This is a genomic window from Hahella sp. HN01 (genome assembly GCF_018986435.1).
Classification (GTDB): Bacteria; Pseudomonadota; Gammaproteobacteria; order Pseudomonadales; family Oleiphilaceae; genus Hahella.
On the sequence record NZ_JAHMIN010000006.1, the window covers coordinates 1 to 57485 of the forward strand.

At 55.6% G+C, this 57485-nt stretch carries 55 protein-coding genes (1 of these 55 running past the window's edge); 32 read left to right on the forward strand and 23 right to left on the reverse strand.

Going from position 1 to position 57485, the window contains the following annotated elements; genetic code table 11:
* Positions 1–225: 225 nt before the first annotated feature.
* Positions 226–600 carry a GNAT family N-acetyltransferase gene (locus KP814_RS07365; protein WP_216736152.1) on the reverse strand — a complete coding sequence of 125 codons (375 nt, stop codon included), beginning with the start codon at positions 598–600 and terminating at the stop codon, positions 226–228.
* Positions 601–916: 316 nt separating this feature from the next.
* On the opposite strand from KP814_RS07365, the gene KP814_RS07370 reads away from it, so the two are divergent.
* From KP814_RS07370 to KP814_RS07385, 4 genes are all read left to right on the forward strand, one after another.
* Positions 917–1342, forward strand: a complete 426-nt coding sequence (locus KP814_RS07370; protein WP_216736153.1) for a hypothetical protein — start codon at positions 917–919, stop codon at positions 1340–1342.
* Positions 1343–1413: 71 nt separating this feature from the next.
* A complete protein-coding gene (locus KP814_RS07375; RefSeq protein WP_216736154.1) occupies positions 1414–1830 on the forward strand; it encodes a hypothetical protein in 417 nt (138 codons plus the stop codon).
* 452 nt (positions 1831–2282) lie between these two features.
* The gene (locus tag KP814_RS07380) at positions 2283–4082 is read left to right on the forward strand and encodes a carbohydrate-binding protein (protein ID WP_216736155.1); all 1800 of its coding nucleotides are present in this window, start codon (positions 2283–2285) and stop codon (positions 4080–4082) included.
* Positions 4083–4341: 259 nt separating this feature from the next.
* Positions 4342–4737: a hypothetical protein gene (locus KP814_RS07385; RefSeq protein ID WP_216736156.1), complete on the forward strand. Its 396-nt coding sequence runs from the start codon at positions 4342–4344 to the stop codon at positions 4735–4737.
* A 667-nt stretch (positions 4738–5404) separates the two neighbouring features.
* On the opposite strand, the gene KP814_RS07390 is transcribed toward KP814_RS07385, so the two are convergent.
* Positions 5405–6001 (reverse strand): hypothetical protein, encoded by a 597-nt coding sequence (locus tag KP814_RS07390; RefSeq protein ID WP_216736157.1) that lies wholly within the window; start codon positions 5999–6001, stop codon positions 5405–5407.
* Positions 6002–6011: 10 nt separating this feature from the next.
* The gene (locus tag KP814_RS07395) at positions 6012–6731 is read right to left on the reverse strand and encodes a HupE/UreJ family protein (protein ID WP_371824043.1); all 720 of its coding nucleotides are present in this window, start codon (positions 6729–6731) and stop codon (positions 6012–6014) included.
* Between the two features lie 229 nt (positions 6732–6960).
* Here KP814_RS07395 and KP814_RS07400 point away from each other — a divergent pair, with 229 nt between their 5' ends.
* Both KP814_RS07400 and KP814_RS07405 read left to right on the forward strand, forming a co-directional pair.
* The gene (locus KP814_RS07400) at positions 6961–7344 is read left to right on the forward strand and encodes a hypothetical protein (protein WP_216736158.1); all 384 of its coding nucleotides are present in this window, start codon (positions 6961–6963) and stop codon (positions 7342–7344) included.
* Positions 7345–7564: 220 nt separating this feature from the next.
* The gene (locus KP814_RS07405; protein WP_216736159.1) at positions 7565–8143 is read left to right on the forward strand and encodes a hypothetical protein; all 579 of its coding nucleotides are present in this window, start codon (positions 7565–7567) and stop codon (positions 8141–8143) included.
* A gap of 29 nt (positions 8144–8172) precedes the next feature.
* On the opposite strand, the gene KP814_RS07410 is transcribed toward KP814_RS07405, so the two are convergent.
* Complete coding sequence (locus tag KP814_RS07410) at positions 8173–8559, reverse strand: helix-turn-helix domain-containing protein (RefSeq protein WP_216736160.1); 387 nt, start codon at positions 8557–8559, stop codon at positions 8173–8175.
* 78 nt (positions 8560–8637) lie between these two features.
* On the opposite strand from KP814_RS07410, the gene KP814_RS07415 reads away from it, so the two are divergent.
* Positions 8638–9390, forward strand: coding sequence for an SDR family oxidoreductase (locus KP814_RS07415; protein WP_216736161.1), 753 nt, complete (start codon positions 8638–8640; stop codon positions 9388–9390).
* Positions 9391–9568: 178 nt separating this feature from the next.
* Here the strand turns inward: KP814_RS07415 and KP814_RS07420 are convergent, their stop codons facing one another.
* The gene (locus KP814_RS07420) at positions 9569–9928 is read right to left on the reverse strand and encodes a hypothetical protein (protein ID WP_216736162.1); all 360 of its coding nucleotides are present in this window, start codon (positions 9926–9928) and stop codon (positions 9569–9571) included.
* 389 nt (positions 9929–10317) lie between these two features.
* Here KP814_RS07420 and KP814_RS07425 point away from each other — a divergent pair, with 389 nt between their 5' ends.
* The gene (locus tag KP814_RS07425) at positions 10318–10608 is read left to right on the forward strand and encodes a hypothetical protein (protein WP_216736163.1); all 291 of its coding nucleotides are present in this window, start codon (positions 10318–10320) and stop codon (positions 10606–10608) included.
* A gap of 44 nt (positions 10609–10652) precedes the next feature.
* Here the strand turns inward: KP814_RS07425 and KP814_RS07430 are convergent, their stop codons facing one another.
* The 6 genes from KP814_RS07430 to KP814_RS07455 form a co-directional block, all read right to left on the reverse strand.
* Positions 10653–11987, reverse strand: a complete 1335-nt coding sequence (locus KP814_RS07430) for a magnesium transporter (protein WP_216736164.1) — start codon at positions 11985–11987, stop codon at positions 10653–10655.
* Positions 11988–12038: 51 nt separating this feature from the next.
* Positions 12039–12866 carry a magnesium transporter MgtE N-terminal domain-containing protein gene (locus tag KP814_RS07435; protein ID WP_216736165.1) on the reverse strand — a complete coding sequence of 276 codons (828 nt, stop codon included), beginning with the start codon at positions 12864–12866 and terminating at the stop codon, positions 12039–12041.
* A 36-nt stretch (positions 12867–12902) separates the two neighbouring features.
* Positions 12903–13763, reverse strand: coding sequence for a mechanosensitive ion channel domain-containing protein (locus KP814_RS07440; protein ID WP_216736166.1), 861 nt, complete (start codon positions 13761–13763; stop codon positions 12903–12905).
* A 59-nt stretch (positions 13764–13822) separates the two neighbouring features.
* The gene (gene rimK, locus KP814_RS07445; protein WP_216736167.1) at positions 13823–14737 is read right to left on the reverse strand and encodes a 30S ribosomal protein S6--L-glutamate ligase; all 915 of its coding nucleotides are present in this window, start codon (positions 14735–14737) and stop codon (positions 13823–13825) included.
* Between the two features lie 476 nt (positions 14738–15213).
* Positions 15214–16080 (reverse strand): alpha/beta fold hydrolase, encoded by an 867-nt coding sequence (locus tag KP814_RS07450; RefSeq protein ID WP_216736168.1) that lies wholly within the window; start codon positions 16078–16080, stop codon positions 15214–15216.
* A 157-nt stretch (positions 16081–16237) separates the two neighbouring features.
* On the reverse strand, positions 16238–17416 hold the full coding sequence (locus KP814_RS07455) for a response regulator (protein ID WP_216736169.1): 1179 nt from the start codon (positions 17414–17416) through the stop codon (positions 16238–16240).
* 296 nt (positions 17417–17712) lie between these two features.
* Between KP814_RS07455 and KP814_RS07460 the strand changes: the two genes are divergently transcribed.
* From KP814_RS07460 to KP814_RS07500, 9 genes are all read left to right on the forward strand, one after another.
* Positions 17713–19419, forward strand: coding sequence for an EAL domain-containing protein (locus KP814_RS07460; RefSeq protein ID WP_216736170.1), 1707 nt, complete (start codon positions 17713–17715; stop codon positions 19417–19419).
* 203 nt (positions 19420–19622) lie between these two features.
* The gene (locus tag KP814_RS07465; RefSeq protein WP_127970285.1) at positions 19623–19991 is read left to right on the forward strand and encodes a response regulator; all 369 of its coding nucleotides are present in this window, start codon (positions 19623–19625) and stop codon (positions 19989–19991) included.
* A 32-nt stretch (positions 19992–20023) separates the two neighbouring features.
* Entirely contained in the window at positions 20024–20290 is a 267-nt protein-coding gene (locus tag KP814_RS07470) for a lipid asymmetry maintenance protein MlaB (RefSeq protein WP_216736171.1), read from the forward strand.
* A 303-nt stretch (positions 20291–20593) separates the two neighbouring features.
* Positions 20594–22726 (forward strand): chemotaxis protein CheA, encoded by a 2133-nt coding sequence (locus tag KP814_RS07475; protein WP_216736172.1) that lies wholly within the window; start codon positions 20594–20596, stop codon positions 22724–22726.
* 91 nt (positions 22727–22817) lie between these two features.
* Positions 22818–24485, forward strand: a complete 1668-nt coding sequence (locus KP814_RS07480; protein WP_216736173.1) for a methyl-accepting chemotaxis protein — start codon at positions 22818–22820, stop codon at positions 24483–24485.
* Positions 24486–24515: 30 nt separating this feature from the next.
* On the forward strand, positions 24516–25028 hold the full coding sequence (locus KP814_RS07485) for a chemotaxis protein CheW (RefSeq protein ID WP_216736174.1): 513 nt from the start codon (positions 24516–24518) through the stop codon (positions 25026–25028).
* Complete coding sequence (locus KP814_RS07490; RefSeq protein ID WP_216736175.1) at positions 25028–25867, forward strand: protein-glutamate O-methyltransferase CheR; 840 nt, start codon at positions 25028–25030, stop codon at positions 25865–25867. Before KP814_RS07485 ends, KP814_RS07490 begins: the two co-directional genes overlap by 1 nt.
* A complete protein-coding gene (locus KP814_RS07495; protein WP_216736176.1) occupies positions 25840–26799 on the forward strand; it encodes a chemotaxis protein CheD in 960 nt (319 codons plus the stop codon). The genes KP814_RS07490 and KP814_RS07495 overlap by 28 nt, the downstream gene beginning before the upstream one ends.
* Positions 26796–27905 (forward strand): chemotaxis response regulator protein-glutamate methylesterase, encoded by a 1110-nt coding sequence (locus KP814_RS07500; protein ID WP_216736177.1) that lies wholly within the window; start codon positions 26796–26798, stop codon positions 27903–27905. Before KP814_RS07495 ends, KP814_RS07500 begins: the two co-directional genes overlap by 4 nt.
* A gap of 77 nt (positions 27906–27982) precedes the next feature.
* On the opposite strand, the gene KP814_RS07505 is transcribed toward KP814_RS07500, so the two are convergent.
* The 3 genes from KP814_RS07505 to KP814_RS07515 are packed head-to-tail and all read right to left on the reverse strand — an operon-like array spanning position 27983 to position 32018.
* Positions 27983–29104 carry a response regulator gene (locus KP814_RS07505; RefSeq protein ID WP_216736178.1) on the reverse strand — a complete coding sequence of 374 codons (1122 nt, stop codon included), beginning with the start codon at positions 29102–29104 and terminating at the stop codon, positions 27983–27985.
* The gene (locus KP814_RS07510) at positions 29101–31491 is read right to left on the reverse strand and encodes a hybrid sensor histidine kinase/response regulator (RefSeq protein ID WP_216736179.1); all 2391 of its coding nucleotides are present in this window, start codon (positions 31489–31491) and stop codon (positions 29101–29103) included. Before KP814_RS07510 ends, KP814_RS07505 begins: the two co-directional genes overlap by 4 nt.
* Positions 31488–32018, reverse strand: a complete 531-nt coding sequence (locus tag KP814_RS07515) for a heme NO-binding domain-containing protein (protein WP_216736180.1) — start codon at positions 32016–32018, stop codon at positions 31488–31490. Before KP814_RS07515 ends, KP814_RS07510 begins: the two co-directional genes overlap by 4 nt.
* A gap of 463 nt (positions 32019–32481) precedes the next feature.
* On the opposite strand from KP814_RS07515, the gene KP814_RS07520 reads away from it, so the two are divergent.
* Both KP814_RS07520 and KP814_RS07525 read left to right on the forward strand, forming a co-directional pair.
* Entirely contained in the window at positions 32482–33459 is a 978-nt protein-coding gene (locus KP814_RS07520; RefSeq protein WP_216736181.1) for a calcium/sodium antiporter, read from the forward strand.
* A 168-nt stretch (positions 33460–33627) separates the two neighbouring features.
* The gene (locus KP814_RS07525; RefSeq protein ID WP_216736182.1) at positions 33628–34869 is read left to right on the forward strand and encodes a hypothetical protein; all 1242 of its coding nucleotides are present in this window, start codon (positions 33628–33630) and stop codon (positions 34867–34869) included.
* Positions 34870–34907: 38 nt separating this feature from the next.
* Here the strand turns inward: KP814_RS07525 and KP814_RS07530 are convergent, their stop codons facing one another.
* The 3 genes from KP814_RS07530 to KP814_RS07540 form a co-directional block, all read right to left on the reverse strand.
* Positions 34908–35627: an SDR family NAD(P)-dependent oxidoreductase gene (locus KP814_RS07530; protein WP_216736183.1), complete on the reverse strand. Its 720-nt coding sequence runs from the start codon at positions 35625–35627 to the stop codon at positions 34908–34910.
* A gap of 148 nt (positions 35628–35775) precedes the next feature.
* Positions 35776–36693: a LysR family transcriptional regulator gene (locus KP814_RS07535; protein WP_216736184.1), complete on the reverse strand. Its 918-nt coding sequence runs from the start codon at positions 36691–36693 to the stop codon at positions 35776–35778.
* A gap of 64 nt (positions 36694–36757) precedes the next feature.
* A complete protein-coding gene (locus tag KP814_RS07540) occupies positions 36758–37174 on the reverse strand; it encodes a hypothetical protein (protein WP_216736185.1) in 417 nt (138 codons plus the stop codon).
* 72 nt (positions 37175–37246) lie between these two features.
* Here KP814_RS07540 and KP814_RS07545 point away from each other — a divergent pair, with 72 nt between their 5' ends.
* From KP814_RS07545 to yfbR, 12 genes are all read left to right on the forward strand, one after another.
* A complete protein-coding gene (locus KP814_RS07545) occupies positions 37247–38389 on the forward strand; it encodes an NAD/NADP octopine/nopaline dehydrogenase family protein (protein WP_216736186.1) in 1143 nt (380 codons plus the stop codon).
* Between the two features lie 19 nt (positions 38390–38408).
* Complete coding sequence (locus tag KP814_RS07550) at positions 38409–39794, forward strand: Y4yA family PLP-dependent enzyme (RefSeq protein ID WP_216736187.1); 1386 nt, start codon at positions 38409–38411, stop codon at positions 39792–39794.
* Positions 39795–39849: 55 nt separating this feature from the next.
* On the forward strand, positions 39850–40914 hold the full coding sequence (locus tag KP814_RS07555) for a PLP-dependent cysteine synthase family protein (RefSeq protein WP_216736188.1): 1065 nt from the start codon (positions 39850–39852) through the stop codon (positions 40912–40914).
* Positions 40915–40999: 85 nt separating this feature from the next.
* Complete coding sequence (locus KP814_RS07560) at positions 41000–41908, forward strand: DMT family transporter (RefSeq protein WP_216736189.1); 909 nt, start codon at positions 41000–41002, stop codon at positions 41906–41908.
* Between the two features lie 221 nt (positions 41909–42129).
* Positions 42130–43317: a thiamine pyrophosphate-dependent dehydrogenase E1 component subunit alpha gene (locus tag KP814_RS07565; protein ID WP_216736190.1), complete on the forward strand. Its 1188-nt coding sequence runs from the start codon at positions 42130–42132 to the stop codon at positions 43315–43317.
* Entirely contained in the window at positions 43310–44287 is a 978-nt protein-coding gene (locus tag KP814_RS07570; protein WP_216736191.1) for an alpha-ketoacid dehydrogenase subunit beta, read from the forward strand. The genes KP814_RS07565 and KP814_RS07570 overlap by 8 nt, the downstream gene beginning before the upstream one ends.
* A gap of 10 nt (positions 44288–44297) precedes the next feature.
* Positions 44298–45884, forward strand: a complete 1587-nt coding sequence (locus KP814_RS07575; RefSeq protein WP_216736192.1) for a dihydrolipoyllysine-residue acetyltransferase — start codon at positions 44298–44300, stop codon at positions 45882–45884.
* 17 nt (positions 45885–45901) lie between these two features.
* Positions 45902–47752 carry a protein kinase gene (locus tag KP814_RS07580; protein WP_216736193.1) on the forward strand — a complete coding sequence of 617 codons (1851 nt, stop codon included), beginning with the start codon at positions 45902–45904 and terminating at the stop codon, positions 47750–47752.
* A 391-nt stretch (positions 47753–48143) separates the two neighbouring features.
* Complete coding sequence (locus KP814_RS07585; RefSeq protein WP_216736194.1) at positions 48144–49070, forward strand: hypothetical protein; 927 nt, start codon at positions 48144–48146, stop codon at positions 49068–49070.
* 47 nt (positions 49071–49117) lie between these two features.
* Positions 49118–49555 (forward strand): Cd(II)/Pb(II)-responsive transcriptional regulator, encoded by a 438-nt coding sequence (gene cadR, locus KP814_RS07590; protein ID WP_216736195.1) that lies wholly within the window; start codon positions 49118–49120, stop codon positions 49553–49555.
* Between the two features lie 101 nt (positions 49556–49656).
* Entirely contained in the window at positions 49657–50295 is a 639-nt protein-coding gene (locus tag KP814_RS07595) for a cation transporter (RefSeq protein ID WP_216736196.1), read from the forward strand.
* Positions 50296–50376: 81 nt separating this feature from the next.
* Positions 50377–50982 carry a 5'-deoxynucleotidase gene (yfbR, locus tag KP814_RS07600; protein WP_216736197.1) on the forward strand — a complete coding sequence of 202 codons (606 nt, stop codon included), beginning with the start codon at positions 50377–50379 and terminating at the stop codon, positions 50980–50982.
* Between the two features lie 92 nt (positions 50983–51074).
* On the opposite strand, the gene KP814_RS07605 is transcribed toward yfbR, so the two are convergent.
* The 6 genes from KP814_RS07605 to KP814_RS07630 all read right to left on the reverse strand — a co-directional run bounded on the left by KP814_RS07605 (position 51075) and on the right by KP814_RS07630 (position 56833).
* A complete protein-coding gene (locus KP814_RS07605) occupies positions 51075–51974 on the reverse strand; it encodes a DMT family transporter (protein WP_216736198.1) in 900 nt (299 codons plus the stop codon).
* An 84-nt stretch (positions 51975–52058) separates the two neighbouring features.
* Entirely contained in the window at positions 52059–52211 is a 153-nt protein-coding gene (locus KP814_RS07610; protein WP_216736199.1) for a hypothetical protein, read from the reverse strand.
* 193 nt (positions 52212–52404) lie between these two features.
* Entirely contained in the window at positions 52405–54738 is a 2334-nt protein-coding gene (locus KP814_RS07615) for an immune inhibitor A domain-containing protein (RefSeq protein WP_216736200.1), read from the reverse strand.
* A gap of 464 nt (positions 54739–55202) precedes the next feature.
* Entirely contained in the window at positions 55203–55529 is a 327-nt protein-coding gene (locus KP814_RS07620) for a hypothetical protein (RefSeq protein WP_216736201.1), read from the reverse strand.
* Complete coding sequence (locus KP814_RS07625; RefSeq protein WP_216736202.1) at positions 55526–56074, reverse strand: DUF5991 domain-containing protein; 549 nt, start codon at positions 56072–56074, stop codon at positions 55526–55528. Before KP814_RS07625 ends, KP814_RS07620 begins: the two co-directional genes overlap by 4 nt.
* 3 nt (positions 56075–56077) lie before the next feature.
* The gene (locus KP814_RS07630) at positions 56078–56833 is read right to left on the reverse strand and encodes a peptidoglycan-binding protein (protein WP_253938240.1); all 756 of its coding nucleotides are present in this window, start codon (positions 56831–56833) and stop codon (positions 56078–56080) included.
* 337 nt (positions 56834–57170) lie between these two features.
* Here KP814_RS07630 and KP814_RS07635 point away from each other — a divergent pair, with 337 nt between their 5' ends.
* Positions 57171–57485 carry the 5' end (the start) of an expansin EXLX1 family cellulose-binding protein gene (locus KP814_RS07635; protein ID WP_216736203.1) on the forward strand. 435 nt of this gene lie beyond the right edge of the window, so the window shows 315 of its 750 coding nt (coding positions 1–315); the start codon lies at positions 57171–57173; its stop codon lies off the right edge, out of view.

Here is a 57485-nt window from a genome sequence, read left to right on the forward strand (position 1 = left end):
CGGCACGAAAGAAAGGGGATCTCAAAAAGAAAGTTCGATCCCATATGTGTATGTTGCAAAAGAAGCCTTCGAGGGTGAAAAAATACTTTAACCACCCAAGCATCAAATATGCGGCATAGAATGCCTATATCGATGCCGGATTAATAAAAGGCGAGGGGAGAGGTTTCTAACTCTCCCTGATGACTCAATCAATGGTGGTTGTGCTCGGTCTAATCTTTCTGCCGTCTATTCGGACAGCGCCATTGTCATATATTGCGATCCAGGATTTTCACCCAATGCGGCGTTCACTCGATAACCGCAGGCTTCATACATCCGTATCGCATTTTGATTGGATTTATATACTTCAAGCAGCAGTGTTCTTACGGGCATTGCGCGACAAAGATGTTCGATAGCCGCTAGCATTTTTTCGCCAATGCCGGCGTTCTGATTCGCCGGCTTCACATACATTTGAATAATCTCCCCAGCGTCAGGTACGACTTGAGTTTCGAACGTCACGCCACAGATGCCCACCAGATCGCTATTTAGAAACGCCCCAACCATCATGGCTTTGTTGGAGCGCTCTTCAATGCGCATCTCAAAATAGAGTTTTTCCAGTTTCACTTGCTGCTCATAACCCGAACCAAAGTACTCAGGGAAAGTCTTTAACGCCTCTAATCTGATTGCTCGGTAGGCCTTGCATCCCTGGGTTCCAATACTCTGACTTCGTACAAGTTCGACTCCTTTTAAACATGCGCCTGTTTGTGTTGGGGCTATTTGACCATACAGAAATCTGGGTGTTGTAACCAATGCTTAAATAGATCTGTGGATGGTAGCTGAAGGCTCGAATTGTGGACCGCTTAGTTGTTAAGATTCAGCCAAATTCCGCGAGTTTTAAAGCGGATAGTTATTGTGCTTCTAGTCCTGTGGACGGTAAGAAATGGGTGAATCAGAAAAAGTGTATGTGGAGTTTAATTGGTGGGATGGTCCGGTAGAAGGGATTGCTGATGTCAACGGCGTACCTCATCGATTTGTCGGAGACATTGATGAGGACGAAGGTTATCGTTATTCGTACAAACTATTCCTTATCTCAGAATCTGACTTGGAGCTGGAAATTGAACAATGGAAGATATTTATGCATTGGTACCGGCGATTTGATGATGGCGAAGTAGACACAACATCTCACCCAGCCAATGGCGGTATAAATCCGAGATGGGATGAACTGGATTCATTACTGCGGCAAAGCCGGGAGGTTCCTGAGGTCTGCTTATTAGCACACGCAACTTTCGAATTCATTGAAGGACGTGAAAGTCGTTATGAGGAGAGCGGACCTAATTATCGGGTTACGTGGCATTTTATTGGGTAGAGAGCCATCGGTAGGGACGGATTATTTGATAGACGCCGACTTCTCTAGTCACACTGAACAGTGATTTTCATATGTTTGCTGAATTGCTAAAAGGCCAAGGGAAAGAAGAAAAAGCTGTGGACTTGCAAGCCCGAGCTTGTGAGAAATTTGCTGAGATAGTGATCAAATCCGGCTGTTTGAAGCTCCATGAGGGAGAGGAGAATTACAAGAGTGAAGACTGCCTGATTATTGGCGTTGCCTCATACTCCACTTCGGACATGGAACTGCTTGACGCCATTGTCGCTTCCGGCTTCCGTTCCACTCTGTCGACGTATGTTTATGACGTGTCTCATGCCCGTACCATGGAAGATTTGAACCAAGTGTTCGAAGGAATTGGCGTGGTATACCAGACTCCTCTCCTTGTGCAGCGAGTTGGCGGCAAGGTGCATGATTTAGCTTGGGGGTATGACGCCAGAGAGAAGCTCAAGCGTGTCTATCGAGTAGAGTGATTCAAGTATGAAAACTTATGCTTGGGCGTTCACCATAAGCGTTATAGCCGCCTCGCTTATGACATATCCAGGACTCTCCCACAACGCCATGGGCGAGTTTTGTCGCAACCCAGGGAAAGTGGACGTTCTGGGTGTGTGTTGTGTCGGGCGGTTTGGGGTTATTGATTTTTGTCTTTAAAACTCTCAAACGTACGGGGCAATAAGCTCTCTGTCAGTTTGGCCCAAGATGCTGCAGACCATGAAATGGTGAGAGTTGCCCGCCCGGAAAGTTCCTGTTCGTTTCCTGTGTTATTCCATTCGATTGATATGCGTTGGCGAGGTCGTACACATAGGCGCGAAGGCCTGTGCTTCAAAACATGGACTCCTACGCCATTTGGGGGGCGTTTGGGACGTATTCCCACTCTAGACTCGGGAGTGCGCCCTAATAACGACGACCAAAAAGGACTGGATTCATGCCAAAGAAGAAATTTCGACTCGCCCTCTTATCGGCTCAGCTGCTGCTCGTGGGCATCGGCGCCGCTGGCGCGCAGAGCGTTTTCGCCGCCGACTGCCCCACCAACTGGGCTGAAGGAGCCCAATATCAGGTTGCTCAGGAAGTGCTGTATCAAGGCGATATCTATCGCGCACTGGTGACGCACACCACCTATCCCGGCGCTGGCTGGACGCCGGAGGTGGGATCTCTATGGGAACGAGTCGGGCCCGCTGATTGTGATGATGATAGCAGCGGTGGCGATAACGGCGACGGCGGAGGTGACGATGGCGATGGTGGAGATCATGGCGGCGGCGAAGGTCCCTATAATCGCGCGCCTATCCCGATACCGGGCGTACTGGAGGCGGAGCACTATGATTACGGCGCTTTTCAGGATACCACTCCCTCCAACGAAGGCGGCGCTTTGCGCCAGGACGCTGTAGATATCGAGCCCAGCACGAGCAATGGCTATAACATCGGCTGGATCGAGCCCGGGGAATGGTTGGAATACAGCGTTAACGTCAGCGAAGGCGGCGTTTACACCATGTCCTCACTGGTTGCGGCGGAAAGCGTCGAAGGCCGTTTTGCGGTGAGCATTGACGGCGCCAGGGCGGTGGAAGTGACGGCGCCGGTGACTGGCGGCTGGCAGAATTGGACCTGGGTGGACGCCGGCATTGAGTTAAGCCCAGGCGCGCACACGCTGAGAGTCACTATGCTGCAATCCGGCTTCAACCTGAACGCCCTGCAATTCACGCTGGGGGACGGCCCGGGGCCAGACCCTGACGTGTCCCGCCTGTGGGCCGGCGCCAACCAGTATCAGCTTGCGCACATGTCCGAGGCGGATCGTCGCAAACAATTGCAGGCGATGAAGGACAGTGGATTGAAAGTCTTACGCGTTTTTGTCACGCGCAGGGGCGATGCGCCATGGGAGATCCAACCCAAGGGCTGGACCTATGAAGAACCATTGGGCGTATACCACGACGATCAGCTGGAGAAAATGGATAAGCTGATGCAAGAGTGCCAGGAGATGGGCATAAAGATGGTGCTGGCGTTGATCAATTTCGCTTACGCGCAGGATTCCAACTCAGTCTATTACAATGCTTTCGGCCCTGTCGGGATGTATCAGCAGGATGCGATAGACGCCTATAAAAAGCGCTTCTCCCACTTTCTTAACCATCAAAACCCTTATCTCGGCAATAAGAAATGGAAGGACATTAACGACGTGGTGCTGGCTTGGGAAATCGCCAATGAATCCGGCGTGTCTCTGGCGGATGAGAACCTGTCGAACGATCAGAAATATAACATCCACCGCAACTTCCTGACCCAGATGGCCGCCCACCTGAAAGCGGAAGACCCGGACACCTACGTCGCCCTGGGGATCGCTGGCTACGATAAGTACTACAACAAAGGCAGCGCCGACGATATTAAAACACTGGGCGACATTCCGGCGGCGGATATCTATACCTTGCACTATTACGGCGGCGACCTGGATCAGTGGTTGAACGACGCCCTGCCGTCAGTGCGACAGTGGGGCAAACTGTTGTTCGTGGAAGAGTTTGGTAAAGAACGCAAGGTGGGGATGGAAACGATGACAAACGAATACCGCCATGTGGCGGAAACCGCGAGACGTCGTGGCATCCCCTGGATGTTCTGGCGCATGGGATTGCGCAAGGATGAGAATACCTGGTCAGTCATGAATGACGATGGCGTCTGGCGCGACGTTATTGATCCCGAATCAAAGCGGATATCGGAGATTGAAACCAGCGATCCCTGGTTGCGTTAGTCTTACTAGTCTTATCAGTCCTATTAGTCCAGCAGACAAGTAGCTTCCTTCTATTTGTGTGCGAATGACAGGTTGTCTGCGGATGACAGGGATGAGAATAGTTGACCTTGTGTTACTATTTCTCCGGCTTAAATGGAGGCGTCGGATGCATTAAATCCGACGCCTCCTGAACCGACCATTGTCTGACCTGTCCCACAAACATATTGAGAGCCTGTGAAGATTTATTTACGCCAATACGCCGCTCTCGTGAGGAGATAACATGCCGAAGGGAATCAAAGTCATATCCATCATCAACACAGTTTTTTTGTTGCTCAACCTGGTGCTAGTCATCATCGTAGCTGATGATTTATCCCGCTATGTGCTGATGGCGAATTGCGTAGCCTGGACCCTGTGCGGACCCTTGCTGTGGGTGCGCTCGAAGTATGTCTGGATGCTGGCCAGACCCTTGATATACGGCTGGGCGTTACTGACTGTGTTCGGCATGTTGATGGGAGATTGGGCGTCTTTGATTATCAGTTTGATCACCGGTATTCCGTTTCTGGTCTACATCATTGGCGTTCGCGGATACCTGAATGAGGACCACGTCAGAGCTTACTTTGGCGTACCGCCAAGTGAAGTGAAAACAACTCAGGAAGATGAAACCGCTCCGGCATGAGTAGGTGCTCTGGTTTTATACCTTCCAATACCCTGGCCATATTCCCCCCGTTCGCCCTGAGCCTGTCGAAGGGCTTTCCAGAGCGCTGGTTTGAAACCGTCATATGCGTCACGACTCTGGGATAGGGTGATATTTCCTTTATTCGCCCGGGAGGGCCCTTCGACAAGCTCAGGGCGAACGGAGTTGGGATGAGCGTTGGAGGGGGATTGTAGGATGGTTTAGCTTGGTTTGATTGGAAGGATTCTGATCGGAAGGATGGATGGCGCAGGGTGAAAAACTGTGTGTCCTAAGTATTGAGATCACCTTAAATCTCACGCGAAAGGAAAACCTGGCCGGCTATTTCCCGTTCGACTCAACTTTCCCGCTCCCATATTCCCCGTTCGCCCTGAGCCTGTCGAAGGGCTTTCCAGAGCGGTGGTTTGAAACCGTCATATGCGTCACGACTCTGGGATAGGGGGATTTTCGTTTTATTTGCCCGGGAGGGCCCTTCGACAAGCTCAGGGCGAACGGAGTAGGAATAAGCGCGAGGGAAAATATATTCTAATGATCCTTGAGGATCGTGTGATGGGGCTGTGCCCGGGAGGACCCTTCGACAGGCTCAGGGCGAACGGAGTGGGGAGGGGACGTTCTTTTTTGTCTTCTTTGGCGTTGACATGAGGCTCTGCGACTACAACTTATAAAGCTTCTCGTAAAACCCGGTTGTGGTGACGGTTACGGTGACGGGTTGATTGCCGCTGTTGTGCCAGTACCAGCCGTGAACGCCTTCGAAGGGGGCCTGGAAGGCGCCGTTGGCGTTGGTTTTATTTCTGCCTACCCAATAGCTGGTGAATTCGTCGCCGGCATTGGGGCGTTCGCCGTGCATGTCGAAGTTGACGGGGCCTTGCGCTTCCCATTTGAACATGAAACGGTCGCCTTCCTGCATTTGCGCCTTGATCTCGGCTCCTTCATTGGGACCGAGAGTGATGGTCAGGGTGTCGTTGCGCAGTGGAGCGCTGCTTTTCCATACTGGGTTGAGCAGGGAGGCGAGTTGGGCGTCGCTGATCATGGGGTCTTCTACCGGCTCCGCTGCTTCTTGTGGGGCGATGGCGTTGAGCTGGGTCAGGCCCAGGTAGCCGCCGACGCCGGTGGGATCGATGCCGTATTCCGCTGGCAGCACCGTCGTGACGAGCAGGCTGGCGCCAACTACCATGGCGATCGCGGTTGCTTTAAACAGTGTTTTGCTGGATGGCGATACAGCGTGGTTGCGGTGGGTGATGTCATGCATGTCGATAATCTCAAGAACTCACGAAAAAGCCGGTGAGTTGGTAGCCTATTAACATAAATCCGGCGCTCATCAGGAGCACATTGGCGGTGAAGGCCTGCTTGGCGAAGGCGTCGGTTTTGCGCCAGAAACTCATGATAATGAGAATGGCGCTCAGCGCCAGTAACTGACCGATTTCCACGCCCACATTAAAGGCGATGATATTGGGGATCAGGCCATCCTGGGACAGGGTGAAATCCTGCAGCTTCGTCGCCAGTCCGAAGCCATGAAAAAAGCCGAAGATAAGCACCGCCGCTTTGGTATTGGGCTGAAAGCCGAACCAGCGAGGGTAAGCGCCAAGATTATCCAGCGCCTTGTAGACAACGGAAAGACCGATGATGGTGTCGATCAGATAAGGGTTAACCTGGGCGCCGCTCAATACGCCGTACAACAAGGTGACGCTGTGGCCGATGGCGAATAGCGTGACGTAAACGCCAATGTCTTTCATCCGATACAGGAAAAAAATCACGCCGATAAGAAACAGCAGGTGATCATAGCCCGTCACCATGTGCTTGGCGCCGAGATAGATAAAGGGAATCAGGTGCATGCCTTCCGCCTGTTCGATGAACAGCGCGTCGCCTTCCGCCACGCCGTGAGCGAACACGGGAGACGCAACGATGGCGAGAAACAGCAGGAAGAGAATGAAGGGACCGCGTGCGCTAAGCGTCGTATTTTTATATTGAGCTGAAGAAATCAAAACCACCCGGCATGGCCTCCGAAGTCTGTGTATGAGGTCGCTGTCGTAAATGCCGAAAAACTATAGCCCAGCTGCATGGCCGAACCTATCAGCCGAAATGCTGAACTTGTCGCTTTTGTGAAGAGTACGGCGAAGGTTATGCCCCCCGGCGGGGGCTCGCAAGCGTTGAAGTCTCGGATCTGTTATTGCGATACTCTTCAGCTCCATCCAATGCCTCAATTTGATTATGGCCAAGAAACGCAAAACGAAACCTTCGCCCAAAAATCCCCTGGACGCCAGTTGGCTGCTGGCGGAGGCGGATAAGCGCGACAAACTGGAGGCGAGGGCGGCCCGAATGAGCGCCAGGAACGCCCGCATCGCCAGTCAAGTCGTGAATGAACTGGTGCGGACGGACGCCGACTGGGAGCAAATCTTCAAAGCGCTGAATCCCCGTAAAGACGAGAAAATTCAAACACTGCTGCTAAGGTTCCGCGGCCCGCATATGTTCGCCCCCCATGTGGCGTTGAACATCCTGCAACACTGCCTCGAAGCGAATCCGACCCTGGATTTGAATGGCTTGGTAAACGCGGCGGTTGATGAATCAGGTAAAGTGACGAAGTTTAGAAGTTAGTGGGGCGACTCAAATGAAGTTTTCTATCTTGTCCCGTTGGTTGCGAAATCCGTGGAGCTTTTATAATGCAGTTTATGAAAATAGTTGAGAGGCTTGTAGAGTACTATGATCCTATGCTTCAGCATATTATAAGCTTGCTGAAAAAAGTGATTATAGACAGCCCATTAATGGCGACTTTATCGCCATCGGCTATGAGCAGTTTAGATTTCGATACAACTATATGTTTGGCGACTCTGTATGTGACATAGATGATCTAAGTGACATAAATCTGGGAGAGTCAATTGTTAAAGAAATTGAAGTAGAACTATTGAATAATGGCATATTCGTTAGAGAGTACGAGGACGACGAAGGCGAATGGGAGGTTGACGACTCCGAAGCGTTTCTTGAGTTGATCGTGTTTGCGGCTCTACCATTGGTATTGCTCATGTGTAGACAACGTTTAGCCGAGTCAGGCTTGACTCTAGATGGTATTAATTGGATTGTATTTGACGATGCAGAGGGAATGCCTGGCCAAGCGAATTTGTATATGAAAAGCGATGTGGGCGACACAGATTCTGCCATCGCACTTCAGTGGTTAGCGTCTATTAGTTCAGATGAAAAAATTGCTCGTTTCTTGCAAACAATTTACATACTCAGGTTTTCGGGATTCTCAACTAGTGGGAATAAAATAAAACGAAAATCTATTTTAGAGGCGTTTCTCACTACGATTTCTGGAGAGCACGTGGCTCTTACTTCTGAAGATTGGCTCGACTGTGAGCATATTTGGGACGTGGCGCTGAAATGCTTCCCAGAACTCTGACATTTGCAGTTTCCATAAGAGCTGCCCTTTTAACTCGCGTTATTCCGACTATTCGCCAATAACTCATCCCGATGCTCGGTCATCCACTGCGCCAGTGAGTCCAGTGTGGGTTTCAGCGTTTTTCCGAGTTCTGTAATCCGATACTCAACTCGTGGCGGCATTTCCGGGTATTCCTGTCTGGACACGATGCCTAATGATTCGAACGTCCTGAGTTGTTTGGTTAATTCTTTTTGCGTAATGCCGCCAATGCCTCTTTGCAGGGAGCCAAATCGAATAATATCGTCGGTAATAATCAGGCGATATAAGGTCGGTATCGCCCATTTTCCGGAAACGATGTTGATGAAATCCGTCATTGGACAACGTGAATCGTCAGGAACTTTTTTATCCGAATGACTGATTTTCTCTTTAGTATCCATTTGGAACCTACTGTTTTAACGAATATAGCCTGCCTATACTATAAATCCTCTAATGAATTGCAAGTAAAGGCGAGTAGTATGTCGAAAAGACTGGATGGGAAATATGCATTAATTACAGGTGGAACAGCGGGTATTGGTTTGGAAACCGCTAAGCAGTTTCAACTTGAAGGGGCGACCGTTGCCGTCACGGGCCGTAATGAATCTGGTTTGCAATATGCGCAGGATCAACTGGGAGAGTCGGCGCTGGTTATAAAGAATGATGCTGGCAAAGTAGATCAACAAACTATATTGGCGCAGCAATTATCTGACAAATTTCCGCGCATCGACATTGTATATATCAATGCCGGCGATGTAACCCATAAACCATTGGATGAGTGGGACGAAGAGTGCTTTGACAGAGTCATGGACACTAACTTGAAAGGGCCCTTCTTTTTAATTCAGTCATTGCTGCCTTTATTGTCTGACTCGGCATCCATTATTTTATGCGGCAGTGTTTCAGCCCAGATCGGGTTGGCGCAAAGCAGTGTGTATGCGGCTAGCAAAGCGGGACTTATTTCTTTATCCCGGACGCTATCCGGGGAGCTGCATCACAAAGGAATTCGGGTTAATACTCTTAGCCCTGGGCCTACTTATACCGACGCTTTTCAGAAATTTGGTTTATCGGAGGAGAAGCAGCAGGAACTGATAGAGGAGGTTAAGGAGCTGGTGCCGTTAAAGCGTATGGGAACGCCATTGGAACTGGCGAAAGCCGCCGTTTTTCTGGCGTCGGATGAATCGGCTTACATGTTGGGAGCAGAGCTGTTGGTGGATGGAGGAGTGGGAAATTTATAAAAGGGAAAGACTTTTCTTCTTTAAAAGAATCAACCTGACATTACCGGTAACCGTCAGGTGTAAATACCGCTATGGTTGGCCTGGAGGGGCGATCCCAGCGCAATAACTCAACATATCATCGCGAGACCTTAATAAGGTTCTATCTATGGCCGGGCGCCCCCATATTCTTTTTCAGCGATTACCTTTTTAAGTTGATGATAAAGTCGTTTCCGTCAGCGTGGCCAATGACCTGCGGCTCTTCCAGTTTCACCAGGACTTGTGAGTTGAAGGCGTGGCTTGCTTCTGGCTCTTTCGCATTGCTGATAAAATCAACATCCACGATGTAATCGGCGTTCTGCTTCTGAATTTTTCCAGATAGTTGCACGCTCTTCGTATCCGTTTCCATGGCGCCGGCGAAGGCGTTGTTTTCGTCGATAGGCGCTGACATTAAGGTATCGCCGTAAGTGAACACCACCTGGGTCGGCTCCGAGGGTTGATTCGACGCACAGCCGATGAATAGTGAGCACATTGCGAGCATTAATTGGGACTTGATCTTCATTCTGCTATGTCTATAAATTTCCAAAAAAGAGCGCTAACTATTCGTTGTTTTATTAACGATGTAAAGTTAACAATTCCAACTACTTAGGCCGCATTGGAAAATTCTTAAGCAAGCCTGAAAGGGCGGTCTTTTTTTCTGGTGTAGTTTGATAATGATCTGGCCAAAAGTTTGGGTTTATTTTCGTTATGAAGCGCTCGCATTTTCGCTTGGGATCTGTTTACACTAAAACTTCGTAATCACCCCGTTGAAATTTAAAGAGCGGCAAAACTTATCGAGTTGCAGCCGGGCATGACGGCGCGAAAGCGTATGAATCACCGCCCGCCGATGGAAGATTGTTCCTGGCGCTTCTCCATAACACTCAAACCAATGATTAAAGGCAGGAGCAAACTGTGTACGTAATGCTGCATGAACCGGGCTCGTGGTTTCTATTTGAGCAGGACACGAAGTTCTATCTCGACGCCAGATGTTCCCGCTCGTTTGTGGACTTTTCCATTCTCATTGAACTCAATGAGGAAGAGAGCGAGGCGTATCAAGCTGAAGGCAAGGCGTTCATTGATCAATTGGCGACGCGCATCAACGCCTGTCAGAACGAGTTTTTGCCCAGAGACATCACCAATGCTCATCTGGCCGCAGTGAGCCAGGCGGTTTCCGAGTGGCGGGAAACCACCGTCAGGCATTAATCGTCGTCAATGACTGGTCTGGCCTGTCTACATCAGCAAGCCTTCTATCCCTCGGGCAAGAGTCCCGACAGCAAGGTCGCAATCCCCAGAAATGACATGAAACCGGCGATGTCGGTCACCGTGGTCAGGACGATGGAAGAGGATTGCGCCGGGTCCAGGCCGAGTTTCTTGAGCGCCATGGGCACCAGGGCGCCGGCGCCGCAGGCGATGGTCAGAGACAACACCATGGCGAGGGCGATGATCAGCGCGAGGCCAATAGAGCGGCTCCAGATCCAGACTCCGATAGCGCAGGTCACGGCGATAATGACGCCGTTGAGAAAACCGGCGAAGCTTTCTTTGCGAAACACCTGTCCCATATTACGAATCGTGATTTCCTTGAGAATCAGGCCGCGCATGGTCACCGCCAGGGCCTGAGCGCCGGCGTTGCCGCTTTGGCCCGCCGCCACGGGCAGCAAAATCGCCAGGGCGGTGTACTTGGAAATAATGCCTTCGAAAGCGCCGACCACGCCAGCGGCCACAAACGCCGTCACCAGATTGATCTGCAGCCAGGGCATGCGTTTGCGTACGGCGAACCAACTGCTCGAAAGCGCTTTTTCATCCTTGCTCGCGCCCACCATCGACGCGATATCGGAGGCGAGGTCCTCCTTGGTGCGCTGATAAATATCCGCGCTGCGAATCAGGCCAACCACCTGGTCATGTACGTCCAGCACCGGAAGGCTGTTGGCGCGCATCCCTTCGAACTTTTCGATGACGTCGTCGACCGGGTCCAGGGTGCTGAACGACGCGGTGATGGGACGCACGATTTTCGAGGCTTTGTCCTTGGCGTTGGCGAGAATCAAATCGCTCAACTCAAAAATCCCGATGACGTTGCGCTCGTCGTTGATCAGGAAAAAAGCGTCCATGTGTTTGGGGCGTCGGTACTTAATCTGCTGCAGCACTTCTTCTACGGTTAGATCCGCGTGAAACATCTGCACCCGGGCGTCCATCATGCGTCCCGCCGTGTTGAGCGGATAAGAGAGCAGTTCGGTCAGTTCCTTTTCCGTCGCTTTTTCCGTCGCCGCGATGCGGGCGAGAATCGCCTCTCTTTGCTCGTCCTCCAGACGGGACAACAGCGCGGCGGTAAGCTGAATATCCAGCTTCAGCAGCAGCTCCATCGCGGCTGCTGGCTCCCAGTTGGCGATCAACTGTTCGCCCAGACCGGGAGGCATATAGGGAAACAGATTGGCGACGACGGACGCGGGTTGCTGGCTCAGGAGCGAGACCGCCTCCTGATTCGGCATCTTGGCGATTTCACGTGCGGCCTTGGCGGGAAAGCGCAGCAAATAAGCGTCTGTCAGCTGTTGCGCCGTGTCTTTGATGTAGGACGTTGTGTTATCCATAAAGATTCCTTGCCAGATGTTCGGGCGCTATGCGCCTTGTCTGTGAGCCGGTCATACCAGGGAGTCGCGCACCGCCTCCACCATCGCCTGCATGCTTTCGCCGTGGGCGCGCAGTAAATCCAGCGCCGCTGACCCAGAAGGCTTCTGCGGAGACGCCAGCCAGTCGGAATGAGTAGACAGCAGTTCGCGTAAACGGCTGTGCCATATCACGCCCATGAATTCACTGTGGTGAAACACAACCGGCGCGAAATCCTGGGCGGTCCATAAGGGATGACTGGCGGCGTTGCTCAGAGATAGACGACTGTTCAGGCTGATCAAAGCGGGTTTGACCAGGGCCCCCAAAATCACCTGTTTGGGCGAGCGCAGCAGCTTGATCGCAGGGATGGCGCCCAGGGGCGACCGTTGCTGATCGAGTACGAAAACGATTCGCTCTTCCTGATACTCCCGTTTTTTCAGCCGGGTCATGGCGTCTTCCACGGTCATGTCGCGGGTGAAAACCGGAACGTCAATTTCGGTCCAGGCGCCCAGCATGCTGTTGCTGTAGGAAAGCAACTGCTGACACAGCGTGCGCCGCGCCAGCGGCAGCAGGTTCAGCACGGTTTCCCGACGTTTGGGCGGCAGGTGACGCAGAATATTGCAGAGCTGGTGCGCGCCCATCTCGGCGGTCCACTGTGTGGCGCTGCTTTCCGGCGCAGCGTGAATCACCGTGGAGCAGAAACGCGGAAGCATTTCTTTCAACACACTGATGGCGACGGGCAGGGGGGCGTTGGCGAGGAACTGCGCCACTTCTCCTGCGTCTCTGTCCTCCAGCAGCCGCGCCGCCGCTCTGGGCTCCTGGCGCAGGAAGCTGAACGCTAGCTGGTAGGTCTGATCGGTCATGGCGAAACTCCGTCTGTGTCAGATAGCGGCGGCGGTTTATTTTTCTTTGGCGTGGTTGGCGGCTCCAGCCCTTATCTGGCTGATGTGCTCCATGAAAAAGGAGCCGGGAATCGCAGTTCTGCCTTGCGGGGTTTCCAGCACGATGACGGAACTGGTGATGTCGACGACCACGCCATCCACGCCAGCGATGCTGACTTCATCCCCCAGTTGCACCAGCTTGTTCACCTGCTGGGAGCCGATGATGTTCGCCACCAGATATTTGGCGCCAAGGGCGAAGGCTAAGGAGAAGCCTCCGGCGATGACGGCGGAGAGAATGATGGTGAACTGGGTGAAGAACTGGATGTTGATGCCGATCTGCTCGATGCCGATCACCACAGCGATAAAAATCACCGTGAACTGCACGCTGCGGCCGATCAGCGCCGACTGTCTGATCCCTACCGACTCCGCTGCGGAGGTCATCACCAGATTGATCACTTTGCTGAGCAGATAGCCCCCCAACATGATCAGCATGCCGGCGGCGAAATGAGGCAGGTAGAGCAGGAGCTGACTCATCCACTGGGAGACGATGTTCAACCCCAGACTGTTGGCGCCGGCGGCGATAAAGAACAGCAACACCAACCAGAAAACCGCTTTGCTGATGACGTTGGTGTAGGACTGCCGCAGCTTGAGGGAGGAGGGGCTGGTGGAGAAGCGCGCAAACAAGCGACCAAGCAATTTCTCCAGCAGAGTCACCCCGGTGCGCACGGCGCGCGCCAGCGCCAACGCGATGAAAAAGCCGAAGAAGAACAGCGCCAGCGCGCCCAGAATATTGGGCGTAAAGGCGATCAGTTGCTGTATTGTCTGCTCGTAAGTCTGATGTAAGAGTTCCCGCCAACCTTGAGTTTGTATCGGATCCATGGATGCTCTCTTAGTGATAACGAGGAAATAGACTGACCTCAACGCCGTCTACGGGCGTCTTATCCTTTCCCTTTGGGCTTATTCGGGCCGTTCCGCACGTCCTTAACAATGTAGTCGATGATGGCGCCGGCGATGTCTTTATTGGTGGCGCTTTCAATGCCTTTCAGGCCGGGGGAGGAATTGACCTCCAGCACCAGTGGACCGTGACTGGAGCGGATAATGTCCACCCCTGCCAGATCCAGCCCCATCACCGTGGCCGCCTGCACCGCCAGACGCCGCTCATCCGGACGCAGCTTCACCACTTGGGCGCTGCCGCCGCGATGCAGATTGGAGCGAAACTCTCCCGGTTGCGCGGTGCGCTGCATGGCGGCGACCACTTTATCGCCGATGACAAAACAACGGATGTCGCTGCCGCCGGCTTCTTTAATGAATTCCTGCACCAGAAAATCCGCCTTCAAACCGCGAAAGGCGTTGATCAGGGTCTCAGCGGCCTTATCCGTTTCCGCCAGCACCACGCCATTGCCATGAGTGCTGGCCATGACTTTCACGATCAAGGGCGCGCCGTTCACGGATTCGATCAGGTCATTGGTGGCGTCCGCCGAATGCGCGTAACTGGTCACCGGCTGTCCCACGCCTTTGCGGGCCAGAAGCTGATGGGCGCGCAGTTTGTCGCGGGACCGGGTAATGGCGATGGATTCGTTAATGGAATACACCCCGCTGACCTCAAACTGACGCAGCACCGCGCAGCCATATGTGGTTACGCTGGCTCCGATGCGGGGGATCACTGCATCGAACTGTAATTCCTCAGAGACGCCGCCGCTGCGGTAGCGCACAGTGGGCGCATTGGTGGTGATGTTCATGTAGCACTTCAACACATCCACCACTCGCGGTTCATGCCCACGCTCGCGGGCCGCCTCCACCAGACGGGACGTTGAGTAGAGTTTGGAGTTTCTTGAGAGTATGCCTATTTTCATTTTTTTTATTCCTTGTGACGGTTGTGGGGCTACTGACATCCCTGTGACAGCCTGTCTGCCCCGGGCGAAAAGAAGAGGATTAATAGACGTTTGTGAATTCGGACTGCGATAAGTTCATACTGCGTTATAAAGTATAGACAGGAAGCGCCATAGTGCCCGTTTGTTTACAAAGCAAGGCCAGCGGTGTGGGCCTCATCGCCCGGACCTGTCTTTGAATAAAGCGCAGACGTAGCGAGTCCATAGCGTTTCTCGCCACTGCTTTTTTTAGGGGTAAGTTAGAGGGCGTGTTGGATGGCTCTTCGCTTATCCAACCTACGTTTATTGCTGTGTACTGGAATGCATACGAAAGCGGGAACTAAACGTTTTAATTGAATACTTCCACTCGTTTTTTTCAAAACAGAGTAGGTCTTTAACAGAGTAGGTTGGAAAAGCGAAGCGCCTTCCGACATTAAGATGGACTGCAAAACGACAGACTTTCAGCCGCAGGGGTACGCGGTCGTTGGGGTTGTCGAAACCAGAAAATCCAACAACGCCTGATTAAACAATGCTGGCTGGTCCATCAGCGGCAGGTGACCGGCGCGGGGAATGCGATGCAGTTTTGCGTTTGGCATCAGTCTGGCGGCGGCTTCGCCGTGCTCGATGGCGAACAGTTGGTCCTGTTCTCCCCAGATAATCAGCGTCTCATTGTGAATGCCTCGCAGCGCTTCCTCCGGCAGAGCCGCTACTGCTGCGCCACGGCCTTGAGTGAAGGGGTTTTTACCGCCGGGGCGTTTGAGCACTTCAATGGAGTAATGAGCATGATTGGGGTCCCGCTTGCCCGTATCGAACAGCAGCGAAGGCGTGAAAAAGCGATTCGCCAACGCGGACGGAAAACTGTTCAACCAGATCATGCCAACCATGGGACGCAAGGAAGGCCGCGCGCCCAATGCCGCAGCGTCCACCAACACCAGTTTGTCTACTTTGTCGGGGCAATCCAGAGCGAATTGCAGGGCGATGGCCCCGCCTTGGGACAGACCGACGATATGCGCTTTGGGAATGGCCAGCGCCGCCATGAAATCCTGCAGCCAGGCGGAAAAATAAGGGCGATCATAGGGGGCGTCGGGTTTGTCGGATTCGCCGTAACCGACGATGTCTGGCGCTATCACATGAAAGTGCTGAGATAGCGCGCCCAGAGAGGGATACCAAGTGACCGCGCCAGCTCCGGCGCCATGCAGGCATATCACCGGCGCGCCTTCCCCGGCGGACAGGTAGGCGGTATTGATTTTCCCGGCGCTGACTTGATTTTGCGTGACGGGGATTCCCATTTTATCTATCAGCGCCTGCCGATAGTTCACATTTTCCATTAGGTAACATCCTGAATTTTAAGCTGATCCATCGAAAATAGAGACGCAGCCTAACGGGAGTGACGCGGTCAAGTCAATAAAAGGGGGGTAAAATTAGCCGGGCGTGTCTGGACGCGCTCATTGAGAATGAAAATGACGGGAATGGACGCCGCGCGAGTCAATAAATCATGTCGCAAGAGCCTCCCGCTGAAGCGCGATAGGGGAGTCGGATGAAAAAGCTGCTGCCCTGGCCGAGTTCGCTTTTTACTTCAATGCTGCCGCCATGCAACAGCACCAGCTTGTGCACCAGGGCGAGGCCGAGGCCGGTGCCTTCCACGTTTTTCTTTTTCATGGAGGATTCCGCCTGCTCAAAGGGCAGGAAGATACGCTGCAGGTCTTCTTCGGACACGCCGCAGCCCTGATCGAACACCTGGATCAGCAATTCCTGGTCGTCATGCAGGCTGACCTTGAGACCCACTTGCTTACCCGAGTCAGTGAACTTGATGGCGTTGCTGAGCAGGTTGATGAGAATCTGCTTGACCCGCAGGGGATCAAGCTCCGCCGGGCCGATGTCTTCCTGTATGTCGGTCAGCAGCAGGATGCCGTGGCGGGAGGCCTTTTCTTTGATGATGCCAATGACGCTGTTGACCAGAATTTCGATGTGGGTGGGCTGAATTTCCAGCTGCAGCTTCCCCGCTTCGATTTTGGACAGATCCAGTAAATCGTTGATGATGATCAGCAGATAGGAGCCGCTGTCGTAGATCTCTTTGCAGTATTCCGTCTGCTTGGGATTCATTTCGCCCATCATGCCGTCCAGCAGCACTTCCGAGTATCCCAGAATCGCGTTGAGCGGAGTGCGCAGCTCATGGGACATGGAGGACAGGAAGTTGATTTTGTACTGATTGGACATGCCCAACTGCTTGTTCTGCTCCCGCAACTGCTGCTGGCTGCGCTTGAGCTCGTCGTCGAGGCGTTTATGCTGGAGATGGTGGCGAATGCGCGCCAGCATGACGGGGAAATCAACCGGCTTTTCAATGTAGTCGTTAGCGCCTTGTGCGAAGGCGCCGATGATGTCTTCATGGGCGTTTTTGGCGGTGACCATCAGTACCGGCAGTTCGACGGAATTAAAGTCTTTCCTGAGAATTGCCAGCACTTCCATGCCGTCCATTTCCGGCATCATGACGTCGAGCAGAATCAGATCGGGCGGTTGCGCCTCCACTTGCCGCAACGCCTCACGGCCGCTGAGCGCGATAGCACAGCGAAAGCCTTTGCGCTCCAGGCGTCGGTTCAACAGGTCGCAGTTATTCTGGTTGTCGTCAACGATCAGAATGGATGCATTGTCCGATTGCTCTGTCATCACGCCCTCCAGGCGGAATTCGCCGCGGTCGCAGTCGTCGTTACGGGGGAGGGAAGCGACGCGCCGCCGGTTTCCCATCCCTGATCGCTTTGCGGAAGCGCTTATCTATAAAAACTACCGCTAATTTGACAAAAATCAAATTCAGAGCTGTATTAAGAGACAGATGCTCATGGAGCTGATTAGTCGGGCCAACGCCCGGATGCGAGACTCTTCCCCCGTGGCTATAGAGGGATCTTTCTTCGCTGATAATCCTTGTTCTGTAACATTCATCCTTTCAACGGCAGGAGCCTGTAGTCATGCACCCACTTACCGGTAGCAGGCTGCTTATTGTTGATGACGAGCAGCGCAACACCAAACTGCTTACGGATATCTTTCGGGCGCAGGGATTTGACGCCTTTCCCCTCAATGACGCCAACGAAGTGATTGGCGCCGTCGCCAGCTACGAACCGGATTTGATTATCCTGGACGTTATGATGCCAGGTAAGACCGGCTTTGAGCTGACCCGCGAAATCAAGGCCCAGGAACACTGGAAACACATACCCATTATCCTTCTCACAGCACTGGCCGATCGCGATTCCTGCGTGTCGGGACTGGAGTGCGGCGCGGAGGATTACGTCAGCAAGCCGTTTAACCGGCGCGAACTGCTGGCGCGGGTGAACAACCTGCTCAAGCTTAAGAAGCTGCACGATTTTCAACATCAGAATCTGCGTCTGCTGGAGGAATACGATTCCGTCACCGGCCTGCCGAAGAAAGATATTTTGATGGAGTTGATCGACTCGCTCATCAAGCAGAAAAACAACGTCAATGTCTGCGTGTGCGTCTGCGAAGTGGATATGGATCAGACCCTGATCGGCCTGCTCAGCAGTCATGACCGCGACCAGTCCGAACGTCAGGTCAGTCGCGCCGTGGTGGAGCGTATGTCGTCCATTTTCCCGCCGGGCATGCTGCTGGGCTGTCTCGGCTCCGGCAAATTTGGCGTGGTGCTTGAAGCGGATGAGGAGGAAGGCGCGGCGCATTTGCGTCAACTGCAGCAGAAATTGAGCCTGCCCATCCTGGTGGAAGGGCAGGAATTCTTACTCAAATTCTCTGTCGGATACGCGCCGCCGCCGCATCCCCGCGTGGAGTGGATCGTGCTGTTTAATCATGCGGAAATCGCAGCCCTGGAAGCCAGGAAAGAAGGCGGCAATCTGGTGAAACGTTTTGCGCCGGAAATGGACGTGGAGAACCACGAACGCTGGTGGATGTCGCGGGCGCTGTTTCAGGCGGTGCGCGAACAACAGTTCGAGGTTTATTACCAGCCCCAGGTGGATATTCTGCAGGAGTCCCTGGTGGGTTTTGAGGCGTTGTTGCGCTGGAAAACCCCGGAGAAAGGCCATATCAGCCCGGCGCGCTTTATCCCGCTGGCGGAGGAAAACGGACAGATCTACGACATCAGTCTGTGGATGATGGAGCAGGTGTGCCAGCAGATTGCGCTCTGGAAACGGGCCGGCAAGCGCCTGCGCATGGCGATCAATATCTCGCCGGTGCAACTGCACCGTGATGAGTTCACCCAGGACTTTGTCGACCTTTTCACCCGCTATCATCTGTCCCCCAATGACTTCGAACTGGAGCTGACGGAAACCAGCCTGATGGACCCGAAAGGCGGCGGACAGTTGCGCGAGTTGTGGCGCCAGGGTTTCGATATCGCCATTGACGATTTCGGCACCGGCTACAGCAATCTGGAGTATCTGCGCAAATATCCCTTTAACCGTTTGAAGATTGACCGTTCGTTCATCAGCAATATTTGCGACTCCGGCGATGACTTCGCCATCGTCAAGGCCATATTGGCCATTGCTCAGCATATGGGCTTCAAGGTTATCGCCGAAGGCATTGAAACCGCGGATCAACTAGCGCGTTTACGCAGCCTCGGCTGCCATGAGGCGCAGGGATATTTATTCAGCAAGCCGGCGCCCGCCGCCAACGCCACGGCCATGCTGTTCAATGGACTTAAGGCGCCGGCTTAGGGCGCCCTGAAAGGCGGGCGGGACTTGCATAGCTGGATTTTGTGGCTAAATTTTGAACTACACTTAATCTACTTTTATTGATTAGTTATTTAGGACGGTATCTTAAGAGTTTGTTGATGATTCGGCGTCGCCACCCATGACGCCGAAGCATTCACAGGCGCAACTGGAAGACCAACAACGCACGGCGCTAATGGACGATTGCTATGGCGAAGACCATTCTGATCATTGACGATTCCATCTCTCTGCGGCAAATGGTGGACATTACGCTCAAGTCCGCAGGCTACAACGTAATACAGGCGGAAAACGGCCAGGACGCGCTGGGAAAGCTGCCTGACGCCAAGCCCAGCTTGATTGTCTGCGACGTGAACATGCCGGTCATGGACGGCATCTCCTTCGTCAAGGAGCTTAAAAGCCTGCCTGAATACAAATTCACTCCGGTCATCATGCTGACGACGGAAAGCACCGAAGATAAACGTATGGAAGGTCAGATGGCGGGCGCCAAGGCGTGGATGGTGAAACCGTTCCGTCCGGAAGCCATGCTTAAAGCCGTCCAGAAACTGATACTGCCCTGACGCGCAGTCACCCGTCCAGGGAGGGAGACACAATGAGCATAGACTCCCAACACGACCCCGAGCAGAACCGGCTGACCCTGAGCGGTGAGCTGACGATCTACTGTGCGGCGGAAGCCAAAGCGCCCCTGCTTGAGCATAAAGATATCGACATCGATCTTAGCCAACTGACGGAACTGGACGGGGCGGGCCTGCAACTGTTGATCCTGGCCAAACGGGATCGGCGCGCGCGGCTGGTGAACGCCAGTGAGGCGGTCGACAAAGTGTTCACGCTGACCGGGCTCGCCGACATGTTGGAGTAGACCGGTCTGGTCCGATTGAGCGTATAGAAGAAAAAATAGAAAACCGGGAAATAGAAAAGTCAGAAATAGAAGCAGAAAGCAGAAGAAAGAAAAGCAGAAGGAAGCAGCAGGAAGCGGAAGGAAGAAAAAAACATGGGACCGCTTAACGACGGTCCGGGAAGGACCCCTTCTCGAACGCCCGGAGGGCGACAATCAGCCGGTATGACGAATAAGACTTGCCGGGCTGACCGGATTCGCGCTCGCCGATGAATCTGCCTCGGCGACGCAACCCGCAGCCTGCGTCACGGAAAGGGAAGACGGATAATGAGCCTGGATTTCAGCGGCGCCTTAAAGGCCTTCGCCCAGGAAAGCAAAGAACTGCTGGCGGAAATGGAGCAGTCGCTGCTGACCCTGGAGGAGGAGGGCGCCAAAAAGGAACTGGTGGATGCGGTGTTTCGCGCCGCCCACACCATCAAGGGGTCCGGTGGGTTGTTTGGGCTGGACCATGTCGTCGCTTTTACACACGATGTGGAAGGCGTGCTGGACGCTGTTCGCGATGGTCGCTTGGACATTGACGGCGATCTGATCAGCCTGTTGTTGAGTTGCGGCGATCAAATCGGGCGGCTGGTGGAAAGCTCCCTGGCTGGGGAAGTGGAAGGCGAGCTGCTACGTAAAGGCGCTGCGCTACAGGCGCAACTGCAACGCTATCTGCCCGGCTCCGCCAGCGCCGTCGCCACGCCGGAAGCCGACGTCGGCGAGACGCCACAAGGCGCGCGCGGCTGGCATATTTCTCTACGCTGTGGTCGCGACTTGCTGCGCGACGGTATGGACCCCCTCAGCATCCTGCATTACATCTCCACCCTCGGCGAACTGGTCCGGGTCACTACCTTCTGCGGGCATATGCCGGCGGCGGAGGAAATGGACCCGGAATCCTGTTATCTCGCCTTTGAAATGGACCTGATTACCGAACAGGCCAAAGAAGAAATTGAGGACGCGTTTGAGTTCGTGAGCGCCAGCAGCGAGGTGCGCATTACTCCGGTGGGCGATCCTGACTCCTGGGACGAAGCCATTGAGGCGACCCCGGAGGGAGAACATCGTCTTGGCGAGATTTTGCTGGATAGCGGCGCCGTCACCCGCAATGAACTGGAGCAGGCCTTGAAACAACAGGAGAGCGTGCCGGAGAGGCCCAAGCTGGGTGAAATACTGGTCGCTCGCAACGCCGTGCAGGAAAAAACCGTCAATACAGCGCTGGAAAAGCAGGCCGGCGTCGTCAAAAAACAGCGTCAGGACAGTTTCCTTAAAGTCGATGCGCAGAAGCTCGATCACCTCATCAATCTGATCGGCGAACTGATGATCGCCAACGCGGAAGTCCGGGTGAAAGCGGAGCACATTCGAGAATCCCATTTGGATGAGTCCATCGCCAACTCCACCCGCTTTATCGAGGCCGTGCGCGACTGCGCGCTCAGTCTGCGAATGGTGCAGATCGGCGATACCTTTAACCGCTTCCAACGGGTGGTGCGTGATCTGGCTCGCGATCTGGGCAAAGATATCCGGCTCGTCGTCAGCGGCGGCGATACTGACCTCGATAAAACCCTGGTGGAGCGTATCAGCGAACCCTTGACTCATTTGGTGCGCAACGCCATCGACCATGGCATTGAATCGGACACGCTGCGGCGGGAACGAGGCAAGGCGGCAACCGGCGTGATCCGGCTGAACGCCTTTCATGAGCGCGGCAGCATCGTCATTGAAGTCAGCGATGACGGCGGCGGCATGAACCCAGAGAAAATCGTCGCCAAGGGGATTGAAAAGCAACTGATTCGCAGCGCGGAAGGGATGAGCGACGGCGAGATCTTCAAGCTTATTTTCGAACCCGGTTTTTCTACGGCGGAGCAAGTGACCAATGTGTCCGGCCGGGGCGTTGGTATGGACGCGGTGAAGAAAACCCTGGAAGAACTGCGCGGCAGCGTGGAGGTGGAAAGTGAGCTGGGCAAAGGCTCCACCATTCGACTGCGACTGCCGCTGACTTTGGCCATCATCAACGGTTTTCTGGTGGGCGTGGGGGACAGCAAGTACGTGGTGCCTCTGGAAATGGTGGATGAATGCGTCGAGCTGAACGGCGACGGCGGCGGCGACTTTATGGGCCTGCGCGGGCTGGCGCTGCCGTTTTTGCGACTGCGGGATCTGTTCAGCATTGACGGCCGTCCCTCCGATCGGCAAAGCGTGGTGGTGGTGCAATACGCCGGCCGCCGGGCGGGGCTGGTGGTGGACCGTTTAATGGGCGAATTGCAAACCGTTATCAAGCCTCTGGGCGACATCTTTACGCCGCTGAAATGGGTCAGTGGCTGCACGCTGCTGGGAAGCGGCGACGTAGGACTGATTCTGGATATCCCGGAACTGGTCACTCGGGCGGAAAACGCCCAAAACCAGTATGTGGGCAGGAAAATGGCGGCCGGTTGACGTGGGTGGGATTGGTATGTCTGACGAAATGAATGCATTGACTAAACGCCAGTAATGAATAGAGAAACACTGGAAATATGGGAGAGGGATCATGGGTTGGTTTAATAATCTGAAAGTCTCCGTAAAGCTGATAGGCTCCTTTCTTTTGATGCTTGTACTGATGTCGGTGGTGGGTTACCTGGGTATCACCAACATGGGCAAAATCAACGAATCCGACACCAAGATGTATAAACGCGACACCTTGGGCATTTCCCACGTCAAGGAAGCCAACATCCAGCTCCTCAACCAAAGCCGCGCCCTGCGCAACCTGATGCTGGCGAGCACCATGGAGGAGCGTGAAGCCTTTATGCGCTCAGTGCAGGAGTTTGACTCCGCGATGCAAACCGAGCTGAGTGTCTCCAAAAGCATCGCTGAAACGGAAGAGGCGAAACGTCTGTATAAAGACCTGGATCGCGCCTATCAGGAATATATCCCGCTGCGGGACCGTCTGTTGAATATCGTCAGACAGGAAAGCCTGATGTCCAACCGCGATTCCGTCGAGTTCGCCATGACCACGCTGCGTCCAAAAGCGGACGCGTTGGATAACATGATGACAGAGCTGGTGCAGGTGATTGAGCAGAATGCTGAGGCTACCTCCAAATCCAACGATGAGCTATACGCCACCAGCAAAACCGTGATGCTGGCGGTGATCGGCGTCGCCGCCATATTGGGTCTGATGCTGGGTTTTATTATCTCCCGCGCTATTTCCCGTCCGCTCGGACACGCGGCGGATGTGGCCTATCGTTTATCTGAAGGCGATCTGAACGTGAGCGTCAACGTCAACAGCCGGGATGAAACCGGGCAGGTGCTGGCGGCCATGTCGCAAATGGTGGAGAAATTCACAGATATCATCAGCGACGTGCGCAGCTCCGCGGACAATTTGTCCTCTGCCAGCGAGGAAGTCAGCTCCACGGCGCAGTCCCTGTCCCAAGCCGCCAGCGAACAGGCGGCCAGCGTTGAGGAAACAACCGCGTCCATGGAGGAGATGAACGCCAGCATTTCGCAAAACACCGAAAACGCCCAGGTCACCGAGGATATCGCCACCAAGTCATCCCAGGAAGCGCAGGAAGGCGGACAGGCGGTGCAGGCCACCGTCACCGCCATGCGCGATATCGCCGGCAAGATTAAAATCATCGACGACATCGCCTATCAGACCAACTTGCTGGCCTTGAACGCCGCCATCGAAGCGGCGCGGGCGGGGGAACACGGCAAGGGCTTCGCCGTGGTGGCGGCGGAAGTGCGCAAGCTGGCGGAACGCAGCCAGACCGCCGCCCAGGAAATCAGCAACCTGGCCGACAACAGCGTGGATCGCGCAGAGCGGGCGGGCGCCTTGCTGGAAGAGTTGGTTCCCTCCATTGTGAAAACCGCCGGTCTGGTGCAGGAAATCGCCGCCGCCAGTTCCGAGCAGGCCAGCGGCGTGGCCCAGGTCAATACCGCCATGACGCAGGTCAGTCAGGTGACGCAAAGCAACGCCTCCTCCAGTGAAGAGCTGGCGGCGACGGCGGAAGAGCTGAGCAGTCAGGCCCAGCAACTGCAGCACATCATGGCGTTTTTTAAACTGGGCGACAGCAGTCCCAGCAGTCCCAGCAGCGCCGTGCGGGCGGTTGTTCCGCGAGAACCAGCGCCCAAGAAGACCGCCAAGGTCAAACCCTTGCGGGTGGTCAACAAGCCGGCGGCGGAAGCGCCGGAGCCGGACGAAGCGCATTTCATTCGTTTTTAATCGGAAACCCTCGCCTGGAAGGAGACGGATATGGCTCAGGCATTGGAAACAAGCGCCCAGCCCGCGGACAGCGAACAGTACCTCACTTTTATGCAAAGCGGGGACATGTACGCCATTCCTCTGTTAGGGGTGAAGGAAATCATCGAATATGGCGGCATCACTCCGATTCCGACATTACCAAGTTTCATCCGTGGGGTGATCAATTTGCGTGGTCGGGTGGTGCCGGTGATCGACCTGGGCTGCCGCTTCGGCAAAACCGAGCGGGAAGTGACCCGGCGCACCTGCATCATCATCGTGGAGGTTGGCTCAGGAGAAGAGAGCCAGGACATGGGGGTGATCGTGGACAGCGTGAGCGCGGTCATTGATATTCCCATGTCCAATATTCAGCCGCCCCCGGCGTTCGGCGCCAAGATCCGGGTGGATTTCATTCAGGGCATGTGGAAATCCGATGATCGCTTTGTCATCGTCATGGACATTGACCGGGTGCTGTCCGTGGATGAAATTACCAACATGGCGGAGGCCTTGCAGGAGAGCGTGGCCTGATGGTCAAGATCGTCGCCAGTGAAGGCGCTGCGCCGAAGTCCGGTCTTTATCGCATCGGCGACAGAGAGTTCGCTATCGTTAAACGCTTTGTGCACGATGCGGCGGGCATCTTTCTGACCGACGCCAAGAAGAACCTGGTCACCGGTCGTCTCGCCAAACGCCTGCAAGCGCATAACCTGCAAAGCTATGGCGACTATCTGAAGCTGATCGACGCTGATGCGGACGAACGCCAGATTGCGCTGAACCTGCTGACCACCAACGAAACCTATTTCTTTCGCGAGCCCCAGCACTTTGACTTCATGCAGCGGCACATTCTGCCCCAGCGCGCGCGAGGCCGGCCGTTTCGGGTTTGGAGCGCGGCCTGCTCCACGGGAGAAGAGCCCTATAGTATCGCCATGTTGCTGGATGACGCACTGGGACAGTCCAATTGGGAAATTCTGGCCACCGATATTTCCACTGACGTGCTTACTCACGCCAGGCGCGGATGTTACTCCATGCAGCGGGCGCAGCATATGCCGCCGAATTACCTGAGGCGGTACTGCCTTAAGGGCGTGGGGCCGGAAGACGGCAATCTGTTGGTGGACAAAAAATTGCGCGGAGTCGTGCAGTTCAAAAACCTTAACTTAAACGCCACGCTGCCCAATGTAGGGCTGTTCGACGTGATTTTTTTACGCAATGTCATGATCTACTTTCAGGCGGACACCAAGCGTCAACTGATCGCCAAATTGATACAACACTTGCATAAAGGCGGTCACTTGTTCATCGGTCGATCAGAGAGTCTGAATGGCGTGACGGAGCAACTAGAGCAGATATGTCCCGCCGTGTATCGCAAACCGTAATCACCAAGCCTGAGGAGCCCCTGGAGATATTTCTGGATGCGGGGGAGTTGTATCTGGCGGAGGCCGACACGCGTATTCGCAGCCTGCTCGGGGAGGGGGGTATCGTCACCCTGTGGCACCCGCACCTGAAGCTCGGGGGAATGTGCCACTTTAAAAAAGTGCGCATGGACGCCAGCGAGCCCACCGGCCGAACGCTGAACGCCGCCTATGCGGATGCGGCGCTGAGTCTGCTGCAATTGGAGATGGTGCGCGCTGGCGCGCCGCCTCGCCGCTTTGAGGCGAAATTGTTTGTCTTCGATGGACCGGATGCAGGCAAGACGGCGAAAGAGGCGGGCCAGCTGCTGCATGACTTTGGCTTCAAGCTGGCGATGGATCACAACGGCAGCGGCAATCTGGTGTTTGATATCTGGAACGGAGACGTATGGATTCAGAAAGACGCTCCCAGCATGATCGACGCCGGCAAAGCGCCGCAGGACATTCTGGAAGTCTATCTGGACCCGGGCGAATGGTATTTTTCCGACGCCGACACCCGCATGAAGACGCTGCTGGGCTCCTGTGTGGCGGTGGTGCTGTGGCATCCACAAAAGCGCCTGGGCGGCATGTGTCATTACATGCTTCCGCAACGCAACGGCGGCGCGTCCAATCAGGGGCTGGATGGGCGTTATGCGGACGAAGCGATGCAATTACTGGTGGACGCCTTAAAGAAGGAACGTACGCGGCCGCAGGAGTACGAAGTGAAAATATTCGGAGGCAGCTCTATGCTGGAAGGGTCCTCAATCAACGTGAGTAAACGCAACATTGAAGCAGCGTATCGTCTGCTCAAACACCATGGATTTCGGATAATGGGCGAAGACCTGGGCGGCCGGGCGCATCGCAATCTGGTGTTTGACGTCTGGAGCGGCGATGTGTGGCTAAGGAAGGGAAGCCGATGAACACTAAGATCAAGGTCATGCTGGTGGATGACTCGGCGGTGGTCAGGCAGGTGCTGCAGCAAGTGCTGGAGCGGGATAAGAATATTGAAGTAATTGGCGCGGCGGCGGACCCCATTTTCGCGCAATCGAGGATGAGCAAGCAGTGGCCCGATGTCATTGTGCTGGATGTGGAAATGCCGCGCATGGACGGTATCACCTTCCTGAAGAAATTGATGGCGGAGCGGCCCACGCCGGTGGTGATGTGCTCCAGCCTGACCAGCAAGGGCGCGGAGACCAGCATGAAAGCGCTGGCCGCCGGTGCGGTGGCGGTGGTGGCGAAACCGACCGTGGGAGTGAAGGAGTATCTGGAGAGCGCCGCCGGCCAGTTGATCATGGAAATCAAAGCGGCGGCGAAAGCCAATATGCGCAATATGCCGACCGCAACGGCGGCGCCGGCGCAAGCCGTGACGACTCCCGCCAAATTCTCCGCGGACGCGGTGATTCCTCTACGCTCCAGCGGCTCGACGGTCTCCACCAACAAAATCGCCGCGCTGGGAACCTCCACCGGCGGCACCCAGGCGTTGGAATATGTGCTGACGCGGCTGCCCCGTAATTGTCCAGGCATTGTGATCGTGCAGCACATGCCTGAAAAGTTCACCGCGGCGTTCGCTGAGCGCTTGAACAGTATCTGTGAATTGGAAATCCTGGAGGCGGAAAGCGGCTACCAGGTGGCGCCGGGGCGCGCGCTGATCGCTCCTGGCGGAAAGCACATGCTGCTGCGGCGTAATGGCGCGCAGTATTTTGTGGAGATCATGTCCGGGCCGCCGGTGAATCGACATCGGCCATCCGTCGACGTCCTGTTTCGGTCGGTGGCCCAGGCGGCGGGCCGCAACGCGTTGGGAATCATCATGACCGGCATGGGGGACGACGGCGCAAAAGGGCTGTTGGAGTTACGCAATGCCGGCGCTTTGACCATTGGTCAAGATGAGCGCTCCTGCATCGTTTACGGCATGCCGAAAGAGGCGGCGAAAATAGGTGCGGTAGCCCGGGAAATCTCTTTGGATCGCATCCCTCAGTGCATTCTGGATATGGGAGCGTCGCTCACCGCCAGCGTCCAGCGGGGATGAAACACAAAGCGCGCCCACAAACAGGGGATGGAGAGGTGACGTGATTAGGGGCGTGAGAGCCTGAAAACGGGGCGAGATCACGCCCCCCGACAGTGCTCCATGCGATGGATAATGGCCTCTAATTGCTCATCCAGCCCGGTCACTTCTTCATAGGTTTTGAACGTGCGCTCCAACCCGTTGCGCACCACCTTGGTGAGAGTCTCTTCCTGACTTTCCAGCAACGCCAGACTATCGTAGGCGATCACCAGTTCATCCAGGGTTTGCTCCAGCACCTGAAACGCGGTTTTATGTTGGCGTTCGCGCACTTCGTTGATGTCTTTCAAGGCTTTACGGCTGTCCTGTAGCACGCCTTCTATCAACGCGATCAATGACTGGTTTTCAAGTCCTTGACGGCGGAACTCGGCGCATTCCAGCAACAGCAGTAAATTGTCGCGGGCGCGGCCTTTCTTCTCGTCATCGTCAGGCATTTTGGGCACCAGCAGGGAAAACGGCGGAATGTTGACCAGTAAGCGCTTATTGAATTCCAGTAGCCGCTGCTCCTGATCTTTGACTTTGAGCAGCAGCTCGGACTCCAGCGGCGAGACAAAGCCTTTGCTGCTGTGGCTGACTTTGTCGTTCTCCAGATTGATCTGTACGGTGCCCTGCAGGTCGAATTCCTCCAGGGTCTCAATGATCAGTCCTGCCAGATCAGCCAGCGTGTCCACCCTCATGCTGCGGCGCAGGAACTCCAGAATCACCCCTTGTTCGCCCGCGACGGTGATGGCGGTCATCGCGGTGGACATGGCCGCTTGTTGCGCCTCCTGGCCCGCTTTGGCCTGCTGCATCTGCTGTATCGCCATGCGTACTTTCTTGCGCAGCACGTCCGGTTGCGCCGGTTTGATCAGATAATCCCGGCCGCCGGCGTCGTAACCCGCCAGTTTTTCCTCCACCGTATCGTGAGCGGAGACGAAGATGACCTCAATGTGCTGCGTGGCGGGATTCGCCTTCAGCCGTCGGCAACATTCATAGCCGTCCATTTCCGGCATGGTCACGTCCAGCAGCACCACATCCAGCTCTGGATCTTTTTCCGCCATCTGCAAAGCTTTGGCGGCGCTGGTGGCGGCTTGCACCGCATATTCGTCTTTCAGGTTCTCCAGCAGGAAATGCAGGTCGTTTGGAGAATCGTCGACGATCATCACATGGGGCTTTTCGTCGCTCATTGTGGTTCACCCTGAGTTTGAATGAGTTGGGATAAGTGGGTTTGAGCCTGCTCGATATCGAACTGAAACAACGCTTCCTCCAGCTGCGACAGCGCTTGCACCTGCGGTGGATCGCTGACGGTGGCGCGGAGTTGGGCGAGGGATTTCTGCGCCTGCCCCAGATCGCTTTCCAGATAGTCTCTTAATTGCAGCAACTGCGGCAGCAATGGCCGCTGATCTTTGCTGAGCATCGATGGCGCAGGAGCGGCTTCGTTTTGTTCCAGGCGCGACAGACCGGACAATACTTCCTCCAGCGTTTGCAGCAACGGCGCCATCAGGTCGTGGGTCTGACTTTGATTGCCCGCGCGGGCGGCGCTTTCCACCGCGCCGGCGGCTTTGCCCAGCGCTTCCGCGCCAATGGTCGCGCCGCTGCCTTTAAGGCCGTGGGTAATGATGGCGATTTCACCAAGCGCGTTCTGCTCCATCAGGGTTTGCAACTCCTTGGGAGCGTCTTCCCACTTTTCGTAGAAGCCGCTGAGGATGCGCTGGAACAGGGGCCAACGTCCACCCAGGCGCTGCAAGGCTTCGGTGATGTTGAGACCGGGCAGGGAGGGAATATCGTGGCCGCCGGCTGGCGCGGTAATGATGCTTTCCCGCGTCGCCGGCGCGGGGGTTTTACTGCGCAGCCAGTGACCCAGCGTCTCGAACAGCTCTTCAGCCGCGAACGGTTTGACGATATGGCCGTTCATGCCGGCGTCACGACTCAGGTCGCGATCGCTTTGCTGCGCGTGAGCGGTCATCGCCAGAATGGGAATCTCCTGAAAACGCCCGCCCAGAGCGCGAATGGCGCGGGTGGCGTCGAGCCCGTTAAGCTCCGGCATCTGCACGTCCATCAGAATGAGATCGTAGTCTTTGCCCTGCACGGCGTGAACCGCGGACAGGCCGTTGTCGACCACATCCGGCTTGACGCCGACGGAGCTGAGCAGGTCGATGGCCACTTCCTGATTGACCACATTGTCCTCCGCCAACAGCACTTTGGAGCCGCCGAACCACCAGCTTTGCGCGTCGTCATCGTCGTCATGGTCATCCAGACAACAGGCGCGGCAGTTTTCGCCTACATAATGGTTTTGCAGCAGGACGAACAAATCATGGGGACGAATAGGCGAGCGCAATTCGGAGTACAGGACGTCCTCGTTATTCAAATCCACCTGGGCGCCGAACACCCTTACTGCGATTGGGTTCTGGTCGCCGTGTTTGTGCCGTAGCCAGGTCAGGATTTCCCGCGGCGGCGTCTGTTGGTGAATCAACATCAGATCAAAGGGGCGGAAGGCGCTTTCCAGGGCTTTCAGGGCTTCTTCGGTGGAGCTGGAAGGGGCCAGTATATCCACGCCGAGTTCACGCAGGCCTCGCTTCAGGAAGGGCGCAATGGACTCCTCCGCCAACAACAGAATGGGCTTGTCCGCCCAGGGCGCCGGCGGCGGTTCCCGGGTCGATCCGTCAATAGACAGGGAGAGATAAGGCAGGGAGAAGTAAAAGTCGGCTCCAACACCGGGCTCGCTGCGCACTTGCAGACGACCGCCCATGGCCTCCACCAGACGGGAGCTGATGGACAGTCCCAGCCCGGTGCCGCCGTAGCGCCGGGTATGGGAATCGTCCGCCTGACTGAAGGGTTCGAAAATCTGTTGCTGCCGGTCTGCGGGAATGCCGACGCCGGTATCCGCCACGCCGAACATGAGGCGGTCCTCCACCGGGTAGCAGTACAATGACACCTCTCCCTGTTTGGTGAACTTCACGGCGTTGGACAGCAGGTTGCAGATGATCTGCTTGAGTCGGGTAGGGTCTCCCATGATCTGGTCCGGCAGATGGGCGGCCAGGGTCAGCGTCAAGGTGAGACCTTTATCGGACGCCTGGCTGCACACGACCGGCAGACAGCTGTCCAGCAGACGACCAAGCGAGAAGGGAATGCGCTCCAGGTTGACCTTGTCCGCCTCCAGCTTGGAAAAGTCCAACAGATCGTTGATCACCGTCAGCAGCAGTTTGCCGGAAGTGAGGGCGGTTTTGGCGCGGGCCTTTTGTTCCCGTGACAGATCGCCATGCATCATGGCCTGCAGCATGCCGATCACCCCATTTAGCGGTGTGCGGATCTCATGGCTCATGTTGGCGATAAACAGACTCTTTGCCTTGTTGGCGGCCATGGCCTCATCCCGCGCCTCTTCCAGCTTCTTGGTGCGGTCTTTGACCATGTCGCCAAGGGAGTGCACCATGCCTGCGGTTTTCTGCAGGGCGTCCTCCAGCAACAGATGACTCTCGTAGAGTTCAGTGGCTTTCAATTCCAACAGTTGCTCCGCCTGATGACGGGCGGCGCGCTCCCGGGCGAGAGCGCGTTCAAGTACGGCGATTTTGGTCATTGGATTTTGTTCAGCTCGAAGGTGATATGGTCCTTTTCTTCCGTTCGCTGACTGAGTACGACACCGTCATTGAAGTGGGCGAGCGCGCCCTGTATCAACCCTTCCGCCAGATCTTCCAGATGTCGGGTTGAATAGTAATAGAGCAGCAGTTGGTCGGGCTGCGGCTGACTGCAATCGAAACGCGGCAGTTCCGCGTCTGGATAGAGCTTCTGCACTTCCTGGTGGATATAAACGTCGATTTTGCTGAGAAAGTCGAAGGAGCCGTGGATGTCCTTGAAGAATTGCGGATACAGGACATAGAAACGGCCGAATAAATGATTACCGAATGTTTTCAACAAGTCAGGGATGGGAGCGTCGTGACGGGCGCTAAGCGTTTTCAGCAGTTCGACCATTTCACTGTGGTCGTAGGTGCCTACGGAGGTGTATACCCCTGAAACGCCGGATTCTTCAATAAGGGCGTCGACTTCCTCAAGCCCGAATTTATCCTCCACCAGTTGCAGAAATTCGGTGAAAACGATGCCTTTCATCTTGTTTCTCTTCCTGAGCAGGTCCGTTACCAAAATTGTAGCAGTGAAGGTGGGCAATGCAATGTAACCTGAGCGATTGTTAATGCGGCGAAAGCCGCGGGGCGCAAGGGCTTTAGCGGTGGAGGCGGCCGCGGCGGAAGCTTTAGGTTGTCCCTGTTGAAGGAGTTTGCTAGGATTCGCCCACTCTTAGGGGAGTAGTCTCCCGGCTTCAGCCGGAACGGTCGTCAACAGTCTCCGGGCGCAAAGTCCGTGGCGATCGTGTCCCTCCCAGGATTGATGAGACCTAAGACGCACGAAAAGCAGCCAGGGGTGGATGTTTTTCGTGCGTCTTGGCGTTTATCTTTCCACCCCAGAGGCTGCAAATGATGAATATACTTGCTCTTCATAATGCCGATTCCGTTCCATGGAACTTGGTTACTCTTAAGGCGTATGCGCCGAATTCCGTTAATTGCGAGGTGATCGCATGATGCTTGCATTGCTTGCTATTGTCGCTGGCCTGGCGCTGCTGGTTTGGAGCGCAGATCGTTTTGTGGATGGCGCCGCCGCGACGGCGAAGCATGGAGGCATGCCGCCCCTGTTGATTGGGATGGTGATCGTGGGGTTCGGCACATCCGCCCCGGAAATGGTGGTGTCGGCGCTGGCGGCGTCGGAGGGCAACCCCGGTCTGGCGCTGGGCAACGGTTATGGCTCTAACATTACCAACATTGCATTGATTCTGGGTCTGGTGGCGGTGATCAGTCCCATCGCCGTACACTCGCAGGTGCTGCGCAAAGAACTGCCGATTCTGGCCGCCATCACCCTGTTATCCGCAGGCTTGTTATGGGACGGCGACCTGACCCGCGTTGACGCGGCGATTTTGCTGGTGGTGTTCGCCGGGCTGATGGGCTGGACCATTCGCGAAGGTATGCAGCAGCGCTCCGATGCGTTGGCGTCGGAAGTGGACGATGAAATGATCGCGCACCCCATGCCCCTGAAAAACGCCATATTCTGGCTGGTGGCCGGCCTGATTCTACTGATTATCAGCTCGCGCATTCTGGTGTGGGGCGCGGTCACCGTGGCGCACAGCCTGGGCGTCAGCGACCTGATCATTGGCCTGACCATCGTGGCCATCGGCACCTCGTTGCCGGAGCTTGCCTCTTCGCTGGCGGCGATCCGTAAGGGCGAGCATGACCTCGCCATCGGCAATGTCATCGGCTCCAACCTGTTTAATACGCTCACCGTCGTCGGCATCGCTGCGGCGATTCATCCTCTGGAAGTGCAACCGGAAGTTCTGTATCGCGATTGGACGCTGATGGCCGGCCTCACCCTGGCGCTGTTCGTCATGGGCTTCGGTTTCAAAGGCAAACAAGGCCGCATCAACCGCGTCGAAGGCGGCATTCTGCTGGCGGTGTACCTGGCTTACACCAGCTACCTCGGCTACACCGTAGTGGCCGCTGCTTAAACAGATCGAAGCGGGCGTTGGGATGGGTTCCCGACGCCCGCGAATGATTTATTTCCTCGTTGCTATCCCGCATTCTAATAGCCGGTTAATGCGCCTGGACTTCCATGCACATTTTCGCCGTGGCGCAAATCGCGCACTGTCTGATAAATACATTAGAGATGGTATCCTGTGACGATTCCTTACGACGCTATACACACCCTCAAAGCCGAAATCGAAAACAATATTGAGGCGGCGGTCAACGCCTTCCAAACGGATTTTGCGGCGACGCTGACGACGATCAGCCGTCAGACCTCCCCGATATATGACTTTCTCAATAACGACGAATTATGGACTGACGACATTGACTGGGATATCCGCGCGGAGTTGAGCAAAGAGTGTTTTACCGCAGTCGAAAACGGGCTGCACACCTTCTGCGATACGCTCATCGCCAGGGCGAACGCCTCGGAGACGTTCATGCAGTCGCTGCATGAGCATATGGCGGAGACAGAACGGGACTATCGCTATTACCTGTTTGCGAATATGAGTGACGAGACGACATTCTCCATGTTGCTGGACAAACTGACGCAGCAGCTGGAAGTGGAGGATCACGACTATAGTTCCGGCTGGCTGCCCACGTTGCATGGCTGGGGGCGGAAAGCGGAATACGCGGGCAGAGTCACAGCGTTTCTGGAATCCAGCTTTGAGCGGCATTTCGAGTACGCCAAAAGAGTGCGCAGCGAAAAGTTGAACTCCTATGGCTTCACGCCATCGCTATATCATGAAACCAACAAAGGGCTGGTAGGCGCTCTCGCTATGGCGTACACGCGCCACCACATACCCAACGCGACCGATATCTTGTTAGGGGTGTTGCAGAAGGTCAGCGATGACGACGCCTCCTATGGGTTGAACTGCAAGACCGGCCCTGTGGCGATCGCGCTTTCGCTGTGCGGGTATGCGGGGGACGTGAGCGTATTGGAGTCCTTCCTGGAAAGTTTTGAGTGGCGTTATGAAGGCGCCCAATTCGTCATGGAAACCCGCTATGCGTTGTGGATGATCAAGCGTGACGCAGACGGCGCAGCGGCGTTTCTCGGGAATCCCGAAAATACCAAGAATCTTTCTTACGCCGCATGCGCTATCGCCGACCTGGACGCCAAACAGTATTTGCCACTAGTGGAGCAACGCTTCGCCGATATCGACAAACCTGTCGCCAAAGAAGTCTTTAAAGAAACCATTACGCGGCTGCGTGACCAGACTTCTGCGCCGGCGCCGTCAGACCGCATGATTTATCTATTCGGCGAGACGGACAGAACGGAAGTTTTGCTGGGCGGTGACTATTCGGGAGAGTTTTACAGCCGCGCCAAGGCTGCATCCTTGGATAGCGCCATCATTGACTTCACGGAAGAAGACGATGACTCGGCGGATATTTTCTAGGGAGCCTCTGAATAATTACCAGCGACGCCATTGCGGCGTTAAAACGGAATCTCGCTACCGTCCCAGGCGAATAGCTTACCGGTGTCTTCCGGGCGCAATCGTTTGATAACCTTCATGAGATGTCCAGCGGCCTGATCCGGCGTAAAAAGCCGCTGTGGCGGGACGCGCTCAAGAAAGGGCGCGGAAAGCGAGCTGGTGACGGTGCCGGGGTGCAGGCCGACGACAATCGCTTGTTTATTGCGGCGCGCCACCTCAATGCTGGCGGTTTTGAGGGCCATATTCAGGGCGGCTTTTGAGCTACGGTATGCGTACCAGCCGCCTAAACGGTTATCGGAGATACTGCCGACTCTGGCGGATAAGGCGGCGAAAACCGCAGGACGGCTTGGATGTAAGAGGCCGAGGAAGTGCTTGGCCACCAGCATTGGACCAATCACGTTGGTGAGGAAGCAGGCTTCAAAGTTCGTTCTTTCCAACTCTTTCAGCGCCTTCTCCGGTCGCATAGTCGCCGTGTGCAAAAGACCCGCCGCCACGATCACTCTATCTAGTGGGCCCGAAGCGGCGGCGATCTCCGCAGCCCGTTGAATAGAGTCTTCATCGCTGAAGTCCAGATAGCCTGATTGGGTATTGCTTTGCTCCCAGGTGCGAGGTGAACGGGAGAATGCAAATACCTGGGCGTTGGGCTCGCTGGCGAACCCATAGGTCAGGGCGGCGCCAATAGCGCCGGAAGCGCCGACGATAACGATGCGGTGTTGAGTCATGTTGGGCTATCTGTTTGAGGCTATTGCAATGTTGTTGGCGAATACTGGGAAAGATACGCAGAGGATGGCGGAAAGGTTCAGCGCAGGCGGTAGAGGCGGTAATGCAGTGTGGCGGAGAGAGGGCGAGGAAGAAGGACCGTGATCACAGCTATTCGGCTGTCACGGCCTCTTTGTTCAAGATGCGCGCTGGCTGACTATTGGTCTCGCGGGTGATCCATTGCAGCAGTGTTTCATACTCCCTGCTGTCCCGTAACGAGGGGACGCAGGTGAGCTTGTAGCCCAGGCCGGTCTTCACGGTGCGGGAGAATACGTTGATCAATTGTCCATTGGCCAGCTCACTCTGCACGTACAGCACATCGGTGATGGCGACGCCGCTGAATTTCACGGCGGCGGTGATGGCGGATTCCATGGAATCCATGATCAGCATACGGTCTGAGCTGATTTGCGCGCCGGGCAGGCCGGTGTGGGAGAAATATAACTCCCAGTCGGACATGGATGGGTTGGGGCTGATGAAATTCGCCTGATCCAGTATTTCCTGATCGGACAGCCCCCGTAATTGCTCGTAGTAGTCTTTGGAGCACACCGCGACCAGATTTTCCTCATAAAAGAACTCGTCGGACGGCTCATCGCAAAAGATGATGCCCATATCGTAGTGTTCTTTCAGGAAGTCGACGGAATGACGCCAGGCGGTCGTCACCTTCAGGTTAAGCTCGGTTTCCTCACGAATGCGGCTGAGACGCGGCAGCACCCAGCGGATAGCGAAGGTGACTGGCACTTTGATCTCGATAAAATTCTTTTCGTGGGGAATGCCGCAGGCGCCGCGAATGATCTCAAAGGCCTGGGTGAGTTGTTCCCACAGACGCTGACCGCTGTCAGTCAGTTGCACCTGTTTGTTGTTTCTCACCAGCAGCCGCTTTTCGAAATGCAGCTCCAGGGCTTTGATATGCTTGCTGACCCCGCTGTGGTTGATGCACAGTTCTTCCGAGGCTTTAGAAAAACTCTGGTGGCGGGCGACTGCTTCAAAAACTTCCAAGGCTTTTAATGAAGGCCGTGAGTTACTCCTCATACATCCCTCCTGGAAAAAATATCACAGCGATGTGCAATATAATCAATTTACTTTTTTGAGTCGATTAAAATATCTTTTTCCAAATAAAAACAAATTGTAACGTTGCTTTTTGCATAGTACTGACAAGGTTGTCACTGTTCGCGGCGACAGGTTTTGTTCTCGGAATGCGGCGATTTGATCGGCGCAGTGAGAGGCGGACCGTCGGCCGGATAGGTGTGTCGTCATGCCGTTTATGGAGGATTTCCTCCTGATCGGCTTGGTATTTCAACTTTTCCGTCCACGCACCGCTCATTTCGTCGCTGGTTACGTGGATGGAGGTTTGGAGGCTTGTGACACAACGGGCGTCCAATCCCGACATCATCAACGATTTTCCAGCGTAGGACGCCCTGGCCAGGGGCGCACATGGAAAGCCCGCCGCAAACCCGGATGTTGCAGGCAATTGCAGGACCCGGCTCAGAGCGATATAACGCAGCAACGCCAAGCGTAAGGTAACGCGTTTGACCTGACAAACCCGTGTTCCAAGTCAAGAAGTAATGGAAAGGAAGTTCGCAATATGAATATCGTAATCATTGGCGGGGGCCAACAAGCCCACGCGCTTCTGGGTATCTTCGCCTCACGAGGGCAGGAAGTTTCGATGCTGACCCGGAAAGCCCAGGAGATAAACGAAAGACTGGGCGCCAATGGCCAGATTGTCGTTTCCACCCCCTATGGAGAGGATCTGCACGCCAAGCCGGTGCGGGTGACGGACAATCCCGCTGAAGTCATACCCCAGGCGGATCTGATTTTTATCACCAATCCCGCTAACGATCGTCCCCGTGTATTGGCGCAGATCGCCAATCTGATTTCTGAAGATAAGGTCGTGCAGCTATGCGCGATACCCGGTTGGGGCGCTTTCGACTGGATGGTGGATTATCACATCGGCCGACGCTCCAATGTTTACGCCTGGGGCATCAAGGACACGCCGGTAATGGCGTCCCATCTTGTGCCTGGCCAGAGCGTGAGCATTCTCGGGTTCAAGAAGGAGCTGTTTTACGCCATTTCCAATCCAACTCACATCAAGGTGGAGCTGGCTAAGAAAGCCCTGGAAAAACTGTTTTACCAGCCTGCCAGCCGTGCGGAGCACTATATTGAACTGAGCGCCTGCGCGGGCAATCCGATTGAGCATTTGCCTATCCTGTACTCCCTGGTCGGCCCTTATTCGCAGTGGGATGGCAGACCTTTCAAAGAGCGACTGAGCTTTTATGAAGATCTCACTGAGTTCGCCGCCTATCTGATCAAGAAATGCGACGAAGAGCAGCAGGCCATTTTGGCGGCGCTGAAAGAGGTGTATCGCTCTGATTTCCCGTTTGCGCTGCCGCTGCACGAAGACATCGTAAAAATATACGGCAGACAGATCACCAATCCGCGCACGCTGTACTCCACCTTCCGTACTAACCCGGCGTACGCGGGCATCAAGATACCCATGCTGACCTGCGAAGGCGGCTTTGAAGTCAATCGTCGCCATCGCATCTTTACGGAAGATGTGCCTTACGGTATGGACTTCTTCCTGGAAGCCGCCAGAAGGCTGAATGTCCATACCCCCATGCTCGCTGAAATTCGTGATTGGGCTTATGAATACAGCGGGGGCTTTGAAGACAATATCACAGGTTACTTCCCCTCCGGTTGGCCGCAACGTTCTATGGCGTTGGTGCGTTAACCAGGGGAGCCGGGAAGTAATGGTGACAATTAAATCATGCCGGAGGGATGGCGTGAGGGGAGAGGCTGCGCCATATCTGACGCCGTTGATTCATCCCCTGATGCAACATGTGCTGGGCTCCGATCCAGCTCGTTTAAATGCGCTGATGGATGCGCACGGCTCGCCCGCGCACCTGATGTTTCCGCAGATATTTGAAGAAAATCTCTACCGTTTTCGGCGGGTTTACGCCAACGCCGATATTCGCGGCGACGTGCTGTATGCGATGAAAGTCAATCGCTGCCATAGCTTCCTCAAAGCGGTTGCGATTAATGGCGCGGGAGCGGACGTCTCCAGCTTTTTTGAGCTGCAGGATGCGCTGGCTGCCGGCGTTGAGGGTGAAAGATGCTCGCTATCCGGAGCCTTTAAAAGCCCGGACTTTGTTGAACTGGGAATGAAAGTGGGGGCGATTGTCGCCATTGACTCTGCGGAAGAATTTGAGGTGTTGCAGGCGTTGCTGCTGGCCTCTCGCCAAGGCGATAAAACCCGTATCAAGCTGCGTTGGAACGGCGATGTTGGCGTCAGTCGATTTGGCATGAACAGCGAAGCGCTGAGGGCTCTGGCTGACGCGCTGAAGCCGTTTCGGCATCGACTGGAACTGGAAGGCGTCGCCTTTCACCTGGGCGGCTACTCCATCCGTCAGCGGGCGGAGGCGCTGGCGGTATCCATTGAAATGATTCGCTACTTCCGTGGATTGGGCTTTGACGCCAACAGCGTCAACATAGGGGGCGGTTTTCCGACTCGCTATATTTCCCGAGGCTCTTGGGAGGCGTTCCAGGGTTACAACGGGCCTCATTACTATATGGATGGCCGCTCCCCAGACAATTTCTATCCTTATTGGTCCCCCCGCGTAAAAGAGGAGGCGCTGGAGGATATTGTGATGGCCTGCGGCAATCGTGAGCGTCTGCGCCAAGAGGGCGTGGCGCTATATGTGGAGCCGGGACGAGGCCTGGTGGATCAGGCCGGAGCGACCCTGTTTCGCGTCAAAGGCGTCAAGCGTTTGGAAGCGGGCAAGCATGTCATCGTTGTCGACGGTTTCAGCTTCAGCGCCTGTGAACCCTGGTTTCAATCAGAGTTTCTGGTGGACCCGATCGTGATTGGCGCAGGCCAGGGCGATGCGGGCGTCGCCTATATCGCAGGTGGTAGTTGCCTGGAGTCGGACGTGCTGACAAAGCGATGGATTCCTTTCAAGAATCTGCCGCAACCGGGAGATTGTCTGGCCTTTGTAAACACCGCCGGTTATCAGATGGATTTAATGGAGACCCGTTTTCACCGTGCGCCGACACCGCAAAAACTTGCATTAATCGCAACCGACGACCATGAAGGAGGGCATGGCGATTGGTCATGGCGATTGGATGAGTCGTTCTGAGCAGTTTCGCAATCAGGACTGGAAAGCACTGATATATAACGAATAAGGAATGAACATGATTAAAACAAAGGTGTCGGAATTAATCGGCGAAACTCCTCTACTGGAGCTGCCTTTGCAGGACTGCTCCTGGAAACTGCTGCTGAAGCTGGAGAAGTTCAACCCCGGCATGAGCATGAAGGACCGTATGGCCCGCAGCATGATCGAAGCGGCGGTGCGTGAAGGCCGTTTGCAGCCGGGCGGCGTTATCGTGGAGTCGTCTTCCGGTAACACCGCGACGGGGCTGGCCCTGCTGGCCGCGGAAATGGGCTTTCGTTTTATCGCAGTGATGGATCATCACGCCGCCGCTGAAAAAGTCATGGCGGTGAAGGCCTACGGAGGAGAAGTGCATATTGTCAAAGGCGATTACGCCGATGACGAAGTGGCGACGGTGGAAAGAGAGCTGACGGCGGCGCGTCTGGCCAGCGAAATTGAGGGCGCCTGTTTTATGGATCAATCCAATAACCAGGCCAATCCAGGCGGCTACTCCAGCACCCTGGCTCATGAACTGATACGCGACACAGACGGCGTCATCGATGCTCTGGTGGCTTGCGTCGGCACCGGCGGCTCCATCACCGGCGTGGCCTCAGCGCTGAAGACGTATCGATCCGACATTCGCATTTTCGGCGTGGAGCCAGTGGGGTCAGTCGTGTTTCGCAAGGAAGGCGGACCTTATTACCAGTCCGGCACTGGCGTGCCCCCGGGGGATTCCATTGGCGCGGCGTTTCGCCGGGAACTGGTGGATTACGGCTATCAGGTGACGGACGCAGAGGCGTTTGAAACCTGTCGCTACCTGGCGCGTCAGCGCGGGTTATTGATTGGCGGTTCGGCGGGAGGCGCAGTGTATCAGAGCGTCAAAATCGCTCAGAACCTGAGCGGAAGCGGGACGATGGTCTGCATCGTCTGTGACGGAGGAGAAAAATATCTGCCGACAATTTTCAATGATGAGTGGATGAGCGAGAGGGGCCTGTTCGAGCCGCGCGTGCATCAGGAGTTAAACCGCTGGCTGAGGCCGGCCTTTTCCGGGCGGGTCAACAAAGCCCGGGCGGAGGCGGACGCCAGAGCGGCGAGCCTGTGTCTTTGACGCAGGCGTGACGCGATGCGGTTTGGGGCGTTCACAAGGGGGTGAACGCCGAGCGGTCAACCGTGGATAAAAAAGGGATACCAAAATGGAAAACACACAAAATAGCAAAGCCATGACGTTTGTTTTTATCGCTGTCGTCGCGGGCACAGGGATGGATGCGTTCGTTAAACAGGTGGGGGAAGAAGTCGATACATGGCAGTTGCTGTTTCTAAGGTGGTGCTTCGCTGCGCTGCTTTTGATACCCATGGCGGTAAGAGAAGGCGCGGGCATCTTCGTCTGGAAGTCGCCGAAGGCGCATTTGATGCGCGGCGTGCTCAACTGCGTCGCCTCCTTTCTATTGTTTTACTCCCTCGCCAACCTGCCGCTGGCGGTGGTGGTGACGATTTTCTTCGCCGAGCCTCTGTTCATCGTGCCGATTTCCGCGCTTTGGCTGAAGGAGAAAGTCGCGCCAGGGCATTGGCTGGCGACTCTTATCGGCTTTATTGGCGTGTTGCTGATCGCCCGCCCCAGCGGTGACTTCACGCCCCTGGAAATCATCTATCCGTTCGCCGGCGCCCTGGGCTTCGCCCTGTTACATATTGGCACGAAGAAATACGGCTCCGAGGAGAGCCCCATCAGCCTGATGTTCTGGCTGGCGATTCTGACGATTCTGATCTCGGGCCCCATGGCGGTGGCGGACTGGTCGCCGGTATCGCTGAAAGACTTTTCCTTTATCGGCCTGATCGCCGTGCTGGGCTCAGTGTATAGCTACTTCTGGATCGTCGGCCTGCGTATCGGCAGCGCCGCCATCGCCGCCCATATCAGCTATCTCTCTTTACCGTTGGCCTACCTGATCGGCTGGGCGTTCTTCGATGAAACGCCAGATATGTACACAATTCTGGGCAGCGGAGTGATCTTCCTGTCCGTGCTCATGGTGTCTGTGAAAAACGGAATGAAGCTCCCGTTTCCACGGGCCCTGCGGCGCGGCAAAACCTACGACGCCAAAGCCTCCTGATCGCGACCCGGGTCAAAGAGACCCGGGAAAACCGATGATTTTACTGATTTTTTTGTCAATGACTGAGGAGTGCTTCGCGCATTTTTTTCAATGCTGACGTTTACGTCAACGTCACTAAAGTCTATTATCCTCAGGGTGGATTACCGTCTACAGTAGAAAGTGGAGCGGAGCCTTCAAAAGGGGCCCGCCTTGCCTCCGAACGTATCCAGGAAGAGGACCCTATGAGTCAAACAACAAAAACAATAGAAGTTATTCATAAACCTGAGTTCATTCAGGGAAATGAATTTAAGTTTCCCATCTTTCAGGTCCTGAAACAGGATGGCGCGACCTATAAAGGGGCTAAGCTGCCGGAGATGGATCAGGAAGAAGCCCTGAAGATCTACCGCACCATGGTGTTCACCCGCGTGCTGGATGAACGCATGCTGGCCGCCCAACGTCAAGGGCGTCTCAGTTTTTACCTGCAATCCACCGGTGAAGAAGGCACGGTTGTCGGCTTCGCTGCGGCGCTGGATGACCGGGACATGATCATGGCTCAATACCGGGAGCAGGGCGCTTTGGCCTATCGCGGATTCTCGGTGGATGAGTTCATGAACCAGCTGTTCGGCAACGAGCTGGATTATGGTAAGGGCCGACAAATGCCGATTCACTACGGCTCCGCCAAACTCAATTACATGACGATTTCCTCGCCTCTGGCCACCCAGATTCCTCAGGCCGCCGGTTACGCCTACGGTCAGAAACTGGAAGGCAAGGGGCTATGCACCGTAACTGTATTCGGCGAAGGCGCCGCCTCTGAAGGGGATTTCCACGCCGCTCTGAATATGGCCTCTGTGCACAAAGTGCCAGTTATCTTTCTCTGCCGTAACAACGGCTACGCCATTTCCACTCCCTCCAGCGAACAGTTCGCCGCAGACGGCATTGCGCCGCGGGCGTTAGGTTACAGCATGCGCGCCATCCGCGTAGACGGCAACGATATCCTGGCGGTGTATCTGGCGACTCAGGCCGCGCGCAAAATCGCGGTGGAAGAAAACGAACCTGTTTTGATCGAAGCCATGACTTACCGTCTGGCCGCCCACTCCTCCTCCGACGACCCATCCGGCTATCGCAGCAAGAAAGAAGAAGACGTCTGGCGCGCCAAAGATCCCATTGCGCGTATGCGTAACTGGATGATCAAGAAAAAGTGGTGGTCCGAGGAAGAGGAAAAGCAGCTTCAGGACAGCATGCGCCAGGAAGTGCTGGACGCAATGAAGAACGCTGAGAAACGGCCGCCGCCGCCGGTGGAGTCGCTGGTGACGGACGTGTACGACGAAGTGACCCCGCAACTGCATGAACAATTAGAAAAACTCAAGATGCATGTCCGCAAGTACCCGGATGCGTATCCCAAGAGCGCGGGGAGAATGACGCATGGCTAAGATGAACCTGTTACAGGCGATCAACAACGCCCTCGATATAGCGATGGCGGAGAATGAAAAAGTAATCTGTTTCGGCGAAGATGTCGGCGTTTTCGGTGGCGTTTTCCGCGCCACCAGTCATCTTCAGGAAAAGTACGGCCGCGCCCGCTGTTTCAATACGCCGCTGGTGGAGCAGGGCATTATCGGCTTCGCCAATGGATTAGCGGCCCAAGGCCATGTGGCGGTGGCGGAAATCCAGTTTGCGGATTACATCTTTCCCGCATTTGACCAGATCGTGAATGAATCCGCCAAATACCGTTATCGCTCAGGCAATCTGTTTGATGTCGGCGGTCTGACCATCCGTACGCCATACGGCGGCGGCATCTCTGGCGGGCATTACCACTCGCAATCGCCGGAAGCCTATTTCGCGCATACGCCAGGCCTCAAAATCGTGGTTCCACGCAATCCCTATCAGGCGAAGGGGCTGCTGCTCAGCTCTATTCGCGATGACAACCCGGTCGTGTTTTTCGAGCCGAAGCGGATTTATCGCGCGTCCGTCGGCGACGTGCCTGAGGAAGATTACGAATTGCCTCTGGGTAAAGCGGAGGTGTTGAAGGAAGGTTCCGACATCACTCTGCTGGCTTGGGGCGCGCAAATGGAATACATCGAAAAAGCGGCGGAAATGGCGGAAAAAGACGGCATTTCCTGCGAAGTGATCGATTTAAGAACCATTCTGCCCTGGGATGTGGACACCGTCGTCAATTCGGTGCTGAAAACCGGACGGCTGGTTATTTCACATGAAGCGCCTTTGACCGGCGGGTTCGCCGGCGAAATCGCCGCCACCATTCAGGAGCGCTGCTTCCTCTATCTGGAATCGCCCATCGCCAGGGTGACCGGTTTGGACACGCCTTTCCCGCTGGTGCTGGAGAAAGAGTATCTACCGGATCATCTGAAGATCTACGAAGCGATTAAACAGAGCGTGAATTTCTAGGAGGGCGAAGATGGTGACTGATTTTATTTTGCCCGACATTGGCGAGGGCATTGTTGAGTGTGAACTGGTTAAGTGGCTGGTGCAGGAAGGGGACTTCGTACAGGAAGACCAGCCTGTGGCGGAAGTGATGACCGATAAGGCGTTGGTGGAAATTCCCGCGCCCAATAGCGGTCGCGTCGCCAAGCTTTATTATCGTGAGGGCGACACCGCCAAGGTGCATTCCCCTCTGTTTGCGGTGGACATGACGGGCGCTGCGAAAGCGGCTAACGAAGAATCCGTTCCCGTGGCGGCGGACAAACAAGCGGACAGCAAGCCAGCCCCGGAGAGCAAACCCGCGTCGGCGTCTCAGCCTGCCGGAAAAAACGGGGATGATTTCATCCTGCCGGATATCGGCGAAGGCATTGTAGAGTGCGAGATCGTTGAATGGCGTGTAGCGGAAGGCGATCACGTGGAAGAAGACCAGCCTGTCGTCGACGTCATGACTGACAAGGCGGTGGTGGAGATTCCGGCGCCTCGCGCAGGTCGCATCGTGAAGCTGCACTACGGGAAGGGCGACATCGCGAAAGTGCATACGCCGCTTTTCTCCTTTGCAGCGGACGGCGCAGCGGCTGTTGCGACGCCCGCCAAGGTCAACGGCGACAGCGCCCCCAAGGCCGCCTGCCTGGCGTCATCAGCGCAGAAACCAGTCCAGGTCTCAGGGCGCGTCAAAGTCCCCGCCAGCCCGGCTGTGCGCCGTCTGGCAAGAGAGTTGTCTCTGGATCTGAACCGCGTGCCAGGCTCTGGCAAACATGGGCGGGTGCTTAAGGAAGACATCCATAAGTATCAGAAAGCTTTGCAGGCTGACGCTGCACCCGCGCAAAACAAAACCCCGGAAACGCCCGCCAGCGTTGGCGAAGTGCGGGTGGAGCCGATTCGCGGCGTGCGCGCGGTCATGGCCAAACGCATGGTGGAAGCCGCCACGACCATTCCGCAGTTCACTTTTGGCGATGAGGTTGACGTCACCGCATTACTGGCCCTGCGCGAGCAGCTTAAGCCGGAAGCGGAGAAAGCGGGCGTACGTTTGACGCTGATGCCTTTCATCATGAAAGCCATGGCGATGGCGGTAATGCAGCATCCCATCATGAACAGTCGGGTCAATGACGACTGCTCGGAGATTCACTATCTGCCCCATTGCAACATCGGCATGGCGGTGGACTCCAAAGTCGGTCTGCTGGTGCCCAACGTCAAGCACGTAGAGCGTCGCAGCATTCTCGACATCGCGCGGGAAGTGGAGCGCCTGACCAATGCGGCCCGTGACGGCTCGGTCCGTCAGGACGACCTCAAGGGCGGCACCATCAGCATTTCCAATATTGGAGCGTTAGGCGGCACGTATGCGTCGCCGATCATCAACATGCCGGAAGTAGCGATTGTGGCGCTGGGCAAAACTCAGACAGTGCCTAGGTTCGACAGCGAAGGTTCGGTGGTGGCGCGCTCAATCATGAATATCAGCTGGTCCGGCGATCATCGCATTATTGACGGCGGAACCATTGCCCGCTTCAGCAATATGTGGAAATCTTACCTGCAGGACCCGACTTCGATGTTGCTGCATCTGAGCTGATAACCCTGCGAGAGTGAATGACTGGCGCGCCTAAGCTACAACAGTTCTATATTCCGGAAGAGCAGTCGATCTATCTGCTCAGTCACAATGACGCCAAAAAGCTCAAAGACTGGGTCGCCCTGTGTCAGGCCCAGCTTGAGCAGCTTGGTTACCGGGATATTGAAATGGTGGGCAAGGGCGCCTACGGTTTTGTGTTCGCCGGCGTCACCGCAGGAGGCGAACAATACGTCTTCAAATTCTCCCGCATCACCTTACCCCAGCATTTACAGGATCGCTTGGAAGAAGAGGCGTTTATGCTGGGTTTGGTGGAGCACCCCAGAGTCCCCAGTCTGATCGCCTTCCAGCGTATTCGTCGCCAATCCATTCTGGTGATGGAGCGTGCGCCGGGGGTAGATCTTGAGCAATACTCGCTCAAAGTGGGGCGTCTGCCGCCTAGACTGGTTGTTAAGATTGCTGCACAACTTGCTGATATATTGAGAAATCTTCGCTCTGATAAAGGACCCGCCGGGCGTCCTCTGGTGCATGGCGACATCAAGCCTTCCAATCTGGTGTACGACCCTAATACCGAACAGGTGGCGCTGATCGATTGGGGCTCCGCCGTCTTCGCGCAACTGGATGAGAACAACCAATACGTCTCCGCCAATGTCATGGAGCTGATGTCCAGCGATCTGCAACAGACCAACGCGCGTCTGGGCGATGTCTACTTCATTGGCGATGAGCAGCTCAACGGAGGGCTTTCGTCGCCGCGCTTCGACGAGCAGGGCGTTGCGGGGACCCTGTACGCCCTCGCATCAGGACAATCCTGCCGCTTTGGTCATCGCGCTTTGCCTGCCGTATCTCTGGGATTGCCGGCGGAATTTGCGCGCATGCTGGACGCCATGATGGACGATGATCCTTCCGTGCGGGCCAAGGCGGGCGACTATTTCCTGCGTCATATGCCGCGTATGGCGCGACTGGTCATGCTGGATCTGCCGCCGGTGCAGGAGACGCCGCTGGCCCCGGTCTGGGTGCGGCCGCAGAAACGGGGCATTGATACGGTGGTGTACAGCTCGCGCAAGTCGTTCCTTCGGGAGGAAGGCGTTAAGGAAGAGCTGAAAGAAATCAACGATGTGCAACTGGATCGTTACTACAAGAACTTCATGCAAGGCATGGGGGAGATCGAAAAGGCGTTCATCGCCGCCGTCAGCCGTCTTGGACGCTATCCTGTGGTGGGTGGGTTGGCGGTGCGCTGGGAGAAGGAAGGGGTGTACATCGACACCAGCCTCAATCTGCGCGACCCGGATTTAAAGCCTGCGTTCGTCACCGCGGTGAACAATATGGTGAATCTGGCGCGGGCGATTCATCGCCAGGGGGTGTTCAAAAGCTGTCTGTTTAATGCTCGCGATACCCTGCACGTAGATCGCGACGGGCCGGATAAACCCTTTCTTCCCGAGTCGGGTTTAAGTCTGGGTTATGAGGTTAGCGCGACGCCGGATCTGGAGGATCAGAGTCGGGTGCATTCTTATTTTGAAGACGGCCCCGACCCGGAAGAGTTTCTGGTTCTTCCTGTAGAAATCATGGAGATACTAGAGCTTCTTAATAATATACATCACACGGGGCTTATCATATTCGAGAGCTTGCCCACGCACTTGAAGATCCACAGTTATTACCGTCTGCTGGACCCGTCCAGGGAGCAGGAGTTCCGTTATTGCCTGGACGCTATCATCGCCGCCATTCCGCTGATCAAAGGATTGGGCGTGTCAGGGTTTATGAAGATGCCTTACAAAGACACCAAATTCTTTTCTCATATTGAGCGGTTGCCGGAAAAATATTATCCCAAGAATCCCCGCGATGAAGTGGTCGCGCAAGCCGCCAGTTCTGCCTCCTAACGCCAGCCCTAAAAAGAGGCGCTTCTTCGCCTGAAAACCAAAGTGCACCAAAGTGGCGCTATATCTCTCCGCCAAAACACCAATTTAGTGCATTTCTTTACGTTCTGTGGCGCCAGATAACTTGAAAATTGCGCTATTACGTGCTGTATTTAAAGCAGTAATCGGGGCGTAATTTTTGCATAACTGGTGGCCTTACTGGCTCCCTCCCTGGACGCCCGCCGATATGGGGCGGCGCATTACGTGAACTAGTTTTCGTTTCTTTGTGACGGAGGTTGGTTTATTTGCCCTCAAGGCCCGGCAGAATGGGGAAAGCTGTGGGAAAAACTAGAACAAATATCAGGGATGTTCACTGTAGGGAGTAGAAAAACGAAAGACCATACAGAGAATGCATATGCGATATAAAGTTTTGACCGCCTGTTTATTGACGCTGGCCTCCGCTGCTGGGTTTTCCCAAGCGGCTGATTTCGGAAATCCTGTGCAGGTGACGATTTCCGGTCTCCCCAACGGGCCTGATGGTTCACCCATGAACCAGGAAGAGCCCTACATTTCCCGCAATGGTAAAACGCTCTTCTTCAACGGTGGCGCTGAGAACAACCACCGTCTGCTGCATTACGCCGAACGTGGCGCCAACGGCGGCTGGACCTACCGCGGCCAGATCAGTCTGGGCGGCGAAGATGAGAAATATGTTCAGGGCGCGCCCGCTATCGACGTGGACAACAATCTGGTGTTCTCCGACACGGGCGTGGACTCCATGGTGCGCAGCGGTCGCTTCTCTGGAGGCAAGCTTTCTTCCGTGCGCGCTATCGATGGCTTGCCGCCTCGCAAGGCGAATGCGTTCGCCCGCAAATTCCAGGGCAACATGGGGCCGGAAGTCAGCCCGGACAGTCGCGTGCTGTATTTCACTGAGGCGGCCTGGGGCGCTGGCGGCTTCATGAGCGGCCAACTGCTGCGGGCGAATATCCACTTCGCCACCCATCGTGGCGGCGCCACTTACTATTACGATCAGAGCGAGGTGGAGCGGGTGATGGAGAACGTTAACTCCCGCGATATCGAGTATAGTCCTGCGATTTCGACGGATGGACTGGAACTGTTCTTTACCCGTATCCTGTTGGCGGACCGCGCCAACAACCGAGATCGCGCCTTGATCATGCGGGCGGTGCGCGGCTCCACCAGTCAGCCGTTTGACTCTCCGGTGGAGGTTATGGGAGTAGGGGAAGATGTGATGGCGGAAGCGCCGTCCATTTCCGGTGACGGCTCTGAACTGTATTATCAGAAGACGGAAGGCGGCAAAACGCGCATTTATATGGTCACCCGATAGCGTCGCTTTCCGCCTTAATCAGCGGTGCTAGTGAACAAGGGGAAATCATGCGAATCAGCGTGTTGGCGAAAGCGACAAACTGCGATGCGGAAACCGTCCGTTACTACGAAAAAATAGGCCTGCTGCCGGCTCCGCCGCGCAGCGCCTCTGGCTATCGCGAGTACGGGCGCAGCCATCTGGAGCGCTTGAATTTCATCCGCCATTGCCGCTCTCTGGACATGTCCCTCAACGAAATCAAATCTCTGCTGTATTTTCGCGATCATCCCTCCCTGGATTGCGGCGAGGTCAACGATTTGGTGGACACCCACCTGCTGGCCCTGGAACAGAAAATCTCCGATCTGGAGAAGCTAAGGGAGCAGTTGCAGTCCCTGCGTGACCAGTGCCGCATCCACAATCGCGCCGCCGAATGCGGCATTCTGACCGGGTTGAGCCATGATCCGGCTGAAGGCGAGTGTCCCTGCCATGGCGACGCGCCGAACTCATAAAAGCGCCCGCGCGCTTCTTTCATTTTCTTGCAATGAGGCCTTGACCCTGTAGCGGCTCCAGACTTTAACCTGAGCGCATTCAAATGCAAGGAGAATGACGAATGGGTGTGCATTGCTGCCATAACGAGCACGAAGAAAAGCCGAAAGTCGATGGACGTTATCGCAAGATTCTGTTTTGGGCGCTGTTGATCAACGCGGTCATGTTTGTGGTGGAGTTGCTGTCCGGCTTACAGGCCGGCTCGGTGTCACTATTGGCGGACTCGCTGGACTTTCTCGGGGATGCGGCCAATTACGGCATCAGCCTTTGGGTGTTGGGCATGGGGCTGGCGGTGAGAGCGAAAGCGTCCCTCTTAAAAGCCTTTTCCATGGGCGCGTTTGGCGTGTGGGTGCTGGCCAGCACGGCTTGGAACGCCATGGCGGGCACGATGCCGGAAGCCGCCACCATGGGCGTCATTGGCGCCTTGGCCCTGGTCGCCAACCTGGGCGTCGCCGCCATGTTATACGCCTATCGTGAGGGCGACAGCAATATGCGCAGCGTATGGCTATGCACCCGTAACGACGCGCTAAGCAATATCGCCGTTATGTTCGCCGCGCTGGGTGTATTCGGCTCCGGGACCGCCTGGCCGGATTTGATTGTCGCTGGCATTATGGCCTGCCTGGCGTTAAGCGCTGCGTTTCAAGTGTTGCGCCACGCCAGAAAAGAGCTGCGCCACGATCACGAAGCGGCGGCGGAAGCCTAAGGCGTCTGGGCGGATGCTACGGCGGACGGTTATAATTCCCTTTTATCACCGGCCGCCGACATTGTCCCAGGAGACTCGCCCATGACCAGTAAATTCTTCGCCTACCTTGAACGCCTGCGCTGGATCAAACGCTGGGGGCTGAAAAGGAATGTGGTGGAGGAGAATGTCATGGAGCATAGCTGGCAGGTGGCCACCATCGCTCATGTACTGGGGCTGATCAGCAATCGCAAGTTCAACGGCGACGTCGACCCCAACGCCCTGGCGGTAGCCGCGTTGTATCACGATGTCTCGGAAATCATCACCGGGGACATGCCCAGTCCCATCAAGTATCACTCTGATGCAATTAAGCACGCGTATCACGCCATCGAACGTGAGGCGGAGAAAGAAGTGCTGTCCACACTGCCGGACGAGCTGCAGAAACCCTTTGAGCCCCTGTTGCTGCATGACAAGTTTGACGCCGCCAGCGTGAAATTCGTCAAGGCTGCGGACCTGATCAGCGCCTATCTCAAATGTCAGATGGAAGTGGCCGCCGGCAACAAAGAGTTCGACGACGCCAAGGCGGATGTGGAGGCGCGTATCCGCTCGCTGCAAATGCCGGAGGTGGAATACTTTATGGCGACCTTTGTGGACAGCTATTTGCTGACGTTGGACGAGTTGCTGAAACATCACGACCCGACGCGAGACTGATCCCGTCAACGTCCGCCAGTTGAGAAAGCGCCCCAATGGGGCGCTGTATAGTTGCGAGTGGACTTACGCGCCAGGCTCTGGCGTAGTTATGATCATGTTTCCGTCGCCGCAATCGGCTTCAGCGCCTCAGGCTGCGTTTGACGCGTCCGTGAGATCAGCGTCAGTCCCAGCAGAATGGCGCCCATTCCAAGCAAACTCAGCAAAGACATCTGGTTACCCAGGAACAGGTAATCCATGGCGGCGGTGACGCCGGGGACCAGATAAAAAAGACTGGTGACATTCACCAGATTACCAGCTTGAATAAGACGGTACAGCAGCAAGGTGGCGATCACCGAGATCACCACGCCGAGCCACAACAGCGCCAGCAAGAAGCGCGGATTGAACTCCACCGTGATGGGCTCCCAGGGCGTGAACGCCAGGCACAGAAGCAAGGTCATCGCGTATTGCAGGGGAAGCACCGACGCGGGCGCCTGCTTGACGCCTTTCTGCAATATCGCCCCCGTGGTGATCGAGCCCAGCGCGGCCAGGGCGAACACAACGCCTGTTGTGGAGATTTGCGCCAGTCCAATACTGTGATACACCACCAGAACCAATCCCGATAACGCCAGGGACAGCCCTGAGAGACGTTGCAACGAAAAGGCGGACTCTGTGGCCAGCAAGGTCAGAATCGGCTGTACGCCCAGCACGGTGGCGAGCACTCCCGGCGTTACCCCATGCTCCAGCGCTTTGAAGTAGCAGATGGAATAGCCGCCGATCATGAGTAAACCGGTCACCGCCACGCGAAGTCGTGTACCGGGCGCTGGCAGCCACTGACCACGGCTTAAACTGATACCCAGCACCACAACAAAAGCGATAGTGAAACGGAGAAGAAGAAAGGCGAACGCGGAGGCTGACTCCAGCCCCATTTTGGAGAAGATGGCCCCGCTGCTCCACAGCAGTACGAAGAGCGCGGTTGCGCAATAAGACAGTAACGTCGTTCGGTTGATAGACATAATTAGTTACCCGTCGCAGGGAATAAGACATTGCCGACCACCTCAGCGCTGCGCTGACTTCAAATGGAAGGCGCGAAATTTATTTCAGTGGAATACGGGCGGCGGCGGTGGCGCGCCGGCCTGAAGGCGACGGGGCGGGGGAGTGAAGCAAAACATGAAAATGTCCCGGACGCTAATGCGGCCGACATCCAGGCTGGATGCGCAGGCGGCTTTGGCGATGTCCTTGGATGAGCTCATGCTTTACAACTTGTAGAAAGTGATTGAAGGCCGATCTTACGACCCGGGAGTGAGAGAATCAAGCATTGGATATAACTCGAATTCAAGCTGGATATATATCGGACCTGTAAGGGCTGCGCCTGAGAATTATCTGTACGTGCGGCCCATAAAAAAAGCGCCCCGCAGGGCGCTTAGCGAATAGTCGTAAGGGTGACTATCGGGAAGAAGTGTTTCTCACCAGAACTTTACCTACTTTGCCGTCGGCGCTTTGTGACAGCACCAGGACGTTGAGGCCGAATTCCGGAATGTTGCGGCCCGCATCAGGAATCTCGTCGCTCATGTAGTTGAGGCGATCGATGAAGCGCGGATAGGGGCGACGGTTTTGGTCTTTCAGCGTGGAGCCTACGGAGTCTACGTCCGTCAGATCCAGTTTCAGGCGCTCGGAGGCGATCACGTTGAACGCCGCGTCATGCAACTGGAACTTGGTGGATGCGACGCTGCCGTCTTCCCACTTGACCACTCTTTGGTCTGCGTCAACAACGCCTAGGAAGCCTTCGCCAGGGTGCACGCCCACGTGGTTGTTATCCCAGGAATCATCCACGAACCAGACGACCAGGCCTTGGTTGAAGGACATCAGCTGACCGGACACGTTGAGACGCTCCAGACCGATGTCAACGCCGTTGTGCGTACGCCATTCCATCAGGTAGTAGCGATCAGACACTGTGAAGCCTTCGTCGGCGGTGAAGCCGTCCAAAGTGAACACTGGCGCGGAATCAGCGTTGTCGCTGGCGACCACCGCACCGTCTACGGACAGAGCGATATCATCCACGTACAGGCCTGGGTTGAGCGTGCCGGAGTCAGTGAAGTACTCGATGCTGACTTTAACTGTCTGACCTGCGTAAGCGGACAGATCGAATTCAGCGTTCACCCAGCCGTCGGATGCGCCGGTGATGCCGTTACCCAGGTTATTGCCGTTGGGGTTGGTGTCAGTGGTGATCGTCGCTGGTATGCTGACTTTGCCGGACTCGCTTTCCACCATCACGTAGCCGTAATCCCAGTCCGCTTCGATGTCGTACCAGGTTTTGAATGCCAGTTTGGCGGAAGTGGCGGATGTCAGATCCAGATCATAGGACATGCTGGTGTGCAGGTCGTTGGCCTTACCGCCGAAATACGCGTACTGACCGCTGGTAGGCGTTGTGATAATGCGTTTTTTCTTCGGCAGGTCGATGCGGATGACATCGTTGTTGCTTCCTTTGCTTACCGCTTCATCCAGCAGCAGGACTTCGCCTTTGCGGTCCAGCTCATCGATGGACAAGGTGGCGCCGTGCTGCCAGTTGCCGCCCCAGATGCCTTGCAGTTTCTCTTTGGCGTAAGCGCTGAAACCGGTCGGTTCGGTGCCCGGAATCTTGCCGGCCCAGGAGCCGCTGGACATGATGGACCAGTAAGAAACCGGTTCGCCTTTACCTGTGTACTGGGTGTCGTACTCGTCCGGCAGACCCAGGTCGTGACCGTATTCGTGCGCGCACACGCCTGCTGCAGCGGAGATCGGCTGGATGGTGTAGTCATACGCCGCCATCATGCCGCCCCAGTTGCCGGAGTCGGAAGTGGTGCCTTCGATCGGGAAGATCTGGCCCAGGTTCCAACGGTGCGCCCAGATCGCGTCTTCGCCCAGTTGTCCGCCGCCGGCTTCCTCACCGACTGCAGAGTGGAACACCATCACGTGGTCGACCAGGCCGTCCGGTTCCCAGTAGTCGCCGTCGCCGTCCAGGTCGTAACGGTCTTCAATGTCATAGTCGCTCAGATCCACATTGGGGTCCGCCGCCGCGGCCAAAAGGGCTTCGCGGATCAGAGCGCGGGCGTCGCCGTCCACATTGTTGCCGTAAAACGCCGCTGGTTTCTGCGCCATGTACCAGCCCGCTACGTTGCCTTCTACAGAGTAGCTGGCGCCGGACTGGGCGATGTAGTACTGCTGCATGGAGATCAGGTTTTCACCGTTAGGACCGGCGTAACCGGAGTCGGAGAACAGCAGATCCTGGAAGTGCTCCCGGTTGTAGTCCTCGTAGTACATGTCGGTTTCGCCGGGCTGGATGGAGTTGTGCGGGAAGTCCGGGAACTCCATCAGAATAGCGAGCACTTTGGCTTTACGGGCGCCTTCGGTCCACTCTTCCAGTTGCAGGTTATCAGGGAACAGTTTGCGGTTATCCAGCTCACGCCATCTTTGGTCACGCAGATGGTTGCCGTTAACGCGACGCGGTTCTTCGGCCAGCGCCGCCGCCGTTGCGGAGGTAGTGGCCTGCATCCGGGCGCGTTGCAGTTCGTGGGCTTTACGGTCTTTCAACCAGTCCTGCAGTTTGGCGGTGGCTTCTTCCAGCGTAGCGCCTTCAGAGATTTTGCCGCCGGCCTTCAGCATTTGAATCAGGCGGCCCTCATTGGCGATGCTGGGATCGAAGGCGCCGGCGCCATGCTGATGCGACTGGCTGGCCGCAAATGGCGAGGCGGAAGCGAGCAGCCCGGATATAGCGAGCGACAGTATGCTTTTTTTATGCATGATTAATTCCTTTTTTATTGATTGCCCTTTTGTGTAAGGCCATATTCGGCCCAGGCGGGGAAAGCAGGCAACGGATTGCCGGCGAATCTCAAAACGAGATAAATAAAGTAGTTCGCCCGGTCAGGCGCGGATGCCGCGCCAGTCGGGTAAACGCCAAGTCCCCGCGACGCCTAGTGATTGCCGGAACGACCGCTTAACGGTCATTGTCGACGCTCACAAAAGCCATTTGGTTTTATTGTTTCCCTGCCGATCCGATAAGGTATTTCCTTAGCGGTCAAACATCCCCAATAACGCACATTATTGAGGGACGCCGAAGACGTCCTTGTTTCATGAAAAACGCCCCCATAAGCAAGCGCTTACGTGGTCGCGTTATTTAGTAAACCAGAAAAAATCTACAATATCAGTACTTTGGATAAATAATCTTTAAGATGAGTGGCGCGAGCCGGGAGCCCGCGCCGTGCTTGTCAGGAGTTGTTTGGAGAGGGAGCGGGCGAGAACTGAGGTTGACCGGAATTGATTCCGGATTTGGTTTTTTCGGTGGCCTTTTTTGACTGCGCGGAAGCATGCGCTTTTTCCCGCAAATATTGTCGCGCAGCTTCCTCCGCTTCGGCGTAAGTCGCGCTCTCAGGAATGGCGCCTTCGTTGCGCAATTTCTTGATGACGCTTTCGATGTTGGCCGGCGCCCCGGCTTGCGGTCCGGCGTGATCTTCATCGCAGGCCAGAGTGGGAGCGGAGACGATCAGCAGAGATAGCAGTGCGCTGGTAAAGGTCCTTTTGGATAGTTTCATCATTCACTTGACTCATTCTTTTGCTTGTCTGGAGACGATAAGTCTAAGCGTTTTTGTTGCGGCGGCGAAAGGGGCTCTCCCGGCGCTTCTTTGACGAAGAAGGCGCCGCTTTGGCTTTTTACGCCGTCTGGCGTGAGCGCGCCCCAGTGGGTAATCAGGTCGCCGTCCTGTGCGCTGCGCTCCAGGGAAAACAGGGTTTCTCCCGGCTTATAGATCGCCACGCCATAACTGTTTTTTACCGATCCCCCGGCATGGGAGACAAAATTGATATCGATGCGCGCGCCGGACGTTTCCGCGGCGCAGAGCAGATTTTCCGCCGTCTGATAGCCGTTGATCTCCAGGCGGCAGGGTGTTTCTCCTTTGGCCACGGTCAACAGGTGAATCATGATTATCGGCGTGCCTCCGGCGGTGTTTCCCTGTTGGGATTCATACCGGTAGCGACCGTCCCAATTGACGATCAGCGTGGAGTCATCGGTATCTTCAGCGAACGTCGGTAAGGCGGCGGTAGTGATCAGAAAAAGCGATAAAATACGTTGGCGTGCGGTCATAGCTCATCCCATATAGCCCGTCGTAAGACCCTTTTCGTAAGCGGCGCGGACTTTCAGTGAAATTTCGGCGGGGGTAATGATACCGTCTTTGTTTTTGTCAAAACCACTGTTCTGGGTATAGGTCAGCGTACCGCGCCGGAACAGCGCCTGGGACGGATTCATGCCCACCGCAGCGGGGTACAGAACCGCGAGATAGACATCCTCCAGATTCTGCAAACGCCCCTGGTAAGGGCTGAAATATTTCTCTACATACTTCAATTGCTGCACCGCCGACATCCCCTTCAGCGCCTGAACGCTGGTGCCTAACGCCTTGGCGGTGGCGGGCATGAACTGGATCAGGCCGATAGCGCCGCTGCCGGCGGCGTTGGTGATGCGGGGGCTGAACGTCTCGCCGGTTTCAAACGCCATACAGGCCATAAGGTAGTCTGGCGACATATCCATCGCGGCGGCGATTTTAATGACTTTATTGTTGAAAACGGAGGAGGTGCGGCCGCCCCACGCGATTCGCAAATGCTTGCCTCCCAAGAGTGCGCTCAAGGTGCGCCCGCCGGGGTCGATGCGGCCGTCGGGTTTGGTCATACCGACTTTATCCCGCTGGAAACGTTTGATGGCGGAGGCTGTGGCGCCCCCGGCGACGCCGTCCACCGCCAGGCGTGAACTGTGGGTTTTGGCGAAGCGATTGAGAAGCGTCTGCGCGAGGACGACGTCCGCTTTTCTGTTGACGCCGCCGACTCCTACGGATTGTTGAAGACTCTGCATGTCGATCCTTGAAGTTAACATGGCAAGGCAGAGTAAAACTTGACCGAAGCGGGAACAACCGGGCGTATGGACTAACTGATCGTCCGATAAGGTTATGCCTGTAACCTGTTGATTATGATAGATAATGTCACGATTGATTCCCGTCTCATCCCAATTGTTCCATTGGCGCTGGGAGCCCGAGCCCGCCTGTGTCAGAGTGTGCGAAGAGCCCTTGCAGTACTGCAGCCGCGGGACCAGACACGATGTTCGCCACGGCGCAGGAAGGGCCGAACAGGCTTCTGACAAACCGTCGTGAAGCCAGGTTTGCAATCGCCAATGACAAAGGACAAGGAAGCTCATGAACAAACCTACTTTCCTGATTCTCGGCAGTATTCTGTTGTCGCTGTTTGTACGGGTCTCTCTCGCTGAGACTCAACTTCTTGCGCCGCACACGTCTGTCGCTTCCCATCATGGCGAAGGGACGTACTACTTCTATAACGGCGGCGGACATTGCAGCGTTCCCGCGCCTGCGATGCTCACTGCGGCGATGAACCAGACCGATTACAACGGCTCTCAAGCCTGCGGCGGCTGCGTGCGAGTGACCAATCGTAATAACGGCAAGTCCGTGGTGGTGCGGGTGGATGACAGTTGTCCCGGTTGCAACCCCGGCGAT

Bases quoted from the DNA above. Each gene is read 5' to 3' on its own strand.
- KP814_RS07625 (WP_216736202.1), bottom strand. From the start codon at position 56,074: ATGACCGCACGCCAACGTATTTTATCGCTTTTTCTGATCACTACCGCC.
- KP814_RS07630 (WP_253938240.1), bottom strand. From the start codon at position 56,833: ATGCAGAGTCTTCAACAATCCGTAGGAGTCGGCGGCGTCAACAGAAAA.
- KP814_RS07520 (WP_216736181.1), top strand. From the start codon at position 32,482: ATGATGCTTGCATTGCTTGCTATTGTCGCTGGCCTGGCGCTGCTGGTT.
- KP814_RS07400 (WP_216736158.1), top strand. From the start codon at position 6,961: ATGGCCAAGAAACGCAAAACGAAACCTTCGCCCAAAAATCCCCTGGAC.
- KP814_RS07515 (WP_216736180.1), bottom strand. From the start codon at position 32,018: ATGAAAGGCATCGTTTTCACCGAATTTCTGCAACTGGTGGAGGATAAA.
- yfbR (WP_216736197.1), top strand. From the start codon at position 50,377: ATGACCAGTAAATTCTTCGCCTACCTTGAACGCCTGCGCTGGATCAAA.
- KP814_RS07405 (WP_216736159.1), top strand. From the start codon at position 7,565: ATGTTTGGCGACTCTGTATGTGACATAGATGATCTAAGTGACATAAAT.
- KP814_RS07580 (WP_216736193.1), top strand. From the start codon at position 45,902: ATGACTGGCGCGCCTAAGCTACAACAGTTCTATATTCCGGAAGAGCAG.
- KP814_RS07610 (WP_216736199.1), bottom strand. From the start codon at position 52,211: ATGAGCTCATCCAAGGACATCGCCAAAGCCGCCTGCGCATCCAGCCTG.
- KP814_RS07490 (WP_216736175.1), top strand. From the start codon at position 25,028: ATGGTCAAGATCGTCGCCAGTGAAGGCGCTGCGCCGAAGTCCGGTCTT.
- KP814_RS07440 (WP_216736166.1), bottom strand. From the start codon at position 13,763: ATGGATCCGATACAAACTCAAGGTTGGCGGGAACTCTTACATCAGACT.
- KP814_RS07455 (WP_216736169.1), bottom strand. From the start codon at position 17,416: ATGACAGAGCAATCGGACAATGCATCCATTCTGATCGTTGACGACAAC.
- KP814_RS07430 (WP_216736164.1), bottom strand. From the start codon at position 11,987: ATGGATAACACAACGTCCTACATCAAAGACACGGCGCAACAGCTGACA.
- KP814_RS07390 (WP_216736157.1), bottom strand. From the start codon at position 6,001: ATGCATGACATCACCCACCGCAACCACGCTGTATCGCCATCCAGCAAA.
- KP814_RS07415 (WP_216736161.1), top strand. From the start codon at position 8,638: ATGTCGAAAAGACTGGATGGGAAATATGCATTAATTACAGGTGGAACA.
- KP814_RS07550 (WP_216736187.1), top strand. From the start codon at position 38,409: ATGGTGACAATTAAATCATGCCGGAGGGATGGCGTGAGGGGAGAGGCT.
- KP814_RS07485 (WP_216736174.1), top strand. From the start codon at position 24,516: ATGGCTCAGGCATTGGAAACAAGCGCCCAGCCCGCGGACAGCGAACAG.
- KP814_RS07535 (WP_216736184.1), bottom strand. From the start codon at position 36,693: ATGAGGAGTAACTCACGGCCTTCATTAAAAGCCTTGGAAGTTTTTGAA.
- rimK (WP_216736167.1), bottom strand. From the start codon at position 14,737: ATGAAAATAGGCATACTCTCAAGAAACTCCAAACTCTACTCAACGTCC.
- KP814_RS07470 (WP_216736171.1), top strand. From the start codon at position 20,024: ATGAGCATAGACTCCCAACACGACCCCGAGCAGAACCGGCTGACCCTG.
- KP814_RS07410 (WP_216736160.1), bottom strand. From the start codon at position 8,559: ATGGATACTAAAGAGAAAATCAGTCATTCGGATAAAAAAGTTCCTGAC.
- KP814_RS07500 (WP_216736177.1), top strand. From the start codon at position 26,796: ATGAACACTAAGATCAAGGTCATGCTGGTGGATGACTCGGCGGTGGTC.
- KP814_RS07435 (WP_216736165.1), bottom strand. From the start codon at position 12,866: ATGACCGATCAGACCTACCAGCTAGCGTTCAGCTTCCTGCGCCAGGAG.
- KP814_RS07375 (WP_216736154.1), top strand. From the start codon at position 1,414: ATGTTTGCTGAATTGCTAAAAGGCCAAGGGAAAGAAGAAAAAGCTGTG.
- KP814_RS07605 (WP_216736198.1), bottom strand. From the start codon at position 51,974: ATGTCTATCAACCGAACGACGTTACTGTCTTATTGCGCAACCGCGCTC.
- KP814_RS07510 (WP_216736179.1), bottom strand. From the start codon at position 31,491: ATGACCAAAATCGCCGTACTTGAACGCGCTCTCGCCCGGGAGCGCGCC.
- KP814_RS07385 (WP_216736156.1), top strand. From the start codon at position 4,342: ATGCCGAAGGGAATCAAAGTCATATCCATCATCAACACAGTTTTTTTG.
- KP814_RS07615 (WP_216736200.1), bottom strand. From the start codon at position 54,738: ATGCATAAAAAAAGCATACTGTCGCTCGCTATATCCGGGCTGCTCGCT.
- KP814_RS07505 (WP_216736178.1), bottom strand. From the start codon at position 29,104: ATGAGCGACGAAAAGCCCCATGTGATGATCGTCGACGATTCTCCAAAC.
- KP814_RS07545 (WP_216736186.1), top strand. From the start codon at position 37,247: ATGAATATCGTAATCATTGGCGGGGGCCAACAAGCCCACGCGCTTCTG.
- KP814_RS07565 (WP_216736190.1), top strand. From the start codon at position 42,130: ATGAGTCAAACAACAAAAACAATAGAAGTTATTCATAAACCTGAGTTC.
- KP814_RS07620 (WP_216736201.1), bottom strand. From the start codon at position 55,529: ATGATGAAACTATCCAAAAGGACCTTTACCAGCGCACTGCTATCTCTG.
- KP814_RS07585 (WP_216736194.1), top strand. From the start codon at position 48,144: ATGCGATATAAAGTTTTGACCGCCTGTTTATTGACGCTGGCCTCCGCT.
- KP814_RS07420 (WP_216736162.1), bottom strand. From the start codon at position 9,928: ATGAAGATCAAGTCCCAATTAATGCTCGCAATGTGCTCACTATTCATC.
- KP814_RS07575 (WP_216736192.1), top strand. From the start codon at position 44,298: ATGGTGACTGATTTTATTTTGCCCGACATTGGCGAGGGCATTGTTGAG.
- KP814_RS07560 (WP_216736189.1), top strand. From the start codon at position 41,000: ATGGAAAACACACAAAATAGCAAAGCCATGACGTTTGTTTTTATCGCT.
- KP814_RS07595 (WP_216736196.1), top strand. From the start codon at position 49,657: ATGGGTGTGCATTGCTGCCATAACGAGCACGAAGAAAAGCCGAAAGTC.
- KP814_RS07530 (WP_216736183.1), bottom strand. From the start codon at position 35,627: ATGACTCAACACCGCATCGTTATCGTCGGCGCTTCCGGCGCTATTGGC.
- KP814_RS07465 (WP_127970285.1), top strand. From the start codon at position 19,623: ATGGCGAAGACCATTCTGATCATTGACGATTCCATCTCTCTGCGGCAA.
- KP814_RS07370 (WP_216736153.1), top strand. From the start codon at position 917: ATGGGTGAATCAGAAAAAGTGTATGTGGAGTTTAATTGGTGGGATGGT.
- KP814_RS07480 (WP_216736173.1), top strand. From the start codon at position 22,818: ATGGGTTGGTTTAATAATCTGAAAGTCTCCGTAAAGCTGATAGGCTCC.
- KP814_RS07495 (WP_216736176.1), top strand. From the start codon at position 25,840: ATGTCCCGCCGTGTATCGCAAACCGTAATCACCAAGCCTGAGGAGCCC.
- KP814_RS07555 (WP_216736188.1), top strand. From the start codon at position 39,850: ATGATTAAAACAAAGGTGTCGGAATTAATCGGCGAAACTCCTCTACTG.
- KP814_RS07570 (WP_216736191.1), top strand. From the start codon at position 43,310: ATGGCTAAGATGAACCTGTTACAGGCGATCAACAACGCCCTCGATATA.
- cadR (WP_216736195.1), top strand. From the start codon at position 49,118: ATGCGAATCAGCGTGTTGGCGAAAGCGACAAACTGCGATGCGGAAACC.
- KP814_RS07475 (WP_216736172.1), top strand. From the start codon at position 20,594: ATGAGCCTGGATTTCAGCGGCGCCTTAAAGGCCTTCGCCCAGGAAAGC.
- KP814_RS07460 (WP_216736170.1), top strand. From the start codon at position 17,713: ATGCACCCACTTACCGGTAGCAGGCTGCTTATTGTTGATGACGAGCAG.
- KP814_RS07450 (WP_216736168.1), bottom strand. From the start codon at position 16,080: ATGGAAAATGTGAACTATCGGCAGGCGCTGATAGATAAAATGGGAATC.
- KP814_RS07380 (WP_216736155.1), top strand. From the start codon at position 2,283: ATGCCAAAGAAGAAATTTCGACTCGCCCTCTTATCGGCTCAGCTGCTG.